This window comes from Aquimarina sp. AWH4_224 (genome assembly GCF_056160245.1).
In genome coordinates this window covers 173015-230685 of sequence record NZ_JBSWWU010000008.1, presented here as the reverse complement: position 1 = coordinate 230685, position 57671 = coordinate 173015, and the positions used below count along the sequence as shown (strand labels likewise).

General features: G+C 36.1%; 49 protein-coding genes (2 of these 49 running past the window's edge). 11 read left to right on the top strand and 38 right to left on the bottom strand.

Annotated features, from left to right (window positions below; genetic code table 11):
• From ACXAGJ_RS16775 to ACXAGJ_RS16755, 5 genes are all read right to left on the bottom strand, one after another.
• Positions 1–120, bottom strand: partial view of a hypothetical protein gene (locus tag ACXAGJ_RS16775; protein ID WP_073314819.1) — the 5' end (the start) only. It extends 234 nt beyond the left edge of the window; 120 of the gene's 354 nt are visible here — the first part of the coding sequence; its start codon is at positions 118–120; its stop codon lies beyond the left edge, outside the window.
• A 75-nt stretch (positions 121–195) separates the two neighbouring features.
• The gene (locus ACXAGJ_RS16770; protein WP_474841281.1) at positions 196–1254 is read right to left on the bottom strand and encodes a helix-turn-helix transcriptional regulator; all 1059 of its coding nucleotides are present in this window, start codon (positions 1252–1254) and stop codon (positions 196–198) included.
• Between the two features lie 113 nt (positions 1255–1367).
• Positions 1368–2372 (bottom strand): NAD-dependent epimerase/dehydratase family protein, encoded by a 1005-nt coding sequence (locus ACXAGJ_RS16765; protein ID WP_474841280.1) that lies wholly within the window; start codon positions 2370–2372, stop codon positions 1368–1370.
• Between the two features lie 57 nt (positions 2373–2429).
• Entirely contained in the window at positions 2430–2999 is a 570-nt protein-coding gene (locus tag ACXAGJ_RS16760) for a Crp/Fnr family transcriptional regulator (RefSeq protein WP_474841279.1), read from the bottom strand.
• A gap of 78 nt (positions 3000–3077) precedes the next feature.
• Positions 3078–4292, bottom strand: a complete 1215-nt coding sequence (locus ACXAGJ_RS16755) for a bifunctional alpha/beta hydrolase/OsmC family protein (RefSeq protein ID WP_474841278.1) — start codon at positions 4290–4292, stop codon at positions 3078–3080.
• 223 nt (positions 4293–4515) lie between these two features.
• Between ACXAGJ_RS16755 and ACXAGJ_RS16750 the strand changes: the two genes are divergently transcribed.
• Complete coding sequence (locus ACXAGJ_RS16750) at positions 4516–5493, top strand: alpha/beta hydrolase family protein (protein ID WP_474841277.1); 978 nt, start codon at positions 4516–4518, stop codon at positions 5491–5493.
• A gap of 105 nt (positions 5494–5598) precedes the next feature.
• Here the strand turns inward: ACXAGJ_RS16750 and ACXAGJ_RS16745 are convergent, their stop codons facing one another.
• Both ACXAGJ_RS16745 and ACXAGJ_RS16740 read right to left on the bottom strand, forming a co-directional pair.
• A complete protein-coding gene (locus tag ACXAGJ_RS16745) occupies positions 5599–6138 on the bottom strand; it encodes a hypothetical protein (protein WP_474841276.1) in 540 nt (179 codons plus the stop codon).
• A complete protein-coding gene (locus ACXAGJ_RS16740) occupies positions 6135–6710 on the bottom strand; it encodes an SRPBCC family protein (RefSeq protein WP_473286150.1) in 576 nt (191 codons plus the stop codon). Before ACXAGJ_RS16740 ends, ACXAGJ_RS16745 begins: the two co-directional genes overlap by 4 nt.
• 148 nt (positions 6711–6858) lie before the next feature.
• On the opposite strand from ACXAGJ_RS16740, the gene ACXAGJ_RS16735 reads away from it, so the two are divergent.
• Positions 6859–7965, top strand: coding sequence for a helix-turn-helix transcriptional regulator (locus ACXAGJ_RS16735; RefSeq protein WP_474841275.1), 1107 nt, complete (start codon positions 6859–6861; stop codon positions 7963–7965).
• Positions 7966–7967: 2 nt separating this feature from the next.
• On the opposite strand, the gene ACXAGJ_RS16730 is transcribed toward ACXAGJ_RS16735, so the two are convergent.
• Together ACXAGJ_RS16730 and ACXAGJ_RS16725 are read right to left on the bottom strand one after the other, a co-directional pair.
• Positions 7968–8537: a cysteine hydrolase family protein gene (locus tag ACXAGJ_RS16730; protein WP_474841274.1), complete on the bottom strand. Its 570-nt coding sequence runs from the start codon at positions 8535–8537 to the stop codon at positions 7968–7970.
• Complete coding sequence (locus ACXAGJ_RS16725; protein ID WP_474841273.1) at positions 8537–9220, bottom strand: DUF2490 domain-containing protein; 684 nt, start codon at positions 9218–9220, stop codon at positions 8537–8539. The genes ACXAGJ_RS16730 and ACXAGJ_RS16725 overlap by 1 nt, the downstream gene beginning before the upstream one ends.
• Positions 9221–9480: 260 nt before the next feature.
• Between ACXAGJ_RS16725 and ACXAGJ_RS16720 the strand changes: the two genes are divergently transcribed.
• On the top strand, positions 9481–10176 hold the full coding sequence (locus tag ACXAGJ_RS16720; RefSeq protein ID WP_474841272.1) for a hypothetical protein: 696 nt from the start codon (positions 9481–9483) through the stop codon (positions 10174–10176).
• Between the two features lie 52 nt (positions 10177–10228).
• Here ACXAGJ_RS16720 and ACXAGJ_RS16715 read toward each other — a convergent pair whose 3' ends face one another.
• From ACXAGJ_RS16715 to ACXAGJ_RS16705, 3 genes are read right to left on the bottom strand one after another with little or no spacing between them, the layout of a single operon-like run.
• Positions 10229–12181, bottom strand: coding sequence for an alpha/beta hydrolase family protein (locus tag ACXAGJ_RS16715; protein WP_474841271.1), 1953 nt, complete (start codon positions 12179–12181; stop codon positions 10229–10231).
• Positions 12182–12194: 13 nt separating this feature from the next.
• Positions 12195–15386 carry a WD40/YVTN/BNR-like repeat-containing protein gene (locus ACXAGJ_RS16710; RefSeq protein ID WP_474841270.1) on the bottom strand — a complete coding sequence of 1064 codons (3192 nt, stop codon included), beginning with the start codon at positions 15384–15386 and terminating at the stop codon, positions 12195–12197.
• An 18-nt stretch (positions 15387–15404) separates the two neighbouring features.
• The gene (locus ACXAGJ_RS16705) at positions 15405–16178 is read right to left on the bottom strand and encodes an MBL fold metallo-hydrolase (RefSeq protein WP_474841269.1); all 774 of its coding nucleotides are present in this window, start codon (positions 16176–16178) and stop codon (positions 15405–15407) included.
• Between the two features lie 111 nt (positions 16179–16289).
• Between ACXAGJ_RS16705 and ACXAGJ_RS16700 the strand changes: the two genes are divergently transcribed.
• A complete protein-coding gene (locus tag ACXAGJ_RS16700) occupies positions 16290–16532 on the top strand; it encodes a hypothetical protein (RefSeq protein WP_474841268.1) in 243 nt (80 codons plus the stop codon).
• Here the strand turns inward: ACXAGJ_RS16700 and ACXAGJ_RS16695 are convergent.
• The gene (locus ACXAGJ_RS16695) at positions 16529–16888 is read right to left on the bottom strand and encodes a hypothetical protein (protein WP_474841267.1); all 360 of its coding nucleotides are present in this window, start codon (positions 16886–16888) and stop codon (positions 16529–16531) included. The two genes, ACXAGJ_RS16700 and ACXAGJ_RS16695, sit on opposite strands and share 4 nt — an antisense overlap.
• 261 nt (positions 16889–17149) lie before the next feature.
• Complete coding sequence (locus ACXAGJ_RS16690) at positions 17150–18361, bottom strand: serine hydrolase (RefSeq protein WP_474841266.1); 1212 nt, start codon at positions 18359–18361, stop codon at positions 17150–17152.
• 303 nt (positions 18362–18664) lie between these two features.
• Here ACXAGJ_RS16690 and ACXAGJ_RS16685 point away from each other — a divergent pair, with 303 nt between their 5' ends.
• Together ACXAGJ_RS16685 and ACXAGJ_RS16680 are read left to right on the top strand one after the other, a co-directional pair.
• Positions 18665–19795 carry a vWA domain-containing protein gene (locus tag ACXAGJ_RS16685; protein WP_474841265.1) on the top strand — a complete coding sequence of 377 codons (1131 nt, stop codon included), beginning with the start codon at positions 18665–18667 and terminating at the stop codon, positions 19793–19795.
• Between the two features lie 50 nt (positions 19796–19845).
• On the top strand, positions 19846–21309 hold the full coding sequence (locus ACXAGJ_RS16680; RefSeq protein ID WP_474841264.1) for a magnesium chelatase: 1464 nt from the start codon (positions 19846–19848) through the stop codon (positions 21307–21309).
• Positions 21310–21325: 16 nt separating this feature from the next.
• Here the strand turns inward: ACXAGJ_RS16680 and ACXAGJ_RS16675 are convergent, their stop codons facing one another.
• From ACXAGJ_RS16675 to ACXAGJ_RS16635, 9 genes are all read right to left on the bottom strand, one after another.
• Positions 21326–22150, bottom strand: coding sequence for a DUF1853 family protein (locus ACXAGJ_RS16675; RefSeq protein ID WP_474841263.1), 825 nt, complete (start codon positions 22148–22150; stop codon positions 21326–21328).
• Positions 22151–24229, bottom strand: a complete 2079-nt coding sequence (locus ACXAGJ_RS16670) for a response regulator (RefSeq protein ID WP_474841262.1) — start codon at positions 24227–24229, stop codon at positions 22151–22153.
• Positions 24230–24346: 117 nt separating this feature from the next.
• The gene (locus tag ACXAGJ_RS16665; protein ID WP_474841261.1) at positions 24347–25357 is read right to left on the bottom strand and encodes a pirin family protein; all 1011 of its coding nucleotides are present in this window, start codon (positions 25355–25357) and stop codon (positions 24347–24349) included.
• A gap of 84 nt (positions 25358–25441) precedes the next feature.
• Positions 25442–26134 carry a DUF2490 domain-containing protein gene (locus ACXAGJ_RS16660; protein ID WP_474841459.1) on the bottom strand — a complete coding sequence of 231 codons (693 nt, stop codon included), beginning with the start codon at positions 26132–26134 and terminating at the stop codon, positions 25442–25444.
• 16 nt (positions 26135–26150) lie between these two features.
• A complete protein-coding gene (locus tag ACXAGJ_RS16655) occupies positions 26151–26747 on the bottom strand; it encodes a hypothetical protein (RefSeq protein ID WP_474841260.1) in 597 nt (198 codons plus the stop codon).
• Complete coding sequence (locus ACXAGJ_RS16650; RefSeq protein ID WP_474841259.1) at positions 26740–27201, bottom strand: DUF3291 domain-containing protein; 462 nt, start codon at positions 27199–27201, stop codon at positions 26740–26742. The genes ACXAGJ_RS16655 and ACXAGJ_RS16650 overlap by 8 nt, the downstream gene beginning before the upstream one ends.
• 14 nt (positions 27202–27215) lie before the next feature.
• The gene (locus ACXAGJ_RS16645) at positions 27216–28712 is read right to left on the bottom strand and encodes a S10 family peptidase (RefSeq protein WP_474841258.1); all 1497 of its coding nucleotides are present in this window, start codon (positions 28710–28712) and stop codon (positions 27216–27218) included.
• Between the two features lie 150 nt (positions 28713–28862).
• Positions 28863–32171: an amidohydrolase family protein gene (locus tag ACXAGJ_RS16640; RefSeq protein WP_474841257.1), complete on the bottom strand. Its 3309-nt coding sequence runs from the start codon at positions 32169–32171 to the stop codon at positions 28863–28865.
• Positions 32172–32349: 178 nt separating this feature from the next.
• Entirely contained in the window at positions 32350–34761 is a 2412-nt protein-coding gene (locus ACXAGJ_RS16635) for a TonB-dependent receptor domain-containing protein (protein WP_474841256.1), read from the bottom strand.
• Between the two features lie 183 nt (positions 34762–34944).
• Between ACXAGJ_RS16635 and ACXAGJ_RS16630 the strand changes: the two genes are divergently transcribed.
• Entirely contained in the window at positions 34945–36015 is a 1071-nt protein-coding gene (locus tag ACXAGJ_RS16630) for a sensor histidine kinase (protein ID WP_474841255.1), read from the top strand.
• A gap of 2 nt (positions 36016–36017) precedes the next feature.
• Positions 36018–36746 carry a LytR/AlgR family response regulator transcription factor gene (locus tag ACXAGJ_RS16625; RefSeq protein WP_474841254.1) on the top strand — a complete coding sequence of 243 codons (729 nt, stop codon included), beginning with the start codon at positions 36018–36020 and terminating at the stop codon, positions 36744–36746.
• 7 nt (positions 36747–36753) lie between these two features.
• On the opposite strand, the gene ACXAGJ_RS16620 is transcribed toward ACXAGJ_RS16625, so the two are convergent.
• The 14 genes from ACXAGJ_RS16620 to ACXAGJ_RS16555 form a co-directional block, all read right to left on the bottom strand.
• On the bottom strand, positions 36754–37329 hold the full coding sequence (locus ACXAGJ_RS16620) for a YdeI/OmpD-associated family protein (RefSeq protein WP_474841253.1): 576 nt from the start codon (positions 37327–37329) through the stop codon (positions 36754–36756).
• A 71-nt stretch (positions 37330–37400) separates the two neighbouring features.
• Positions 37401–37997, bottom strand: coding sequence for a hypothetical protein (locus ACXAGJ_RS16615; protein ID WP_474841252.1), 597 nt, complete (start codon positions 37995–37997; stop codon positions 37401–37403).
• On the bottom strand, positions 37990–38484 hold the full coding sequence (locus ACXAGJ_RS16610) for an RNA polymerase sigma factor (RefSeq protein WP_474841251.1): 495 nt from the start codon (positions 38482–38484) through the stop codon (positions 37990–37992). Before ACXAGJ_RS16610 ends, ACXAGJ_RS16615 begins: the two co-directional genes overlap by 8 nt.
• Complete coding sequence (locus ACXAGJ_RS16605) at positions 38477–39316, bottom strand: alpha/beta fold hydrolase (RefSeq protein ID WP_474841250.1); 840 nt, start codon at positions 39314–39316, stop codon at positions 38477–38479. Before ACXAGJ_RS16605 ends, ACXAGJ_RS16610 begins: the two co-directional genes overlap by 8 nt.
• Before the next feature lie 166 nt (positions 39317–39482).
• Positions 39483–40361, bottom strand: coding sequence for a DUF6492 family protein (locus ACXAGJ_RS16600; RefSeq protein WP_474841249.1), 879 nt, complete (start codon positions 40359–40361; stop codon positions 39483–39485).
• Between the two features lie 120 nt (positions 40362–40481).
• A complete protein-coding gene (locus ACXAGJ_RS16595; RefSeq protein WP_474841248.1) occupies positions 40482–41405 on the bottom strand; it encodes a carbon-nitrogen hydrolase family protein in 924 nt (307 codons plus the stop codon).
• Between the two features lie 11 nt (positions 41406–41416).
• Positions 41417–42457 carry a zinc-dependent alcohol dehydrogenase family protein gene (locus ACXAGJ_RS16590; RefSeq protein WP_474841247.1) on the bottom strand — a complete coding sequence of 347 codons (1041 nt, stop codon included), beginning with the start codon at positions 42455–42457 and terminating at the stop codon, positions 41417–41419.
• 33 nt (positions 42458–42490) lie between these two features.
• A complete protein-coding gene (locus tag ACXAGJ_RS16585) occupies positions 42491–43303 on the bottom strand; it encodes a hypothetical protein (RefSeq protein WP_474841246.1) in 813 nt (270 codons plus the stop codon).
• A gap of 7 nt (positions 43304–43310) precedes the next feature.
• On the bottom strand, positions 43311–44114 hold the full coding sequence (locus tag ACXAGJ_RS16580) for an arginase family protein (protein ID WP_474841245.1): 804 nt from the start codon (positions 44112–44114) through the stop codon (positions 43311–43313).
• Between the two features lie 16 nt (positions 44115–44130).
• A complete protein-coding gene (locus ACXAGJ_RS16575) occupies positions 44131–44649 on the bottom strand; it encodes a DUF2867 domain-containing protein (protein ID WP_474841244.1) in 519 nt (172 codons plus the stop codon).
• Positions 44649–46271: a M1 family metallopeptidase gene (locus ACXAGJ_RS16570; protein ID WP_474841243.1), complete on the bottom strand. Its 1623-nt coding sequence runs from the start codon at positions 46269–46271 to the stop codon at positions 44649–44651. The genes ACXAGJ_RS16575 and ACXAGJ_RS16570 overlap by 1 nt, the downstream gene beginning before the upstream one ends.
• A 17-nt stretch (positions 46272–46288) precedes the next feature.
• Complete coding sequence (locus tag ACXAGJ_RS16565; protein WP_474841242.1) at positions 46289–48229, bottom strand: sodium:solute symporter family protein; 1941 nt, start codon at positions 48227–48229, stop codon at positions 46289–46291.
• Positions 48230–48242: 13 nt separating this feature from the next.
• On the bottom strand, positions 48243–48968 hold the full coding sequence (locus tag ACXAGJ_RS16560) for a LytR/AlgR family response regulator transcription factor (RefSeq protein WP_073314759.1): 726 nt from the start codon (positions 48966–48968) through the stop codon (positions 48243–48245).
• Positions 48965–50014: a sensor histidine kinase gene (locus tag ACXAGJ_RS16555; protein ID WP_474841241.1), complete on the bottom strand. Its 1050-nt coding sequence runs from the start codon at positions 50012–50014 to the stop codon at positions 48965–48967. Before ACXAGJ_RS16555 ends, ACXAGJ_RS16560 begins: the two co-directional genes overlap by 4 nt.
• 238 nt (positions 50015–50252) lie before the next feature.
• On the opposite strand from ACXAGJ_RS16555, the gene ACXAGJ_RS16550 reads away from it, so the two are divergent.
• From ACXAGJ_RS16550 to ACXAGJ_RS16540, 3 genes are all read left to right on the top strand, one after another.
• Positions 50253–53255, top strand: a complete 3003-nt coding sequence (locus ACXAGJ_RS16550) for a TonB-dependent receptor plug domain-containing protein (RefSeq protein WP_474841240.1) — start codon at positions 50253–50255, stop codon at positions 53253–53255.
• A 10-nt stretch (positions 53256–53265) separates the two neighbouring features.
• The gene (locus tag ACXAGJ_RS16545; RefSeq protein ID WP_474841239.1) at positions 53266–54855 is read left to right on the top strand and encodes a RagB/SusD family nutrient uptake outer membrane protein; all 1590 of its coding nucleotides are present in this window, start codon (positions 53266–53268) and stop codon (positions 54853–54855) included.
• A gap of 141 nt (positions 54856–54996) precedes the next feature.
• Complete coding sequence (locus ACXAGJ_RS16540; RefSeq protein ID WP_474841238.1) at positions 54997–56835, top strand: Ig-like domain-containing protein; 1839 nt, start codon at positions 54997–54999, stop codon at positions 56833–56835.
• 54 nt (positions 56836–56889) lie between these two features.
• Here the strand turns inward: ACXAGJ_RS16540 and ACXAGJ_RS16535 are convergent, their stop codons facing one another.
• Positions 56890–57671: the 3' end of a VCBS repeat-containing protein gene (locus ACXAGJ_RS16535; RefSeq protein ID WP_474841237.1), read on the bottom strand. It continues 2527 nt past the right edge of the window; only the last 782 of its 3309 coding nucleotides appear in the window; its start codon lies off the right edge, out of view; the stop codon is at positions 56890–56892.

The following is a 57671-nucleotide window of genomic DNA, read 5'->3' as shown; positions in this document are numbered from 1 at the left end:
TTTACCATCACCATAGTCCGAGGTAATAGCATTGTCTGCGAAGAATTCTTTTACTGCGTCTACAATAGCTCCTTGACTTACTATTGCATCCATTTTTGTTACTTGTTCTTTAATATTCATCTTTTTATTTTTTTAGTGAATTAATACACTGCAAAGATGAATCAGAATCAAGGGTTTGTTGCTACAAAAAAAGGACTAAGAATTGTACTTTTTTAATTTGAAATCTGTGGGTGTAGTACCTGAATAATGTTTAAAAAATCTGGAAAAGTGATTGGGCTCTTCAAACCCTAATTGCGCTGCTATGGCTGATATAGGTTGATCTTCGATTAGCATGAGCTTGGCAGTATTGATCAATTCTAATCGAATCAACTGTCCAAAAGAAGTGTTCATTTTGGATTGTACTTTTTTGGATAAGGATTTTATAGAAAGGTTCATTTTGTCCGCATAGAACCCTAAGGATCTCTCTTGTGTATGATACTTTTTGAGAAGCTCGATGATATCCTGTGTGAACAGATCTCTGTTTTTGAAATCAAAGTTTTCCCTAAATTGTTTGGGAGTTTGCCCCATAGAGTTCTTAAATACACGATTAAAATAGGCATCATCTTTAAACCCTAATTCGTAAGAAATCTCTTGGATGTTTTTATCCGTAAAAGCCACTTCTTTGAGACTTTCTTGTAATCTCTTGGCGCTCATTAAGTTTTTGATGGATAAACCAATTTTATTTTTAACCAGAGACTGCGCATTATAACCGCGATCATTAATTAGGTCTACCAAATCGGTACTCGTTAAGTTATTAGAATATTCATCATCGATCACCTCTTTTACATCAAAAATGACATGATATTCTTCCTTATTGGCTTTAAAAGGATTTTGCCAGTACCATTGTTTGGAGGAAATGTCAATGATATCAGCAGAATTATCGGTTAATACAGATTTGGATAAAAAAGTATTGCACTCCTCACATTCTAATAAATCGATATACCCTAAAGAGATGAGGTGTTTAAACAAAACGCGTACGTCGTTATTATAAAACTTATCTTCATTACCGAATTCAATTCTTCTTACCAGGAAATCATTAGATAAGAATTTAATGTATTGCCCTTTTTCCAGGAAAATAGCTTTCTCTTTCCAATCAAAATAATTTTTGAAATCAACTTGAATGCTCCCTTCTCCGGATAAAATATGAATAAGAGTATGCCTTTCTATAAAGTATACCTTATTAATTTCGGGAGTAAATTTTTCTACCTTTTGCATTCAGTTGCTTTATCTAATTGAAGAGATCTTGCAAAGATAAATATTTTGTAAAAATTGATATCGTTGTTCAAACGTTATTTGGGTATGGGATTGAAACTCCTTCTGAAGCTTGATCACTGTTGTTTCCAGTTGTTTTGTAAATATGCCAAAGCTTCTACCAATGCTTGCTCTGATGATTTAGGAGAAAACCCCAATTCGACCCTTGACTTTTGGATGTTATAGTCTTGTTTCAAACCATAAAACATATCCAAATAATGACGTTGTAATAAAGGCTCTCTTCCAGATAGATATGACCATAACTCCATGATCGTAGCTATCATATACAGTAAAAACCTAGGGGCTCTTATCGGAGTTTTAATCTTTAGATTAGGGTATTGCTTGGAGGCTATGGCTACACTTTCATATAAACTAGTGTGTTTTTCATTGGCTAAGATATATCGTTCCCCATCCTTACCTTTTTGCATCGCTTGGTATGCGCCAAGAGCTGCATCTTTAACGTCTATCCAATTAAGCGTGATATTGGTATCAATGGGAATCTCTTTGTTTAAGATCTGAAAGACCAGATGATTAGAATAACTTAATTTATGAGCGACACTTCCGATCATTGCTGAAGGTAAAATAAGGACCGTTCGGATTCCATATTTCTTTCCTAACGAAAGTGCAAGTTGATCGGAGTCGTTTTTTGAATTGTAATACCAATTTCTCCGATCTTTGTTATATCCATTTTCAGGGCAGGCTGGAAGCTTGGTGAAATCCAATGCAGCTACAGAACTGACATAAACGATATTTTTGACACCGCATTCTTTGGCAATATCGAATACATTTTGTGTACCTTGGATATTGGTGTCGTAAATTTCTTTTTTGGGGTGCTTGGCCCACATATTAAAATTAGCTGCTACCGCATAAACATTTGTAACACCGGTAAGAGTAGCTCTCAAAGAGTCTTTGTTCGTAATATCGGCATGTACGACTTCGCATTTAAGTCCTTCAAAGGGAGTAAGGTTGTTGATGTTTCTTACTGTAGCGCGGACCTTTTGATTTTTTGATAGTAGTAATCTAACCAGATTGTTACCAAGGTGCCCATTTGCCCCAGTAACCAAGGAAATTTCGTTGCTCATACATTTTGGTGTTTGAGCAAATCTCGGAACTTAAGAAGGAATCAAAAATAACATTTGTTAGAAAGTGATTTGCTTCCGGATCCTACTCAGAGACTGAGGTTCTATGCCAAGGAAAGAGGCAATGTTTTCTACAGATACCTGTAATGCTAGTTCAGGAGTTTGTTTGATAAACTTAAGATAACGCTCTTTGGCCGTTAATGTTTGAAAATCATGCACACGCTCCATTTTACAGTGAAGACTCTCGTTGATAATGGCTTCAGTCAATTGATTCCATTTGGTATCGGATTGTTTCAGAAGATCAAAATTGGTTTTAGAAATTCGGTATAATTTGCAATCTGTAATACTCTCAAAACAATCTTCTGAGGGAGTGCCATTCATAAAACTATCTAATGCCGTAAAAAAAGTAGTATTTCCTACGAGATGCTCTACAATTATTTTTCCGTTTTTATTTTTATATCCTTTTAGAATTCCTTCTACCACGAAGTACAAATAGGATTCGGTTTTTCCCTCTTGGATGATGATAGATTTTTTGGGGAACTCTACATAGACAAACAGTTGTTCGAGTAAAGCAATCTCTTTCTGTAATAATTGGATTTTTTGTTCAAAAAAAGAGATTAGTTGATCCATATGTGCTGTTGTACAAAAATTTTATATTAGTTAGATTTTAGTATCGATCTTAAACAAAAAGGACGACTTGAGTCCAAACTATGATATTAACTTGGTGATGACCTGAGTTTCGCTATGTAACGTTTTATGTACAGGACACTTGTCTGCGATTTGCAGAATACGTTTGATTTGTTTCTCGTCGAGTTCTCCTTCTAATTTGATTTCTCTTTCGAAAGTATCTATTATAGCATTTGGATCTTCGCAATTCTCGCAATCAATAGCATGAGTTTTACCATAACTTGTATGTACTTCTACATTCTCTAGCTTCCAACCTTTTCTTGCAACGTACATTTTTATCGTCATTGCTGTACAAGCAGATAGACCAGCAGAAACCAACTCATAGGGCGAAGGACCAAAATCTTTTCCACCAACACTTTCGGGTTCATCGGCAACCATGTAGTGATTTCCTACTTTCATTTGGGTGGTATATCCTTCACTATCATCCAAACTAGCCACAACCTGATGTTGACTATTAATTTTTGGTGTTTCAGGAATATCGACGTATCTAGAAGCCCAACCCGCAATCACTTTTCCGACATAAACTGAGTCTTCTTTTCGCATCAATAAGTGATCTGCTCCGTCTAGGGATACAAAACTTTTAGGATGTCTTGCGGCAATATAAATTTCTTCGGCATTTTTTATCTCTACGGTAAGATCCTGAGGAGAGTGCATGACCAAGAGCGCTTTATTCAAATTTTTGGCTACTTCGGGGAGCGATTTGGTTTGCAGGTCATCTATAAATTGTTTTTTGATCGTAAAATCTCGACCACTAAGATTGACTACCGCTTTACCATTGGCCTCTATCTCTTCGAGATTGCTTTTTAGTAAGTGAGTAACATGCTTAGGGTTAGAAGGGGCGCCTACGGTAACTACTGCTTTGATCGAGTCCAATTCGGAAGCCGCAAATATGGCAGCAGCTCCACCCAAAGAGTGTCCAATTAATACAGTAGGAGCTTGATACTCTTCTTTCAAAAAATTAGCGGCAGCTACAAGGTCTTCTACATTGCCCGAGAAATTAGTGTCTTCAAAATCACCCTCACTTTCTCCTAATCCAGTAAAATCAAAACGCAAAACCCCAAAACCTTGCGAAGTAAGTCCACGACTAATATTTCGTACAGCACTCAGATTTTTATTACAGGTAAAACAGTGAGCGAACAATGCAAAATTATGTGGGTGTTGATCGGCAGGTAACTCTAGTCGACCAGAAAGTTTTTGGCCTTCAGAATTGATAAAGGAGACTTTGGATAAACTCATTGGTGTTATTTTTATGGTAATGTCGAATTTTTTGGTGTAAAATAAATTTTATTGGTATTAAAAGTATGTTAAAGAAATGAGGGCTTTTGTTGATTTGTAGGGGATAAGTTTTGATAAAACTCAAGATTTTGCACTGGATAATTTATTAAATTATAAGGAATTACCCAATGGAACAATTTTGAGCCTGAAAACAAAAATAATACTAACACTCGGCAGCATACTTTTGATTGCTCTGATCTTGTATTTGCGTAAGGACTATTGTAAATGTAAGGACCGGATTTCTTATCAGAATATAGATCTCAATAAAGAGATAGATCTGGATGTGCTATATACTCCTGCTGATAGTACCGAATTGCAAAGTATTCTTTTATCCTGGAAGAATTTTTCCGAAGAGAGTGATACCTATCAAACGGTCAATAAAAGTGGATATTTTTATAACCGAAATTTGTTGGTAGTTCGGCATACAGTGCATGGTGCACAACATTATGGAGCAATTGTATTGCCCAAAGATTATGACGAGAACAAAAAATATCCTCTGTTAGTTTGGGCAAACGGTTTGGATCAGTCTAACCCTACGGTAGATTTGAGAGGTTTGGGAAAGGTGTTTATGCATCTTAAGGACTACTTTATTTTAGTGCCGTCTTACCGAGGACAAGCTCTGGTAGCAAACGGTCGCCGGTATTGCTCAGATGGCTTTTTTGGAGATGCTTTTGATGGCGCTACAGATGATGCATTACGACTTCTAGCGTTGGCGAAGAACGAGTTTAAAGGAATAGACAGTAATAGAGTTGTTGTTAGTGGTACAAGTAGAGGGGGAACAGTAGCGCTTTTGATGGGGATTCGAGATCCTGGGATTAATGCGGTGATATCTATAGCGGCACCAACGAATTTCTTTTCTGAAGAAATGTATAATCGTTATACCAAACAGTATAAGTACCAGTTCCTAAGTCATAAAAAATCCATTATGGAGATACGAGCTAAAATGATCAAGAGTTCTCCGATTTATTTTGTAGAAAAATATCCCAATGCTCTATTGTTAATTCATGGTGAAAATGATAAAATAGTGCCTGTTTCTCATGCACACAAGATGATTGCTAAACTAAAGCAAAAAGAGAATTTTGAATATCGAATTACCGATCAGGGGCATGCCATTGATAACCAAACCCGATATATTATGGATTGGTTGCGCCAGCATAATTAATTCTTCTTATCATTTAGGCATGAATAACTTGTGCTTATAGAAATCATCCATGCCCGATGAAAAGTAATAATAACCTCTGGTTTATGTGTCAAGCCCAAGAATCATCTAATTCATGCTGTTTTGATTTTCAATGTGATTCCAGGTGTAGGTCCGTCTTTTTTGCCAGTTTCCTTTACTGTCAATATCAAAAGAAGTGGTGATCAATTCACCATCTTTGAGCGTTGATCGATGTCCATGAATTGTCTTTTTTCCATTAGGTGCTACAAATTCCTGGATTAATTCTGAGATTTGATCCTTTTTTAGCGTTAAAGGGCCTTTTCCGATTGTGCCATCTGCTCCATACTGAATGATGACTCCTCGATTTTTGTCATAATCCCAATATTGCCTGAACTCCCATAAAACCCCCTGTTTTTTCCCATTAATCAATCCGTATAACTTTCCAGTGATACTGTGTTTGCCAACACCCCAGTCCCAGTACATTCCATATTGATCAAAGGGTTCGTTTTGATTTTGGTAAGATGTATTGTCGGTAATCCAGGTTCCTGTAGAAGCTTTCATGTTTTCAACAAACCAATCGGGGATCTTTTGTTGGGCACTGGCAGTGCTTAAAAACAAAATTATCAATAGTTTTAGTACTGATTTCATAGTTGAGTTGTTGAAATTTGTTTGTTGTTTTCTGCCAGATGTTGCCAGTTATCAAGAAGATATTCGGTGTCTTCTTTTGCTTGCTTGGTGCCCATGGATAAGAAATATCCGCTCAAAAAAGGGTTTTTGAATTCGTAAGTAAAATCCAATACTAATCGAGTTTGAAAAGGGCTTACCGTTTCTACTCTCCATAATCCTGACAAAGATTTTAATGGAAATGGATAATCTTCTCGTTCTGTATGGACCTTAAATTGAAATTCTTTACCGGGTTCCCAAACGGTACAGGTCTCTTCCCAACTACTACCATCTGGTGCACTGCATACTCTTTTCATGCCAAGTCCTTGTCCTTCGGTAATTTCTACATGATGAATGTTGGGAGCAGTTACCTCGTGATAATTACCTACATCTGCAATGATATTCCATACTTTATCTTTTGGAGCATGAATTATTCGTTCTGCGGTAAAATGTTGCTCTCCTTTTGCTTTAGGGTACTGGATAAATCCATAACCTAACAATAACACTATATCTAATACCAAGAAAAGTGCTAGTACTTTTAAAATTTTACGTATCATAACTTTTGCTTTTTGTTGTCATAAAATTAGTTCAGAAAATCACTGAATACTCAGTAAATAGGGTGCTCTTAATTAATTGAAACTCATTTTTGGTTCTTTCTCTCAACCAAGGGTTTTCTATTTAATTAAGGTGTACTATTTTTATACTATGAATAGTATTGAGTCATCTGCTTTTATCATAACCTTTTTATTAGGAGGGGTTATTTTGATCGGTTGTTTTATCTTATTGGTGGTACTTAAAAGCGTTACCTTAAAACATTCCCGATTTTTTTTAGCGATTACTTTACTTGGGCTCATACAGCATTTGTTTACTTACCTTTTGTTTACCACACAATTGATCAAAGTATGGCCTCATTTGTTTGGATTGGGATATCCATTATTGTTTTTGGCAGGCCCTTGCTTTTTCCTTTTTATAAAGTATTACGGGGAATCTTCTTTTAGTTTTAAAAGATGGAATTTCCTGCACTTTCTGCCTTTTTTGATGATGTTGATTTTTTTTGTCCCCAAGTACTTCTATAGTGCTGCAGAAAAACAAGAAATCATCACCTATTATTATGATCTTTTACCTAATGGGGTAGTAGCGCTTTCAGATTGGCTTCAGGCCAGTTTGCATTTAGTGTTGTTGTTAGTTTATGCAGTAGCCGCTTTTATGTTGATACAAAAAAGAGATAAAACCAATAGTGTATTGTTGAAGAGATTCAGTATCCTTATGGGGATTTTGGCTTTTACCGAGATTTTGTTACAAGCAGGTTTTTTACTTACGGGAGCTTCAGCAATTACTGCAGAGATTGTTTTGGCAGGTTTGATGGCAATTACCGTACTTCTTTTAGGATATTGGATTGTAGACATAAAGCAGGTGTTACCGGTATTAGAAGGAAAGAAATATAAAACATCTCCCGTATCTCAACAGCAGGCAGTACTGATTGAGAAAAAAATCCATAACTTTTTGGTAAAAGAAGAAAACTATTTGGATCCTAATCTTAAAGTTGCCGATTTGGCGGATGGATTACAAATACCTTCACATCATATTTCGCAGGTATTAAGCGAAAGAATGAACACTAATTTCTATACAATAATCAATCACTATAGAGTTGATAAAGCAAAGGAGCTCTTAGCATCGGGTGCACTAGAAAAAATATCCGTTCAGGCAGTAGGCGAAGAGTGTGGCTTTAGCAGTAAAACTAGCTTTTATAGGGCTTTTAAGAAGATAACAGGAATGACACCTGCTCAATATCAATCCTATCAGATCTCCTAAGCCTAAAGTTTATTCAATAGTTCGGTGGTAGACAAAATTGTTGCAAATTCATCTTTTAGGCTTGCAATGGCGGTATCATGGATCAATTGAGCGTTATACAACTCACCGTTGGCACCTGTTTTATTAAAAGTAGCTACTGCATCATCAATAAGATAAGTTTCAAATCCAAAATTACCCGCCATTCTGGTCGTGGTAGAAACACAGTGATCTGTGGTTAACCCTACGATGACTATAGTATTGATGTTATTTTGTTCTAGTTGTGTTTTAAGGTCAGTACCGATAAAAGCACTGTTAACTTCTTTTTCGATAATGGGTTCGTTGGGTTTGGGAGTATTAAACTCCATAAAAGCATTACCCGGATTGTTTTTGGACAGGGGAGAGTTGGGATTTGTAGAACAGTGCTTGATATGAAAAACAGGCAATTCGTGATCTCTCCATACAGAAAGAAGCGTCTCCATGTTTTTCTCTGCATTTGGGTTATTACGTTCTCCTCCCCAATACGGAATATCTTCAAACCCTTTCTGAATATCTACTAATAAAAGTGCTGGTTTTTTTGCTTTAAAACTTCCCATTATTGATCTTGCTTTTTTCTAAAGTCGGTATTAAAAAACACTCCTAACTGCAAACGATCAAAATTAATTCCTGTGAAATGGTTTTTCAAATAACCAAACTGGATGCTTAAGTTGTCTTTTACATTATACCCAACAGCACCATATAAACGGTTTTGCCCAAAAATAGGCTCCTGGAGATTAATGAACACCTCGTCATACACATTCAAAAACCACTTATCATCAATAGGATACGTAAGTTGTAAACGATATCGTGCTCTATGTTCAGTAAAATCATCTACTTGTGTGCTTATAAATCGCTGTTCTAAACGGTATCTGTGTTCAAACTTGAATTTGCCTACTTTATTTTTTAAAATAAATTGCTGGAAAATTCGATGCTCGTTGCTGTTTTCTTCTCCGGGAATATCTTCAAAACTACCATCCGTATTGATATATCCATACCCCAAAGTGACTATTGCGTTTTCATTGATGTGATAATTAAGCCCAGTACGCAGCAAAAGTTGATTAAAAGTCGATGCCACTTCATAAAATCGGAATTGCGCTTCAGAATGAATACTTAACTTATCGCTTACTCTATTGGTACCAAAATACATATACCATGCTCCCCATTCGTCTTCTCCAGTTTCTTGAGAAAAACAGTGAGCCATAAAAAAACAACAGAGAACGGATAAAATAATTTTCTTCATTATGTGCGATTTAGATGTAAAGATATGCTAGAATTTAGCCCGTAAATTTCAGATAATATAAAATATTATCAGACTTCTTAAGAAGTTAAAAATCTGTTAAACCCTAAGGATGATGATTTAAGCTTTTATAATGAACAACAAAAGTATCTCAAAAACAGGTGTTTACCCTTTTTGATTAGGTGGTTTTCCTCTGTTTTAAAACCTTGGGTAAGAATAATTTTGGGTAAGAGATGATGTTTAACAGTTGATAAATTAATACTATGGAAAATATACAGCATAATGGATATGATACTCATCCTGAAAATTTTGATGAGTATTATTTTGAAGATGATTTAGGGTATTATGATCATTATGAAGATGAAGATGATCGATACGAGTCGGCAGCAGGGGTTTCTGCAGGTGCCGCAGTAGCAGGACTTACATTCGATATCTTGTCTAGCACGATGACCACTTTTACCAAAGGGGACTTAAAGGTAGTCATGCCTAACGGACCAATTGGAGTCACGGCTTCAGGGATTCCTAGCAATATCAGAAGTCAATTAAGAACGGTAAGACCAAGGGCAAGAACGATATTCAAATACCGTAAAACAAATCCAATTTCCGGGATAGAGCAAGTAAATATTCAATTGACTTGTAGAGTTCAGTACAATGGTCCATCTGTACAGGCGACCTTTGGTTTTGCAGCTGGTGGTACTAGATCCAGGTTAATGAGGGATAGTAAAGTTACTATTAGAAATCCGCTTAGTCTGGAAAGGCAACCTACCTCTTCAGCATGGCGTAAAGTAGGGATCAATGTATATCCTGTGGTGACCATCCCAATTGAAGTTTCTGTAGATCATCCCTGGCCACAGTCTAATGATCATTGGACATTTGATTTAGTGATTAGTGGAATGTACGGTTTTGGAAGAAAAAAAGGACACCGAGCTGTAAGAAATATGAGGCATGTAAAAAATTAAGACGAGCATAACCTAGTTATGCTCGCCCCAAATACTATTAAAATTTATAATCTTAAGATTCTTTCTCTATTTTGGTTGAATTTGTAGAGCCATCGTTTATGATTTCTGCATCTTTTCCTTTTAGATGAGTCTCTAAAAACTTGAGAATTCTTCCGTAGGCTTCAATTTGATTTTCTTTTTTAACAAAACCATGACCTTCATCTTCAAACAAAACATATTCTACAGGAATTCCATTTTTTCTTACTCCTTCAACAATCTCATCAGATTCTACCTTTAATACTCTAGGATCTTGTGCTCCCTGAAGCACTATCAAAGGCTTTTTTACTTTTTCTGTGTGGAATAGCGGAGATATTTTTCGAAGTCTAACAGAATCAGCGGTGTTTGGATCTCCCATTTCTGTATAGAGTGCATCTTTAAATGATTCCCACCATGGTGGAATACTTTTAAGGGTTCTCAACCAGTTAGTAACTCCAAATATATTAACTCCAACCTCAAATTCATCAGGTGCGTAGGTTAATGCAGCCATTGTCATATATCCTCCATAAGATCCTCCAATGATTCCAATTTTGGAAGGATCAATAATATCTTGAGTTTTTAACCAGTCTTTTCCAGCGATACAGTCTTTCAAATCTTTATCACCATGATTTTGATCATCCATCTTGTAGAATGACTTACCATATCCACTACTACCACGATTATTTACTGCTAAAACAGCATAACCGTGATTTACCAAATACTGTATAACCGAGCTGAAACCTTGTCTTGACTGACCACCAGGCCCACCATGTACCCAAACTAATGCAGGAACTTTATTATCTGCAGTTGCCTCTTTTGGTTTATAATAGATCGCGGGGATCTCTAACCCATCAAAAGATTTATAGCGTACAACTTCTGCAGAAACAAGGTCGTCTGGATTGATATCTTTGTTAAGCACATCTGTCAACTTATGGTATTCTTTTGTACTTAAATCATACGAATAGGAATTGGTTGGTGTGTTAGATCCTCCAACACGCAATGAAGCCATAGATTCATCTCTGGAGAAACTTGCACTGTTAATTTGTTGGTTCTCAATTTGAGGGAATTCTACCGTATTACCAGTCTCCACTTCTTTTACAGACATTACTGTTTTAGCATCCTCATTGCTAAATAGAACTTGATATTTTCCATTTCTGGTAAAATAGAAGTTACTAATGTCCCACTTTTTTTCAATTACTTTTTCTTTGGTGCCATCTTCAAGATTGTACTTCATTAAGTAACTAAACTCGGCATTATCATCAGTGGTGTAATAAAAAGCTTTGCCATCTGGAGAGAAATCTTGAGGAGAATTACCACTTATGTTGTCATTGACCTTGATTTTTTCGTTTGTCTTTGTATTTAACAAAAACAGATCATTATCATTGGTATTGATTGGTTTTGTTAGTGCAATATAATTACGATCATTAGACATCCCCCCAAATTGCATCCCATCTTCATTTTTGTAGACCATTTTGGGTTCAAAGTTGGTAATATCCATTTCATAATGATCCATGAACTTTGGATTTCGTTCATTACTACCATAAAAGAAACTTTTACCGTCTTGTGACCATCCTCTAAATAACGCTCTTACATTTTTTTCTGGAGTTAGTCTTTTGATCCCAGATTCATCTTTTACAAAGAGTTTAAAGATTTCATCTCCATTTCCATCCATTCTAAAGAGAATTCGATCATCTTTTGGGAAATAAGATATTCCAAATATTGATGAACTATCTGAGGCGGTTACAGGTTTAAATTCTCCTCCTTTGGCAGGTACCGTATACATGTTATAAATTCCAGATCGGTTACTGGTCATAAGGACTGTGGATTTGTCTGCTGAAAACCCATTGGCAAATGCATTCTCATTATCCATGAATTGTTCAATGGAATACTGCTCGATCTTGATGGGTTGCTGCGCGACTTCCTCTTTCTTTTCCTCTTTACAGGAGAATAAAAGAAGTGCGCACAAACTAAGCACAATTGTTTTTTTCATGATGTATATGTATTTATTCGAGATTAAATTGTTTGGTTTCTTTAAATGGAGAAATGTCTAATGTTTCTATAGTCTCTTTATAGGTTTTCCAATCTTGATCAAAAAATGTATTGGTTTTTCCCAATGCCTCCTTCAAAGCATCTTTGGCTTGTTTCAGTAAGGTGTTTTCAGTTGAGGTCAATCCGGTTTGTCTTGAACCCACGTAAAAAGTAGCTGTGTTTAATCGCTGCGTCACTGTTACTTCTGGATTTCGAGTGATACCTTGCCTTTTATCTTCTTTACCAATGTAGTAGGCCATTACACTATCTATTTTTTTAGAAACGTCTTTGGATAATTTAATTTGTTCTTTATACTTCTCTTTGTCCTCTTTTTTAAGTTTCTTTTGAAACTCAGCCGTTACGTCCTTACTTTCTATAAGTTGTTGTACTGCATTAAGCATAGTCCCTTTCATTTTTTGAATCTCTTTTGACGCAGTATATACCTCATTGATATTTTTTTGCGATACATTCAATCTTGGATCAGATTTCACCTGGATAGTAGTTTCAGACTTCTGATCTCCATACTCCATAACTACTTTGTATGTACCTGGTTTTACTTCAACTCCTGCAGGTTCTACTTTAGGTTTTACAATTTTTCGGGTTGGATTTTGAACTCCTTTTTCGGTCATATCCCATACCATTTTATAAAAACCTGTAGAATCTGGTGCTTTTTGTTTTAGGGTTCTGATGAGTTCATTGTTGTTATATACTTTCAATTGTATAGAGTCCCATTTTACAATCGCTTCTTCGTTTTCGCTATCCGCATCATCTTCCTTACTTTTTTTCTTCTCTATTTTTTGTGCTTGCACATAATACGAGATTAAAGCACCTTCTTTTCTATTTTCTGCACTGTATAACGCATCCCCTCCAAAACGAGTGCCCGTAGGCTGTTGGTAGGCTGCTTGATATCCAATAGGAGGATTAAAAACATGCAGTTTCTTATTCAAAATGGATTTGTCTTTTGCCAATGCTCGTAACGGTTTGATATCGTCCAGTACCCAGGCTGCTCTACCAAAAGTACCGATCACCAAATCATCTTCTCTGGTTTGTATAACTAAATCCTTTACAGAAACTGTAGGAAAACCAGCAGTCCATTTTGTCCATTTAGCGCCTGCATTTAAGGAAATATAGAGTCCATCATCGGTCCCTAAAAACAATAGATTTCGCTCAATAGGATCTTCTACAATACTTAGCGCATAACTGGTCACATCGTTTTGATCCACGATGCGACTCCATGTCTTACCATAGTCTGTTGTGCGATATGCATACGGAGTATAATTGTACCTTCTATAATCATTGGCAATCAAAAGTGCTTCGCCTTTCTTTTTGTTCGAAGCTTTGATTTGAGCAATCCAGCTTCCTTGCGGTAACCCTTTGATATTTTTGGATACATCCGTCCAGTTGCTTCCGCCATCTTGAGTGATATGTACACGACCATCGTCGGTACCTACCCAAAGCATACCTTGTTCCAGAGTAGAAGGTTCTACCACCAAAATAGTACAATGGTTTTCTGCACCTGTAGCATCCATGGTAAGACCTCCACTTTCGGATTGCTTTTGTTTTTCTGGATCATTGGTAGTAAGATCTGGAGAAATCACTTCCCACGTAAGCCCTTTGTCAGTACTTTTATGCACAAATTGACTACCAAAGTAAAGCGTGCTATTATTGAAAGGGTCGATATTAATTCCTGAGTTCCAGTTAAAACGAAGTTTTACTTTTGGGTCTGGATGTATTGGTCTTACGATATAATTATTTCCTGTTTTCCAATCGTATCGTACCACGAAACCCTGTTGGCTCATCGACCATCCGTATTGCGAATTATCTTTATCCGGTACAACGTCGAATCCGTCTCCAAAAGATATTTCCTGCCAATATGAATTTCTGATCCCCTGATCTCTCCATACATAGGCAGGCCCTCGCCAACTACCATTATCTTGCATTCCTCCGTATACATTATATGGAAATTCATTATCAACATTGATATGATAGAACTGTGCTACGGGAAGATTTCCGATAAACCTCCAGGTTTTTCCACCATCTTTGGTAATGTTGAGTCCTCCATCGTTACCATCAATCATAAAATTCCCATTTTGAGGATGAATCCACCAGGCATGATGATCTGGGTGCACTCCATTGTTAGCATTATAGGCTGGCATAAGTTGCGTGAAGTTTTTACCTCCATCTTCAGAAACATTTACATAGGTAAAAATAGAATAAACACGATTTTCGTTTTGTGGATCAACGTATATATCAGAATAGTAAAAAGGACGGTTTCCTATATCCTTTTTGTTGTTCACCATTTTCCAGTTAAATCCTCCATCTTCAGATTTGTACAATGCATTTTTTTTAGCCTCAATTAGTGCATAGATAATATCTGGTTTGTTTTGAGCAATTGCTAATCCGATTCTACCTAGATTACCTTCTGGTAATCCATCTTTATCAGTTCTTTGTTCCCATGTTTTTCCTCCATCATGGGTAATATACAATCCAGAACCTTTTCCTCCGGATTTAAAAAACCAAGGATCTCTTTTATGTTCCCAAAGAGCAGCAATAAGTTTATTGGGGTTTTTTGGGTCCATTATCAAATCGGCAGCTCCCGTTTTATTATTAGTAAAGAGAATTTTTTTCCAGGTAATTCCGCCATCGGTAGTTTTAAAAATACCGCGATCAGGATGTTCTCCCCAAGGAGAACCAATAGCAGCAGCGTAAACCGTATTTGGATCGGTAGGATCAATAATCACTCTATGGATATGGCGGGTTTTTTCGAGTCCCATCAGTTTCCAGTGTTTTCCACCATCAAGAGATTTGTAAATTCCATAACCACCATTCAAACTATTTCTTGGGTTTCCTTCTCCGGTACCTACCCAGACTACAGAAGGATTCGATTGTTGAACGGCCACAGCCCCAATAGACGCCGTAGCTTCATTGTCAAATACAGGGTCCCATTTGATCCCTCCAGAGGTAGATTTCCATAAACCACCAGACGCGGTTCCGGCATAGATGATATCTGGATTTGAGTTTACTACATCGATTGTAGTTACACGACCGCTCATCCCTCCAGGACCAATATTTCTTGGAGTAAGATCTTTGATTAAGTCGATATTAAAATCTTGTGCACTTAGATATGAAAGGGAGCAAAATAGAATTAGAAATAAAATTTTTTTCATGAGATGAAAACGAGTTAATTATAGATGAATTTGTTGTTCTAAATGAGTTAAAAAATATATGTTAGGGTATTTTTCTTTTAAGGAAGAAAGTTCCTTTTCTTTTATTCGTGGTGAAATATGTGTGGCTATAGTATACTTAGGATTGATGTGTTTTTTGAGTAAGGTTGATGCATCCTCCTCTAATAACATCCAGTAGGGAAGTATCGCAATATCAATTCGTTCTTGAACTAACTGTAGTTGGTCAAAAAGTTTGATTTCCTCAAGCCAACTGGTATCTCCCAAGTGTAATATCTTTTGGTGATCAAACTCTACAATATATCCAACGTTTTGTATTGATCGATGTCGTTTACCCGCATGATCCACTTTCATACCTGTTATTTTTAGAGCTCCAACGTTGATCGTTTGCTTGATATAATCCGATGTTTTTATGGTAAAACTTTGATCTTTAAATGTTTTTAGACTATCTGTAATTTGTTGTGCTCCAAAAACCACAGCTTTTGAATTCGATTTCAGATAATTTGATGTTAGAGTAGTGCTAAAATGATCACCGTGATGATGTGTGAAAAGAATAGCATTTGGGGTATAATGGGTATGAATTTTTTTGATTAGCTCAGCATTAGGGTACAGATAATCTTCGCCATATTTGGTATGTAAACCGTCTATCAAAACTGAAATGTCTTTTCCTGCCAGATGCACTCCCATATTACCAATATATGTAATGGTAATTTTATCTTGGGATATCCCTAAAGAACACATCAGAAAGGGAATCAGGATAAGAACCGTTCTAAACACTACAAACAGGATTGAGTTATGTGCTCTAAAGGTACTAAAATGAAAATGTCAAATTCTTAAAGGGGTGTTAAGGTGAATTCACTACATTTAACACATCAAAAAAAATAGCACATGAAATTCATAGAACTTACCTTAAAAAATCATATGATTGTCCATGGGTTTGATGCAAGAAACAAGGAGATTATAGAAGAAGTAGAAGTAAAAGAAGCTTCGAAAAAACTCGTAGCTATAGATCGAATATTATCCGTGAGTGAAAAATATATCTTAACCAAATATACCCACGACCGTATCATTTATTGGGAATATCAGGAAAGTTATGATGAAATAAAAGGGATACTTTCTAAATATCTCTAAGGCTTCATAATTTTGGAATTGTCACTATATCTAGCAGAGATCAGTTTGAAATCTTTGTCCACTTTAATAATGATTCTTTTCCCGGTATGAAGATTTACCATTTTCCATCGGAAACCATAAGAGGTTTCAAAAATAGAAGATCTAGCAGTTTTGCGGATATCAATCTCATCAATACCTTCGATGATTTCATTGGCTAACAGATCCAAACCGCGTTGTTTTTCTTCGTCTTTGGGAATTTCTCTATCACGAGGGTTTTGAACTTGTTCAATGCTTAATAAACATTCAATATTAGCGTATAGTCGTGGAGATACTAAAAGTGAGGAGCACAAAAAAAGAAAGAGTATGTAATGTTTCATAAGCGAAATATTTTCGAATTACATACCTTGCTTGTAGGAGCAAAAAATGCAATTACACTTGGTTTACGTTTGTTTTCATAGGGCGTATTTGCTAATGCTTTAACAATAATCTAAAATAAGGGTATTATAAAATTAACCTATACCTCAGGCTTTTTGTGGTATTGTTTTGTTAAAAAAACCGTAATTTTTCTTAAAATTCGTAGTTTTTAACAGTTTTGTTTAGTAAATAAACAAGAAAAATAAACGAAACTTATTGGTGTGCTATCGTTTTCTATTTAATTCGTAATCATGGATTTGCCTTCCTAATTCTGCCAAAAAAGGAATTCCTATTTCCTCATACTCATATTGATCATCGTTAAAAATTCTATTCTGATTTACATGAATTGTTGCCGATAATAAAAATTCAACATTGTTTTTTGTATCCAAGATATAGGCGCAATCTGTAAGATATCCATAGGCATAGCCCACTTTATTATGTATTTGAATATGTTGAGGAATATTTTTTTTGCTATCCCCAAACATGAAAAACTTGCCATAAGCATCATAGTATTTATTCTTATCAAAACCAAGATCGGCAGGTGTTCTTTTCATCGTCTGGGTAACAAATTCACTGTCCGATTTTGTGAGACGAAATTGCTGGTTCTCGGGGAATAGTTCTGGGAAATGTATTCGTTTCATAATCCCATGCAATGAAGATAACGGCAGGTAATTTTTCTCTGAAAAATCTTTAGGTTTTTGCATCAGAGAATCGTTATAAATGTAACCAATACCTTTTTGGGTTCGTTGTAATGTCAATTTTGAAGGTATTTTATTTTCTATTGCGTTTTGCAGATAAACCGGGATGCTATCATCAAGATGTTGTTTAAAAACAATGGATTGTGTCTTAGGGTTATGAGAAAAAAAGGCAGATAGTCGATGCGAAATGCTTCCAGGAATGTTTTTGTCTGCCAGTCTTTTGTTAATATCGTCTTGTCCTAGGAATTCGAATAATCGATTATAAGCTAGGTTACTGCTTATCCCGAAGATTTTTTCTATTTCTTTTTCCAAATTTGAATAGAGGGTGTCGTTTTGTGTTTTGAAATGGGTATGTAAATCAATAGGTACCCCTTGTTTTTGTAGCTCATTTAATTTCTCGAGAGCTAATAATGCCACAGGCAGTTTTACAGTACTGGCAGGATAAAAGTATACACTGTCGTTTACGTTATATTGGTGATCTTCAAAAGTAATATTGCCTTCCTCATCTCGGTGAATTTGTGAGTAGATGATTTGCACTTCATGATCTTCAACATTCGAAATGACTTTGTTAATAATTTCACTATCAGAATACAAAATGGTATCTAAAGGGGACTTTTTGGAACAAGACAGTATGCAAAGAGGAAAAACAAGAAATAGAAAAAGCTTTGATAGTTTTTTTTGAGGTGTAAAGTTCCTTACCTGCTTCATAATAATTATCGCCTCTATTGCAAAAGGCATTTTATCGTTTGTTAATATTACATCTATTCGTAGGGTATATAAATATACAGTAAATGAGAATAACCAAATGAATGGAACCAATTTCTTCATATTTAAATAGAGAGGAATAGGTGAGTACATTTATAATGAATTCGTAGCTGTTTGATTTTTGTGTATTAATTTCAAAAAAATATTAGTGTTAGAACTTTAAGGTCAATATGATAAACAGTTAAGACATTGTTATTCTCCAAAACAAATGTTAATTCTTATTTCTTATCGTCGAATTGGGGACCAATCTTTTGTAAAATATGCTAACTTTATATAATGGAAAAGAAAAGAAAATTGTTCAAAAAAGGTTTCACCTTCAAGAAGTATGAAGCGCCAGAACAGTCTCCCTTTGATAAGCTTTTTGATATTTTTCAGGAGATTATCACACATACCTCCGGAGATCTGGATGAAGCTTTGGATTGGATGCGCGAACTAGACAAGGAGTATCAACTCACCGATGAAAACTATACCCTGGAGGATTTTGTAGAAGATCTTAAGAAGAAAGGGTATATCCGAGAAGAAATCAAACCAGATGGAAATGGTAAGATGGAGATCACTGCAAAAACCGAACAGGCTATTCGTAAACGAGCATTAGATCAGATTTTTGGTAAATTGAAGCGGAGTGGAGCCGGGAATCATCGAACCAACTATGTAGGGAGAGGAGATGAACATGCGGGAGAGTTTCGTAACTATCAGTATGGAGATTCCATAGAAAGAATCTCGATGACCGAGACACTTAAAAATGCTCAAATTAATCATGGTATTGGAGATTTGAATCTTACAGAAGAAGACCTTGTTATCGAAGAAACACGATTTAAAGCGCAGATGAGTACGGTGCTCATGATCGATATTAGTCATAGTATGATTCTATATGGCGAAGATCGGATTACTCCAGCCAAAAAAGTGGCCATGGCTTTGGCAGAATTAATTACCACCAGATATCCAAAAGATACTCTCGATATTTTGGTGTTTGGTAATGATGCATGGCCAATAGCGATAAAGGACTTGCCGTATTTGCAAGTAGGACCGTATCACACCAACACAGTTGCTGGTTTGCAGTTGGCGATGGATATGTTGCGTAGAAAACGAAATACCAATAAGCAAATTTTTATGATCACCGATGGTAAACCAAGCTGTTTGCGATTACCCAGTGGGGAGTATTATAAGAATAGCAATGGTCTGGATAGAAGAATCATTAATAAATGTTATATGATGGCCCAACAAGCAAGAAAGTTACATATACCTATAACCACATTCATGATAGCACAAGATCCATATTTAATGCAATTTGTTAGGGAGTTCACATATGCCAATCAGGGTAAGGCTTTCTACACAGGATTAAAAGGCTTGGGAGAAATGATTTTTGAAGATTATGAAACCAACAGAAGAAAAAGAATAAAAGGATAACCGACCGAGTTTAAATACTCAAAAAAATATTGTTTTTAGAGAATATACATATGAAAATAGAAAATATAAAGACACTAGGAGAACTAAAAAAATCAGGATACAACAGTAAATCTATAAAAGATGAACTTAGGGATAACTTAAGACAAAAAATTACGAACAAAGAAGAAACCTTTACTGGGATTCATGGGTACGAAAATACCGTTATCCCAGAACTAGAACGCGCAATTCTTTCCAGACATAATATTAATTTGCTAGGCCTTAGGGGACAGGCCAAAACACGGTTGGCGCGACAAATGATTAACCTATTGGATGAGTGGATGCCTATCGTAGAAGGCTCAGAGATCAATGATGATCCTTTTCAACCTATATCGAGATATGCCATAACTTTGGTAGAAGAAAAAGGAGATGATACTCCGATAGCTTGGGTACATCGATCCGAACGTTTTGCAGAAAAACTAGCTACACCAGATGTGAGTGTAGCAGATATAATTGGGGATGTAGACCCAATAAAGGCAGCAAATCTTAAATTGAGCTATGCCGATGATCGTGTGATTCATTTTGGGATGATTCCAAGAGCAAATAGAAGTATTTTTGTGATTAATGAATTACCTGATTTACAGGCTAGAATTCAAGTAGCCTTATTTAATATTCTACAAGAAGGTGATATACAAATTAGAGGTTTTAAATTGAGATTACCTTTGGATATACAGTTTGTATTTACAGCAAATCCAGAGGATTATACGAATCGTGGTAGTATTGTAACACCACTTAAAGATCGTATTGGATCTCAAATTCTGACGCATTATCCGGAAACTATCGAGATCGCAAAAACGATTACTCAACAAGAAGCCGATATGGATAAACGACAGAGCGATTTGGTCTATGTGCCAGAAATTGCAAAAGACCTGTTGGAACAAATTAGTTTTGAGGCTCGTCGAAGTGAATTCATAGACCATAAAAGTGGGGTGAGCGCCAGAATGAGTATTACCGCATTCGAGAACTTGCTCAGTACAGCAGAGTATAGAGCATTACGGACTGGAGATACAAACACTTTATTGCGACTCAGTGATTTTACTGGAGTAATCCCAGCAATTACTGGAAAAGTGGAGTTGGTATACGAAGGAGAACAAGAAGGATCTGCTTCTGTAGCCTTAACATTGATTACCGATGCCATAAAAACATTATTTCCGGATTATTTTCCTAAAGTGGAAAAATTAGAAAGAGAAGATTATAAAAGTCCTTATCAAGATTTGGTGAATTGGTTTTTTGAAGAGAGCGGTTTTGAACTGCTAGACGATATTTCTGAAAAAGAATATATGGAAAAACTGGATTCTATCGAACCCCTTAATCAATTGATCAAAGAATATCAGGAAGATTTGGATAAAAAGGACACTTATTTCATGAAGGAGTTTTTACTCTGGGGGTTAGTAGAATTCAAAAAACTAAGCAAGTATAGACTCTCTGAAGGTTTTGGATTCAAAGATCTTTATGGAAGTTATATAAGTGGTTTGTAGGCGTATAAAGTGTTTTTTACCACCAAACCACAAAAAAACGTTGAAATTCTTGATCTCCACTTTTCATCCAGAGTAGTGGAGATCTTTTTTGTTGTAATACTTCAGTGACACATTTTTGAGCTGTCGTAAATGAGTACCACTCCGAATGATATTTGGGGTCAACCATCCATTCTTTCTTTTTTGGGATATAAAAGAGATGAGCTCCATAAGTTGTCTCTGAAAACTCCTTGTCTTTTATCCAGTACCCGATAATGCAGTTAGGGTTGAATGAAGAAGAAAATGTTTCTATCATGGATTTAGGGACAAAGAGATGAGCCATAAAACATACCGATTGATCGATGTCTTGCGGATCAAGTTTTAGTTCCTTTAATGAAGCTATGGTTTCTTTTTTAAAAAGTAGAGGGAGTTGCTTTTGCCGAAGTTTATCTATTTTTTGGCGAAAGGTATCTTTGCGATTAGGACCGATCCATCGATCCATTTCATCATTAATGGAGGGATCATATACATAGAACTTAAATACAAGTTCTATATGGATTACTTTATTTTTAATAAGATCCTGAACAATAAAATCCAATTCGCCAATAGTAATCTGCCCACTAAAAATTTGCAGGTTTTTTAGGAGCAGCTGATATCTCACGGAAGTTTTGATATAGTAATCAAAAAAGTGTTCGATACGCTTGCCCAGTACTTCATTCTCAGAAAAAGTAATTTCGGAAGATTGCGGTACTGAGATCGGGACTTCATCTTGATTCAATGGAAATGAGTTAATATCAAAAACACTATTATTATTCCATAGAACAGGAGTCTTTAAAAAACTGAGATACTGTTCTTTTAAAGGCATTTATGAATATTTTGATCTGGTAAAGACCGAGAAATACTTACCAATAATGGGTTTTAATATTTTTCTATCCACAGGTTTCGATACAAAATCATCACACCCGGCATCCAAAGCCCTTTGTATATCTTCTTCTGTAGAATACGCCGTTTGCGCAACAATAGGCAATTTAGGTCTTAGTTTTTTGATTTTTCGAGTGGCAGTATATCCATCCATAATAGGCATTCTTATATCCATTAAAACTAAATCAATATGTTCATTGTTCTGACAAATTTCCACAGCTTCTTTGCCGTTTTCTGCTCTATGAATAACAAACTTATAATCTTGCATTTTCATTAGAACCGTTTTCAGGAAAAGGTAATTAACATCACCATCTTCTACTATAAGAATTACTTGTTTGATCGGTTTTTCTTCAGGGTTTGGGGTATCGTTATCTTGCATTTTGTTGGGGTCCATTACGGGGTGGTAAGGAACTTTTAGCATAAAAGTAGAGCCTTTATTAGGAATAGAAGTAAAAGTAATATCTCCTTTAATAAGAGCTGCGTTTTTTTGTGCTATAGAAAGTCCTAGTCCTAGTCCATCGTAGCTTTTTGTTACATTTTTTTCAGATTGAGAGAAGTTCCTGAAAATGATTTCCTGATCTTTTGATTTAATACCTATTCCAGTATCTCGTATAGATATTTGTAAGGTGTCTTTGTTTATTTCTGTCGAAATTTCCACAATCCCTCTTTTAGTGAATTTGATGGCGTTATCGATTAGATTATATAGTATTTTATTGATTTTGGATCGATCCATTAGGATATTGCCTTCTTCTTCGGTTAACCTATTATTGAGGTGAATTGCGATGTTTTTGCTTACCGCTTTACTCTGAAATTGAGAGAACAAAGTATCTAGCAAAGTATTGAAATTGATTTCTTCCAGATGTAATTCTACTTGATTGGTTTCTAATCGGGATATCTCTATGATATCGTCTATAATATTAATCAGTTGATTACTGCTTTCTATAATGATTTTTGAATATTCCTTTTGTTCCGTTGCTGTGGTTTCAGGATCATTTAATAACTCCGAGAATCCCATTATTCCATTCATTGGGGTGCGAACCTCGTGAGATATGTTATGTATAAAAGCTGTTTTAAGCTTATTACTCTCTTCAGCAAGTTCTTTGGCAGCTCTTAGTTCTTTGGTTCTTTGTCTGATAATATGTTTTAAATATTTATTAATCAGCAATATTCCTAGAAGGATAACTACTACAATTGCCGAAAGCCAAATCCAAAAATCCGCTCTTTTGTAAAAGGGTACAATTTCGCGATATAGCCAATTGTCATAAATCACCTCTTTCTCGGTATCAGAAATGCTATTTTCGGCTTTTGCAATTATCCGATTCAGGACAGTATTATTTTTTTGTACTGCAATTCCCGGTACATAACTGTATTTTGTTTCTCCGGCAATTTTTAGGTTATCCAGATTTTTTGTGCTGATTAGATAATTGGCAACGGCAATAGGACCGATATAGGCATCATAAACTCCATTGCTAACTTGCCTTAGACAGGTAAGATCATCGATCTCATTACTTAAGGTTAATTTTTTTTCATTCGCCCTTAGGATGTCATCGATCGCAAAATCTTTGGGAACAACGACTGTTTTATTGTAATAATTCTTAATTTTTGAACCGAGATCGCTATCCTTTCTGGTAACAATAACATGTTGAGATTTGAATAGCTGGGAATAAAAATTAAGATAAGGATCTCTATCTGGAGTTTTTTGAATTTCAAGTATGATATCCAAATTATCACTTTTGGCATCCCGTATTACCTGTTCCCAGTTGTAGTATATTCTACGCTCAAACTTATAATCAATTTTTTCTTCTATAAGCTGTAGATAATCAATGAGTATGCCATCGATTTTGTTGGTGTCCTTAATGTATTGATAAGGAGCGTAATACGGAAATAAAGCAACTGAAATATTTTCTTTTTCCTGTAACCATTGTTCTTCTTCCGGAGTAAGTACTGGCGTAGATTTAGAACATGAAATGAGCCCGAAAAATATAGAAAATGCTAAAAGAGTGGTTAGTGGTTTTTTTGACATAATACTATACTAATACTTCCTTTACTTTTGAGCCCTAAAATAAAGATAGTACAATGTTAACACTTTTAAAAATGTAATGCTAAAATACTCGGAAGCAAGTGTTTTGGTTCACCAAAATTACTTGGTAACCTCCGTTCCATCCGGAAAGCGTGCAAACCTGCCTTTTGTAGGATCATGAACATGATCATAACTTGGCCAGGGCCATCCTCCAAATTCAGTTTGTTGATACTCATGGATGGCTTCTCGTATTTCTAATTGGCTGTTCATAACAAACGGACCATGTTTGGCTACAGGCTCATTGATGGGTTTTCCCTGAAGCCATAAAAAATGAGCTTCTTCATCACCATTTTTAAGGACCAATTCTTTATCTCCTTCCAAAATGATTTCATGATTTACAGGAATTGTAAACCCTTCCGAAGTTACTTCATTTCCCTTAAAGAAATACAAGGATCTGTTTGTCCCCGACGATGTTTTAGGTAGTGAAAATGTAGTATGTGGATCAATTTTCAAAGTGGCAATTACCAAATCATTGTTTTCATGAGTAGCCCATGAGTTTGGTGCTGGATCGGGAGCTTTTATGTTGTTGATGGTACCGGCTACCAAAACGATTTCTGTAGAAAAACCCTGATCATCTTTGATATTGATTTTAGGAATTTCCTCGTTCCATAACATTTTGAAATGTGGGTCAACCATTTTTTTCTCTTTGGGTAGATTTAACCAAATCTGAAACAATAAAAAGGGGTTTTCTTTTTCGGTTTCTAGCAAGGGAAACATCTCAGAATGTTGCACACCACGACCTGCAGTCATCCACTGCACATCACCATTACCAAATCTCCCAGCGGCACCTAATGAATCTGCGTGATCTACCAGCCCTTTTTGTACAATAGTAACGGTTTCAAAACCTCTATGAGGATGCGCTGGAAAACCTGGAACTTTTGTTCCGTGATACATCCGCCAACCATTTTTTAATGTAAAATCCTGCCCAAGATTACGGCCTTCGAGAGAATCTGCTGGGCCAAGTTTTCCATTTCCTTTGGGATATTGATCTTCGTGGTAGGCACAAAATAAAAAGGGATCACTGGTTTCCCAAGGAAACCCTAGAGGTTTGATTTTTTTTATTGCTGGCATCGCTAATTTTTTTCTAATGTATTTAATTAATCCGAAAAGATGTATTAAAGTTGGGTTAAGATAAAAGAATGTAAATTCTTAATTTCAATTCTTTGGTTTGAACTGAAGAGTGTAATACCAGTTCACTGTTACCCAAAGATCATTTTCTGTGGCAGCATCGATTAAACTTCCAATTCGATAATCCAATCCAAATTCAATTTTGTTGGTGTTACTTACTTCATACCCTAGAAATGGAAGCAAACGAATTTCTAGATTAAATTCACCGTTTTGCCATTCTCCAAGGTATTCATTTCCTAACTTGAGATACCATTCGGTAGGGTCAATTTTATTTCCTGAGAGTGGTTTTTCAAGAGTAAGTCGGTATCGTGCCCTAAATTTAGGAGATTGTTTGTTTCCGAAGGTTTGATCAGTAACAAAACGATGTCCGAATCTAATTGGATCCGCATATTGTACCCAACTCAATTGTTGTATAGTGCGATGGAACACTTCATTATCTTCAAAACGAATGAGATATCCAGCATTGATCTTGCTACTTGAACCCAACTTATAAGAGAGTAGGGAAGAAAGATCCGTAAGAACATATTCGTAATCAAAAGATTCTTCTCTAGTATTGTCTAAGAGTAGTTGTCTTGACTCTATTCCGTTGACTAATTTTAAGTTATCTCCGATTTTGGTGGACACCCGTATTCTGGGTAATAGCCCAGATGAAAAGCTGGACTGAGACCAGGAATATGAGATAAAAAGGAAAGAAAAAAGTATACAGATCAATAACTTCATCACTAGTTCAAGTTTTTTAAAAGTCCAGATTATCTGTATTTCTTTGCTGAATGGTCAATATTTTTAATAATTCAGCTTTTTCATTAAGCAAAACTTCAAATCGTTGATAAGAACGTTCTACCATTCCTTTTAGCACAATCTCATAATTTTGAGCATAGGGATGTGTTGTCTTCTCTTTTCTGAGTAGTTGTATCAGGGTTTCATCTGCAGCTTTCCATTGTGTTTGAATCTTAATGATCTTATATTTTACAAATTGTTGCTCGAGTGTAGTTTTAATATCTTCTTGAAGTGTAGAGGATAATGAAGATAATTTAACCGTTCTCTCTACATCCAGAGGGGTACCCAATGTATCAAACTCAATACTGTACTTTATCCCATCCACTACAGTTTTTGCTTCTATTGTCTTCCCTTCATGGCTTTCTTCTTTATACCATTTGATCTTGACCTCGTTAAAGGTTTTTTTGATAAATGTTACCGCTTGGCTAGGAACTTGGTCTTCCTTAATTCGATACTCTTTTTCAAATTTTACCTGCGCATAGGAACTGGTGTAAATGATCAAACAAAATACAAATAGCTTGATCCTATTGTTGCGGTAAAAAGTGTATTTACTCATGCGTATACGTTTTATAGTCCTCGGGAGTAAATCTGCTTTTGAAGGTAAAAGCGAGTGGTGTTTCACCATGTTCTCTGATATATTGCAATTTTTCTTTAGCTTCTTCAGGAGTAGGGTGATGTCCTTCTTCTACATACCAAAACGCCATATGCATTTGTTTCATATTATGAAACCACTCTTTTTTTCGCTTTAAAATCTCTACATGAGCGGTCTTATATGTAAAATCAAATAGAGTATCAATATCTTCCCATACAGACATATTAATAATCAAAAAATCGTAGTCAAAAACCCGTATGGCGGTGGCATTGTTTTCATCACCTTTTAGTCTCCAAACAAAGCCTTCACTAGATTCTGCCAAAGCGTTAATTCTATCTAGATTATTTACGAAGTCGGCCATTACTGGGTCATTGATAGGAGCGATCATTTCGGCAATATTTACTTGAGCTAAATGCATGATGTTGTAATTTTTTAGTACTTAGAACCTTTATTGATATTTGCTGAAGATTTGGTGATAAATGCTCGTATATCTTCATTGGCTTGTATCAGATCTTCATTACGAAGATACATCATATGTCCGCTGCGATACCCTTTAAAACTGAGGCGATCGGTTAATTTGCCATTGCTGTTTAATTGCCACATTACATATTTGGCATTAAAATAAGTGGTAGCACCATCGTAATACCCGGATTGGATCATCGTATGTAAGTTGGCATTCATAGCCATCGCCTTTCTGAGGTTTTCGCCAGTGCTGTCTTGTGTTCTATCCCATGGTCTTACAGGGCCAAACATATTGTATTTTAAGTCCGTTTTGAAATCTAATTCTTGACTGTAATAATAATTTATTGCTGGTGTAAAAGCGTGTAACCAAGCCGTGAGTTCGCTATTGTAATCAGGTCTTTCTCCGGCTTCTTTGATATCCATTCCTTTGTACCTGGAATCTAATCTCCCAATGGTATAACCATCTTTATCTCTTAGCAAGTCTTTCCAGAAATAACTTTTGGGTACTTCAAGATTGTGCTGGCGAATGGTCTTTTTGGATAAACCAGAATAATAGGCCATTTTTGAGATAACTTCTTCTTTTTTATTGGCATCCAAATACCCGCTTCGTACAATGGCAGGCAATAACTCATTGATTGTATAATTTTCGACTTCGGGTAGTACTTCTAATAAGTCTTTACTTTGCAATTCAGATGGTAACATCTTATGATACCAAGCTGCTGCTGCATAATAAGGTAAACGATTGGCTACCTCTACTGGGCCATCAAATTTAAACCCTATCTGAGTAGGGGATACTAGGATCACACCATTCAAATACATCCATTGACGATTTTGCAATTCTAATGCCAATCCAGATACTCTGGTAGTTCCATAACTTTCACCAATGAGATATTTTGGAGATCGCCAACGATTGGTTCGAGATACAAAAGTATTGATCCAATCCGCTAAGTACTTTACATCGACATTAACTCCGAAAAATAATTTTTTATCCGGCATTTTGCCATCTTTTCCTGGGATCATTCGCGAATAGCCTGTATTTACGGGGTTAATAAAAACAATGTCGGCTACATCCAGCACCGAATTTGGATTTGCTTTTATACCATAGGGTTGTACAGGAAACCCTTCATTATCTATTTTTAATATTCTTGGACCGGTATAGGCAATATGCATCCAAACTGAAGCGGAACCAGGACCTCCGTTAAATGAAATTAGCAGCGGACGATTTTGATCATTTTTGATATCAGATCGTTTGTAATAGGTGTAACACAAAGAAGCTATGGGCATTCCGTTTTCATCCCAAACAGGCTGAAAACCTACGGTAGCTTTGTACGGAATTGTTTTTCCCTTGATTGTTGTAGTGTGATTAGAGACTGTGGTGGTATCTATTGGAACTTTTACCTGTTGTGCATTCATCATTCCTACGAAAAGTAAAACTAAGTAGGTAAGAATTGATTGTCGATGTTTCATTCTTTAAATTTAAGGTTTAATTTTTATCTATACAGGGCCGAAAAAATGGTGTGAAAAATAAGATTAGAAATACTACACTTTTCATAGTTTTTTTGAGTTGAGTTTATATCAAAAGACCCTAGAGATTGAGCATCTTTAGGGTCTTTGGTATTAATTATGTCCGATATGACATCCGCATCCGGCTCGCATAAAGCTTTGGGATTCCTGATGCCATTCAAAAGCTTGATTATACTTGTTGTTTTCCCACCAGAATTTACTGCGTTCTTTGTTGGTATTTCCAATTTCATTCATTGTATCTGTATCATACAGTCTACCGTTTACCATTACATACTTTACACTTTCAGTATTTCTGATATTGTCCAAAGGATTTTTATCCAAAACGATAAGATCAGCAAGTTTTCCAGCTTTCAGGGACCCAATTTCATTTCCAGCACCAATATATTGAGCACCGTTGATGGTTGCTGCTTGTAAGGCTTCGAGATTGGTCATACCACCTTGTTCAAACATCCATAATTCCCAGTGTGCTCCCAGTCCTTGTAATTGCCCGTGTGCTCCCAGATTTACTTTTACACCGAGATCCGTCAATGCCTTACAGGTTTTAGAAACCAAAATATGACCGTTTTCATATTCTTCATCCGGTACCATGGTTCTATGTCTTGATCTTGCATCTACAATAGATCTAGGAGTATATTTCAGTAACTTTTCATTCTCCCAAACATTATCTTTTTGATAGAAGTAATACTCACCGTTCATACCTCCATAATTTACAATAAGAGTAGGAGTGTATCCAGTTTTGCTAGTCTTCCATAATTCGTTAACATCCTTGTAAACAGGCGCTACAGGAATATTGTGTTCGATACCAGTATGTCCATCCATAATCATAGACATATTGTGATAAAAGGTTGATCCTCCTTCGGGAACTACATTAATTTGTAACTCTCGAGCTGCTTGTATCACTTGTTGTCTTTGATCTCGTCTCGGTTGATTGTAACTTTTTACTGATTTAGCTCCAAATGCCTTGGTTCTTCGTATAGCAGATCTGGCATCTTCCAGATTGTTGACTACCGCTTTGAAATCTCCATCTGCTCCATATAAAATAATCCCGGTAGAGTAGAGGCGAGGCCCTACCATATTTCCACCCTTGATCATCTCTGACATGGTGAAAATAGATTCGGTATTCGCAGAAGGGTCGTGTACCGTTGTTACTCCAAAAGCAAGGTTAGCATACAGTTGCCAATGTTTTTGAGTAGTAAGTCCATATCGGAAACCGCCAATATGCGCGTGGGCATCTACGATTCCTGGCATAATCGTTTTACCAGAAACATCATAAGTTTTGTAATCTGCAGGTATCCTTACTTCAGAAGCATTACCTAATTTTTCTATTTTATTACCGTCAATAAGTATCGTTCCATTTTCAATAACTTCGTTGCCCTCCATGGTAATAATTCGGGCATTCGTAAATGCAATTTTACCGGTAGGAACATCTGTTTTTACATTTAAACCAATCTGAATACCTTTTGATGTAATTTCTCCTACTTTTTCTGGTGATCCTGGTAAAAAAGTGAATTTATCTTTTACATCATTTGCAAAGTATTCACCTCCTAAGGTCCAGAATATTTTTTTACTATCTCGTGACCAATGAAGATTAATACCTGCATCTTTGGATATTTGAGTTACAGGAACCGATTTGGTTTTGTTATCCAGGTCAATCTCTTTTCCGTTTAAAACCAAAGGAGCTATAAAGGCTTTGTGCAAGTTGGTAAAAGCAATCCATTTATTGTCTGGACTAGGCACCAAGCGGTTTGCATATTTTGACTTAAGGTGTGTTTTCTTGTCTTTTCCATTTAGATTCACTGAAACCAGTTTTTTGGTTAAACTACCAAAATAAGTACCACCTGTTTGATAGAAAATACGTTGGTTATCTTTTGAGAACACTGGATACTCACCTTCATTGATTACTAATTTTTGATTAGCACCTGTAGGGGACACGGTATAGATTCCAGTGTTTTTGGCAAAACTAAGTCCTTGATCACTATTTCCATTTTCTTTTCTGAAAGCGATTACGGTTCCAGTATTGTTATATGTTGGCGTACGGTAGATTCCTTTTTCTACGGTAAGCTTTGTAGACGATCCTCCTGAAACCGAAATTTTATTTACAGATCCGAGTTCTTCATCATTCCATGTTACGTAAACAATACTTTGTCCGTCTGGAGAAAAACTAGGCTCAAATTCGAAGTGTGTAGATTGCGATGTAAGACGTTGAGGTTCCCCATTTGGTAAACTTTTTTTCCATAATTGTCCCAAGGCACTAAAAACAATGGTTTTACCATCTGGTGAAGTTACTGCATTTCTAATCACTTTGGCAGTAAACTCTTCTGGAGCTACAGGTGAGTTAAAATGTAAAGTCTCTGCGATCTTAATAGTAGCATCTACAGTAAATGGAATATTAGTGACCTGTTGGGTATCTATATTAATCGTATTGATTTTTCCTCCAGACCAAAAGGCGAGCTCCTTATTATTTGGAAGCCAACTAAAGTTGGGATACACTCCAAAAATAGCCCAAGCTTCCTGTTGATCCTTATTTAATTGATCATAAATAGGCCATTCTTGACCAGTTTCAAGATCATGAATGAAAAGAACAGATTTGGTACGAACTCTTTTAATAAATGCCAATAATTTTCCATCTTTGGATACTTGAGGACGGGCAGCACCACCAGGCCCACCGGTAACCGTCGTAGTTTTTCCTGTTTCGAATTCATAACGCTTTATAACGTAAATCTGCTTATTCGGATCTTTATTGTACTGAAAAGAACCACCTGGGTAGATGTCTTCACTGTAGTACATGTATTTTCCATCTGGAGAAATATTTGGTTCGTTTACATCTTGTTGATCGTTTTTTCTTTTGGTTAATTGCAATCCAGAACCTCCGGTGACATGATATTGCCACATTTCTCCAGCTCCCAAAGACCGTTGAGAAGTAAAGTGTTTTCTTGCTACCAAATAGTTTCCATCGGGCATCCAAACAGCATTGTTTAATAGTCTGAAACTTTCTTTGGTAATCTGTTTGGCATTACTTCCGTCTGTATTCATTATCCAAACGTTGTCACCACCACCAGCATCACTGGTAAATGAAATTTTTGTTCCATCCGGACTAAAACGAGGTTGAATTTCAAAGGGTATTCCTGTTCGTAATGCTTTGGCCTTACCTCCAGAAATCGGAAGACTATAGATGTCTCCTAGCATATCAAAAACTATTGTTTTTCCGTCAGGACTTATATCTAAGTTCATCCAGGTTCCTTCGGTAGTAGTAAACGAATGATCTATGTAATTAAACTTTCCTTTTGGATTGGTAACCTCCCATTTTTCTTCTTCCTTTTTGTCTTTTTTCTTCTTTTGAGCGTGTGTGTTAAAAATTACAAATACTCCTAAAGCTAGAGCAGTAACAATATGTTTATGCATGATGTGTAGTTTATAGTGATCCGAAAATAAGGATTTATACCAAAAAATATCTTAAAGTGTTGTTAATCGGTAGATGGTAGTTAGATCAAAGACGTGCCACATCAAGGAATGCACAGAAATACAAAACCGGAATTTATGCTTTTGTCATAAATTCCGGTGAGTAAGGTTATGGCTAATTCTAAATTCTTTTCTTTTCGTCTTCCAGACCTGTTTTTCGTTTTCTGGAAGCTTTAATTTCTTTTCTTCCAAAGTTGTAGGTCAGGTTAAATTGTATTTGTCTGCTATCACTTCCTCCGCTACCATCTATTCTTAAGTCGCCAAATTGTGTGTCACCTTTCCATGGCGTGGTAAATAAAACGTCATTAAATGCTAGACGAGCGGTAAGTTTATTGTCAAGAAATTTCTTTTGTAGAGCAAGGTTTAATGATCCCAGACTTTGTGTTTGATACGTTCCTCCCCAGATTGAAGGCGAGCTGTACCAACCAGAGATTTCCATCTTGAATTCTTTGGGTAGGGAAAAAGTGTTCTGGCCATAAAGACTTAGTGTATTTTGGGATACAGAAAGAAAATCCTCATCAGTAGCTTCAAAAATACTCCGATAAGCATTTATACTGTAATATACACTCCACCAGTTTGTAATTTTTGTAGGATATGAAATACTAAGGTTGATAATTTTTTGATTAGCTACATTACGGGTAATGATAAAATTTTGATCATCACCAAGAGCCTCGGTCACCTGGGCAAAATAGTCTTTGATAAAACTATAACTTATTGCAGTTGTCAATCGATAGTTGTGCGTATGCGAAAGTTTAATGTTATCGGTATATTGGGGTTGAAGAAAAGGATTTCCTTGTCTAAATGATAATTCATCAATTTTGTATTCAAAAGGGTTTAAGTTCTGATAATTAGGTCGTTGAATTCTCCTGCTATACAATAGCGCCAAAGAGTTTTTTCTATTTACTTGATAGGTAATACCTCCACTAGGGAAAAGGTCTGTGTAGTTACGTTTTACACGATCGTCAGCATTTTGTTGAGCACTAAATAGCTGCCCGTCAGAATCAGTATGTTCTACTCTAAGTCCAAATTGAAGTGATGTTTTTTTGAATTTTCGGTTGTAATTCACGTAAGCCGCACTTATCCTTTCATCATAGGTAAAATCATTAGTTCTGTCTAAGTTAAGCACATCATTACCGTTTATACGATCAAAAAAATCGAATTCGTTTTCTGTATTGATATTGGAATATTTTACACCTAAACCGAGTTTTCCCTTCCAAAAATTTTGTTCATAATCGGCTTTTGCCGTTAAAAGTGTGATTTCTATCGGAGTGACCATAAAATTGATGGTTTCACTAATCAATTCGGTTTCATCTCCATTAAAATAACGGTTAGGTTGCAAATTTGTACGATCACTATTGTATCCACCATAATCTAAGTCTACGTTCAGACTATGTCCCAAAGTATCTTTAAACTTGTAATTGATATTAGCATATAGATTTTGGGTTTGAGTGTCCGTATCACTACCAGCGACCAAAACTTGATCTGGGGTTGTAGTTCCTTGTAGAATGATTGGAGTTCTCGAATCACTATCAGAAATATTATTCGAGAAGTTACCGGAAACAATAATTCCGAAAGTAGATTTGCTATTGGCAAAATAATCATAGCCAAGTTTTATGTTGTTACTGTTGTTATCGTTAACAGTCTCTGTTCTGGCGTCAAAAATGGTATTGTTTTGCGTTCGGAAAAGGTTGATAAAGCTGAAACTCTTTCCAAATCGATTACTGTAACTCCCATAAAAATTAGATTTTTTACTTCTGTTATTAAATGAGAGAGAACTCGTATATCTTGCAAAATCTCCATAGGTGAAACCGCTACCCACGGATCCATTCGTACCTAAGGTTTTATCTCTTTTCAACTTAATATTAATGATACCTGCATTACCTTCGGCATCGTATTTTGATGAAGGTTGTGTGATAATTTCTATAGCTTCAATATCGCTGGATTGTATGGTTTTTAGGTAATTCACCAAATCTTGCCCTCTTAGCACAGATGGTTTGTCATCGATATAAATTAATACTCCGGTTTTACCTTCTACGACAAGGTTGTCGTTATTATCGATAATTACCCCCGGAGCTTTACGCAACAATTCGTAGCCTGAAATTCCCGTGGCTCCCAAAGTATTTTGAACATTAAATACGGTTTTGTCTGGAAGTACTTCGACAATAGGTTTTTCTGCGGTAATGGTAACTTCCTCTAGATTTTCGGCTTCAGGAAAAAGCTGAATAACACCTAAATTTTTATCTGCATCTTCAATAGTAAAAGGAGTCGTTCTAAATTCTGCATATCCCAAACTCGAAACGATTATGATATAAGATCCATTGGTGATATTAGGAATGTTGAATATCCCTTCGGTATTTGTAATTACTCCTTTAATAAATTGATTATTCGAAGAATTGATTAATGAAATGGTAGCGGATTCGATCGGGGAAGACTGTTCATTTGCAATAGTACCTGTAACGTTATACTGTGCAATTGCATAATGGTTTATAATTATCCCTAGTACTACTAATAACCTGACTGTTTTCGTTTTCATGATTGTTAAAATTTGATGAGGCAAATATGAATTTTAAGACCATATCAAACACGTGAAAACCGATAAGTGGTCCTATATGGGGTTGAACGGAAAATTCCAGTTCGGCGAACTATAGGACCACTCATCGAAAAATAAATGATAGAAAAGTTTTTAAGCTTAGCTTTGTGCGTATTGTAGATAGTTATGGAAAAATCATTTTTACAGAAAAAGTTTTTAGGAGTTCGAATCGGCGAATTGATGGCGTTTATAGGATTCTATTGTTTTTTTGCTTCAGCATATCATATCGCCTTATGGATGAATCGTGGTAGATTTGATAATGAAGGGAATATATTGTTTGATCCGATAACTTTTATGGACGACAGCGGGTTAGGGTATCTGTTAAAAATTATAATCACTATTCCCATTTGGTGGCTTTTGTTTAGAGAACTAAAGGCTTGGCCAATGAAAAAGAAATTATTGTTACACGTCCTGTTATTACCATTTTTTGTTTTAGTTTGGCAACAGCTATATAGTATTTTTAGTGGTCTATTTGGTTTTTTCTATTTAACAGGTCCAGCAAAAATCTGGGATATATATATACCTGCTTTGTTTTATATTTTACAGTTTGGAATTTTTCATTCGTATCAATATCATGTAGATAATAAAAATAAAATAAAACTTGAGGCAGAGTTAAGAGCATCTGCATTAAAAAGCGAATTGGCAGCTTTAAAAGCGCAATTAAATCCGCACTTTTTATACAATGTTTTTAATACCATAAGCGCTTCAGTTCCTCCTGGAAATGAAAAGACACGACATCTAATAGCAGAATTATCAGATTTGTTTCGATATCAACTACAAGCTTCTCAATCAGAAAGAGTTCCTCTACGAGATGAACTTGATTTTGTCAAAAAATATCTTGCACTCGAAAAAGAAAGATTTGAAGAACGTTTACAAATTGAAATTGATGTTGCAGAAGATGTAATGGATGAAATGATTCCTCCCATGTTATTACAGCCTTTGGTAGAAAACTCCGTAAAACATGGATTAGCATCTCTTATCGAAGGCGGTACAGTAGCAGTAAAAATATTCAGAAAAGATGAAAAACTATATTTTGAGGTTGCGGATACTGGTGTTGGAATCAAGGATAAAGAAAAGGTATTCGATAAAGGTATTGGGTTAACGAATACCAAAATGAGACTAGAAAAAATTTACAATACCACGTTACATATATCAGAAAATAAGCCTAAGGGGCTTAAAATAAATTTCGCTATTTAAAAATGAAAAAAGTAATTATTGTTGATGACGAAGTAGCAGGAAGAAAGTTGATCAAAGAGTATTTGGTAGATTTTCCCGAGCTGGTATTATTAGGAGAAGCGAACAATGGGGTAGATGCCGTAAAAATGATTAATGAGTTTGTTCCGGATTTGGTATTTATGGATGTACAGATGCCCGGTATGACAGGGTTCGATGTGCTAACACATATTGAAGAAATACCGGAGATTATTTTTTCTACGGCATATGATAAGTATGCTTTACAAGCTTTTGAAGTGCATGCGATTGATTATCTGTTGAAACCATATACCAAAGAACGCTTTAAAACTGCTATAGAAAAAATATCCAGTAATAGTAAAGAAAATAAAATTAGGCCATTGGCAGAGAGTTTGTTGATGGATAAACCCAAATATCCAGAACGCATCTTGGTGCAGTCTCAAAACAAACTAATTACTGTAGCGGTAGATGAGATTATTCGTGTTGAGGCTTATGGGGATTATTCTAAATTGATTACGAATAAAGGTATCCATTTAAGTAATTTCGGAATTTCTGTTTTGGAAGAAAAACTAGATCTATCTGTATTTATTAGAGTTCACCGCTCCTCTATAATTAATATTCATAATGTGAAAGAGTTGATTAAATATACCAAAAGCTACGATGTGGTCATGCAAAATGATGATGTGGTAAGAGTGAGCAGAGGATATATGGATAACATCAAAAAATTGATGTTTTGATACTTTGTTATCGATTACCTCTACTTTTTTGATTGGCTTCACATAAGTTGATAATTTCAATGATTCGTTTATTTCGAGTTTCTTCCCGTTTGGCTTGATTCAACCAGTACAAATAGCTTTTTTGATACCCTTTGGCAAACTGTTGATAATTTTCATAGGCTTGAGGATTTAATGTAAAGGCTTTTTGCAGATCTTCAGGAATAATTCCGTTCTCGACATCATCTAGAGCGGTCCAAGATCCATTTTCTTTGGCGATTTGGATACTGATCAAACCGCTTTTGTGCATAAGTTTGTTTTTGATAAGCTCTTTGATATGGATCTTATTTACTTTACTCCAAACGCTTTTTGGTTTTCTAGGGCAGAAATATTGCCGTCTACGTTGGTCGTCAATCCTTTTGACAGTAGAATCGATCCATCCATAGCAAAGGGCTACACGCACCGCTTCTTCCCAGCGCATACTGGGTATTTTGGTTTCCACCTTATAAAAGATGAGATAAACACCTCCATATTCCTTATGATTATCGTGTAACCAGCTTCGCCATTCCTGATCATTTTTGAAATATAACTCGGGTTTGTCTTGCATCTTGTTTGGAGTATTTCAATAAGAATTTTAAGATACGCTTTTTATTTTTAGTAGTGCTTTGGATATGTAGCTTATGCTATACTGATGTGGTCTTTTAATAGGGTGATTTCTTTTAAAATTCTAATTTCTTTTATGATGTTTTTCCTAACAAAAAATACAGGGACAATCGCTCCAATAACATAAGATACATAAATAAGGATCATTGCCGTCGTAGAAAAATATAATGTAAATTCTAAAGTAATAAAGAAAAAACCTATAGTGTATAAGGCGATAATGCCTATTGTAATCGGGCCATGGATTTGCTTTCTGAAGGCATAAAAAGACAGGGTATCCGTTGTGTTTTTCAAAACAGTATCGTCAAATTGTATTTGCTTTAGTTTTTCAACACTAAAAAACTCGATACCTATTCTAAGTAGTAAACCTCCGACCATAAGCGCAACTCCAATTTGACTTAAGATTTTTTGTACTGGTGCTACAAAGTAGAAAAAGGAAGAAATTAGAACTACTACAAGGGAGAGAACAACGATGTTCCCGTAATGAAATCGTTTACTCCAGTTTCTTTTGGCTTTTACAGATGCTAACATTTTGGTCATTGCATCAGAATCGTGTTCAGCTTGCTTTTTATTTTTTTTCCACTGATTTTGTAGTGCTTCAAAATTATCACTCATGATCCAATATTTTTTTTAATCTTTTTTTAATTCTGTGAATTTTTACTCTAACATTCGTAGGAGTAATTCCTAGTACTTCGGCAATAGTATCATAATCTTGTTCTTCGAGTACCATCATGATAAGAAGCCGATCTAGTTCTTCTAGTTGTCCAATTGCACGATAGAGGTTTTGATTCTGTTGAAGATCAATTTCTTTTGATTCATCGATCAATACCTGTTCTACTTTTTCTATCGGAAGTTTCGTTTTATTCTTTTCTTTTCTAAGATATTGTAAGCAGGTATTCACAGTAATTCTATACACCCAGGTTTTGGGAGTAGATTTTCCTTTGAATTTCTCCAGAGCATTCCAAATATTGATAAATACTTCTTGAGATAAATCATTAGCCAAATCACTATTACCCTTTACAAAACCCAGGCACATTTGCAATACCATAGGGTAGCACTGCCTATACACCGTCTCAAAGAGTTGTTGGTTCTTTTTACTCATTAGTTAGAAAAGCGTTTACCTGATTATAAAACCATTCGGGTTGGTCAAACATAATAAAGTGTTTACTGTTTGAAACCATTGCAATGGTCTTATCGGATAAATTTGCATATTGTTTTTCATAATTATCTTTGGCCATTTCTAAAGAAGGAAAAGAAGCTCCGAGAATTAAAGTTTTAGCGTTTACCTTATCCAATACTTCTCTTAAATCCAATTTTAATAAATCTGTATATCCATAAACATAAGTTTTGCGGTCGGCTTCCAAAATCCAATCGACAATGGTTTGTACTTGATCTTTAGTATTCGTCATATTTTGAGCCATCATCATAGCTGTTTGCTTAAATTGAGTTTCTTCCATAGCCAATACCTGTCGATTGTAAGGACTGTCGTATTGTAAACTACTGGCGGGTACACCAGGCATCATGACTTCTCGCATACATGCAAGAGCATCTACAATGATCAATTTGGTTACCGTATCTGGTAGTTCTGCCGCCAAATCTGTAGCGAGATTGCCCCCCATACTGTGTCCTATAACCGATACATGAGTCAATTTTTTGCTTTTGATATAGGTGACCAATTCTTTCTTGATGGTATCGTACCAAGGCATTTCTATTGGAGCTATACCATTAAAGCCAGCATAGGATACTAGGTGTGCTTCATTATCTAAAGTTAAGTGTGTTACTGTTTCTTTCCAAACAGATCCTGGTGTTATAAAACCTGGGAGAAATATTATGGGGTCACCTTCTCCAAGAACTTCAATTTTGATTGATGATGATTGACTATATCCCAAATTCGTAATGATAATTAGAAGAAAAGCGATTTTTAAAGTTTTCATGTTTTTGTATTTTGTTTTCCCTTTGATGCAATACCAAAAGAATTGTTACACCTGATTGAAAAAAAACACGAAAAAATTGGATGCAGCTAAAATTCTATAATCCGATCAATGAATAAAACCAGCACAAGTATTCGTTTTTCTGGGTTAATAAGGATTCACACCTTTTTCAAAAAATAAACGGAGTCAACTCCTTTTTTAACTCAGCAAAATTCAAATCATTTAGATTACTTTGTACAATACTAAAAATATGATTTTTGTACTCAAACAGTTGAGAGCCTATGCTTCCTTTCATATTATGAAATTCACCATCAGACCAAATACTTTTACCCAATAAAATTCGATCTGGGTTTGTGCAGTACAAAGAGGACAAATTATGCTCTTGCATTATAAATAACCAATACAAACAATATTCAGTCCAGGATGCTTCATAAGGATGTTTCAGATTTCTACATAAACTACCCATCCAATCTGAGTCATTAAAATGTTTACGAAGATGATAAACCATTTTGATTACTAATTCTTTAGAAAGTACAGCAGGTGTAACACCAGGACAATACGCTTTAGGGTCAAATTTGATGTCATAGTTTAATAATGTCGCAGTGCTTTGCCACCAACGGATATGATAGCTATACAACTCTTTTTGAATTATGGGTTTACCCTCCTGAAAAAAATCTTTATAAGAAATAGGGTTACATAAAATAACATCAGCATCCAAAGTCAAAAAATAGTCAGAAGTAACCACTCCGGCAATTGCTAGTTTAATCAATTGTTGTTTGTACCATCCACCAATATGATGTTGTTTTCCTATGACTTCCTTATCGCCAAAAACTCTATATCTAAAATTTGAAAGTCCGAGATCTTCTGGATCAAAATAGATGAATTCATATTCTGGAATGATAATGATTAATTCAATACGATCTTTATCAATTAAATTTTTTTTCAAAGAAGGTATGAGAAATTCTTTTACTCTGAAGTAGTCATCATATTTTCTTCCTCCCCTAAGTCTGGTAGGTAAAACAAAGGTGAATTCAACAGGTTTACTCATAAAGAGAGACTAAAGATTTATTTGTGTTCTTTAAAAGTAATAAGAATACTATTCCTTTTAAGGTTTCTACTATCTATATTTAATTAAAACTTAGTAGAATGATAATTAAAAAAAAGGGATTTAATTTTCTGTCTTCATATTGGGCTGATTTTTTACTTCAAAATGGAAGATATCATTTCTAGAATAATGACCGATTACATCAAAATCCAGTTTACTTTGTGTGATTTCATTCAGATCCAATTCTGCAATCAAGGCTCCAGATTCACCAAAAAGAGGGCCTGCTATAACTTTTCCTAATGGAGAAACAATGATACTACCTCCTGAACACATTTCTTCAGGTTCGTTATTTACCATAGTTTGATAGTTGTCCGGATACATAGATTTGGTGTAGTATTGATTGCAACCCAAAACAAAACATCTTCCTTCCAGAGCAATATGTTTCATGGTTGAGGTCCATTCTTCTCTAGAATCTGCAGTGGGAGCGATATAAATTTCTACCCCTTGTTGATACATAGACATGCGTGCAAGTGGCATGTAATTTTCCCAACAGATCAATCCTCCTAATTTCCCGATTTTAGTATCGAATGCCACTAAGGATTCTCCAGAGGCTTCAGCCCATATTAGGCGCTCTGTACCAGTAGGTTTAATTTTTCTATGTACCCCTAATAAGCCTTCTGTTGGAGAAATGTAAAGCATAGAACAATACAAACTTCCGTTTACAGCTTGTTTTTCGGTTACGCCAATAACCAGGTATGCATTTTCGGACTTAGCTATTTTTTCTAGGCGTTTTAGATCCTCGCTTTCCAGATCAATACTATTATTATAATATGTAGCATATAGCTCCCTGCCTTCTGGAGTTCTGCTACCTATTGTTGCTCCAAAAGAAAACCCTCTGGGATACCCAGGTATAAAAGATTCTGGGAAAACAATCAAGTTACAACCTTCTTTGGCATATTGAGAAACCAAAGAAGCCACCTTATCAATGGTCTTTTCTTTATCAAAAAATTCGGGATGATCTTGAATCAAACATACTTTTACAGACATACCTTAGGGTTTTAAAAAGAGTTAATTACTTGTACTCCCATATTTTGAAAAGTGTTCATTTGGGGTAGGGCGGTTATTGCATCCTCGAGAGAAATCGTTTTCTGGATTAATTTTTGGGGTTTCAACGTACCCGCACTTATCATTTGTAACATCTCTGGATATTTGTAAGCTTGCATCCCATGACTTCCAATTACTTCCAACTCATTAGCTAATACCATGTCCATTGGGATTTTGGGATGTGCGTGATCTCCGGTCATTAGACCTACCTGAATATGTTTTCCTCTTTTTCTGAGATTAGCTACAGAATTAAAACAAGTGGCTGCACTTCCTAAAGCATCGAGGGAAACATGAACACCTCCATTGGTCAAGGATCGTATTTCATCCACAATATGTTTTTGATCCTTTGCATTAATTGTTGCAAATGCACCCAATTCTTTGGCAAATTGTAAAGTTTGATCATTGATATCTATCGCAATAACTTGCGCTCCTATAGCTTTTGCGATCATTATTGCCGACAAACCAACGCCACCGCATCCATGAATTGCTACAAATTGTCCTGCACTTACTTTGCCTTGCTCTACAACAGCTCTAAACGATGTAATGAATCGACACCCCAAAGTAGCAGCGGTTTCATCATTGATCGAATCGGGTAGTCGAACCAAATTGGTATCTGCATAATCTATAGCAACATACTCTGCAAACGAACCCCAGTGTGTAAATCCGGGTTGGGATTGGTGATCGCATACTTGATGATTGCCAGATATACATTCACCACAGTGACCGCAACCCGCTACAAAGGGAACGGTAACTCTATCTCCAATTTTAAAGTTTTTGACGAATTTCCCGGTAGCCTCAATAACTCCAGCCAATTCATGCCCTGGGACATGTGGTAATCTAATATCTGGATCATGTCCCATCCAACCATGCCAATCACTACGGCATAATCCGGTTGCAGTAACCTTAATAACAACACTGTGCGGATTAGGCGTTGGGTCTTGTACATTTTGTATGGTTAGAGGACCTTTAAATTCTTCAAATACAATTGCTTTCATAGAACTTTTTAATAAGTTGTCCGATCTTCAGTTTTAGGATGGGTTTTGAGATATTTGATCAAGAAAAGGTTTCATATCTAACAATTTGATATCATCACGCTTTCTTAACTCTCTTAAAAACCAACCTTTATGACCTGCTCCATATATAATAAGCATTCTTTTATTTTGATACCGATGTTTTTCTAATGCTTTTTCAATTTTCCAATAATGAGCAATATTGATATTATCCCATCCTCCCAGGCCTAATTCTACATTAAACAAATCATTATATACCTGCAAAGCGATATCTTGTATACTATCATAAGTGTGGGTATGAATAAAATATGGATCATTTACTCTTCCTGTTGCTTGGTAAACAGAATCAGATGTACGGTTTGCTTTGCGATACGCATTCCAGTCTTCAATTCGAGTAGAGTCTTTGCTTATGGCCCGTAATTTTTGACTGCGTTCTTGCGCCATGGGTAATGTCCACCCAGCAGTAGGGATGATTTCAAAATTCATTTCTTTGGTTAGCGGAAAAACTACATCCACATATTCAGGAAACCGACGTACTCGGGATTCTGAAATACTATCATTTTCTTTGAATTCTTTTACCGCTTGATCAAATCGATCCGGAGGTATTTCTGCTAGGATATAATCTGGTTGTATTGCTCTTATTAGTTGAGTTAAATACGCTGTATTATATACGGAATCTGTAAGATGTCCACCATGAATAGCTCCTAATACCAATACTTCGTTTTTCTTATTTTCTTTGTCGTTCGTATCTATCTTTGCGGTTTCATTGCTGCACCCCCAAATAAAAAAGGTGAAAATTAGTAAGAATGAGAATACGAATTTAGAGTCCATAACAGTGTCAGATTAAAAGATCGATAATTTTTGAAATCGGTTGTAGTTCTTCACTTTTTGTCGTTACAGATTCAAGAACACTACTTCCTACAACCGTAAAATTCTCGGTAAGTGCCTCTATGCAGGTTTCAGCATCAGCAATACTTACTCCATTGGGAACATTATAATAGGTTTTATCATAATCGTTAGGCTCTAAACAATCAAAATCGAAGTGCAGGTACAAATGGGTGATACCTTTAGCCTTCAAGGTCTCCGTAAGGTGATCAACATCTATTTTGGTCGGAGCATAGATTTCTCCTTTTTCAATCCTGTCTTTTTCGGTCTTATCTATATCTCGTAACCCTACGTAATGGATTTGTGATGCGGTAATGGTTGAAAACAATAAAGGATTCATTTCGGGTTCTCCTTCGCCTAACAATGTACGTAAAGGCATGCCATGAAAATTACAACTTGGGGAGTCATAAGGCTTGTTAATATCAGCATGTGCATCAAACCATATAACCCCCAAATTGGGATATTTCTGATTCAGATAAGATACAGGCACAATTTCTAATCCACAATCTCCACCAATAGTTTTGAGAGTGTCGGGTTGCACGGTAGCTATTTCTTTTTTTAAGCGAGTTAATTGTTCGGTAATGGCATCGTAGTTGTTAATATGATGTTTTTGTATTCCGTGTGCTCCAGCTGCGATGCTGGATAAGGGGATATTTACGAATTCTGGGTCATCAAGGTGTTTTAGAATCGCTTCTGCTCCAGGTTCAATATTTTTTCCTGTACCAGATCCTTGCCATTGTGGAAAATAAATTTTCATTTACTCGAGTAATTGTTTAGTTTTTTAATTCTTTTAGTGTTCTTTTGAGCATACTTTTTACGATACGCTTATGGAAGGGTTTTACTGGAAGAAAATATAACTTTCCTAACCAGTTATTGAATACCACAACTGTAGATATGATCAAATCCCTGGTTGTGTTTTCTTGTGTCAATAAAAGAGAGACTCTAAAATTAAGATGGCTGTCGTCCTCTCCAAAAATAATTTCATCTTCACTTTTGTCGTATACTCTAAAAATTCCAACAGCATCTCCTTTCCGTAGTCTGAAATCTTTCCTAAGAATGTCTTCTTTTGAAATTGCTTCACCGGTTTTGAGTCCAAATACAGCCACAATTTTATTTCGTAAAAATAGTAATGCGCCCACCCATTTTGGAGAGGATACAAAAAAAGCTTTTACTAATTGATGCTGATTAATAGTAGAGGAAGTATTGATGCTACCAGAGAAGCTATCCGTATAATCATGCCTTGTATTCGCTAGCAAAGAGTTCTTTGGTAAATCAACTTCTGAAACGATCATTATATGGGTGTTGGATGTACATAAAAATTGGCATCAACCCGCAAATTGCTTCCAGTCAACTTTTTACTTTGCCATTTGGCATTCGGTTGTATCCAATGCGCTTTATCATCAACAAAAATTCGTACGGGCATATCAAATTTTTCAACCACATTGGTATAGCGATATTTAAGAACTCCATCTTTATAAGCATACTCAAGATTTGGTATTTTGATCGTTCTCAAATATTGATCAAAAAACTGAGTAAGGTCAATATTAGTAGCTTTGCTTAAATAATCTTCTATTTGTTTTGTGGTAACGGTTTGATGATAAAAATCTTCATTTAATCCTCTAAGAATAGTACGCCATTTTTCATCATCTTCGATAAGTTGTCTTAGGGTATGCAGCATATTGGCTCCTTTGTAGTACATGTCACTGGAACCTTCATGATTAACATCATAGGTGCCAATAACTGGCCTATCGTTTTGAATATTTCTTCGTGTTCCGATCACATACTCTTCTGCCGCTTTTGCGCCATAATAATAATCCAGAAACAGATTTTCAGAATACGCGGTAAATCCTTCATGTACCCACATGTCTGCAGCATCTTTGTAAGTGATATTGTTGGCAAACCATTCATGACCAGCTTCATGAATAATAATAAAGTCAAATTTTAACCCCCAACCAGAACCAGAAAGATCTCGACCCAGATATCCATTTTTGTATTGATTGCCATAGGTCACAGAACTTTGATGTTCCATACCCAAATAGGGAACTTCTACCAGTTTAAAACTATCTTCATAAAACGGGTAGGGGCCGAACCAATGTTCAAAAGCTTTCATCATTTTGGGAGCATCTTTAAAATGCTCTTTGGCTTTATCGAGATTATAACGTAGCACATAATAATCCATATCCAAATACCCTTTTTCACCTTTATACTGTTCTCCAAAATGAATATAATCCCCAATATTAATATTCACTCCATAATTATTGATAGGATTACTGACAAACCAATGAAAGGTTCGAGTCCCATTATTATGTTCATCGATCTTTCGCAGTCTACCATTCGATACATTCATTAAACCTTTAGGAACATTCACGCTGATCAAAAGACTGTCGACTTCATCATACATATGATCCTTATTGGGCCACCAAACGCTAGCACCAAGTCCTTGGCAAGAAGATGCAACAAAGTGTTTTCCATTTTTATCTTTTTTCCAGGAAATACCCCCATCCCAAGGAGCATTTACAGCTTTTCGAGGTTTTCCACTATAGTATACCTCTACAGTATTGACGTCATTTTTCTTTTGTTCATCAGTAAGTGTCACAAAATGGGCATTTCCTTCAGAATTTACTTTTAGCTCTTGATTGCCTTGCATTACCTTCTCAATCTTCAAAGGAGACTGCAAGTCAATTTGCATGGTATTATGAGCATCCAATACTCTATATTGTATCGTATTTTTTCCTGAGATGGTTTTCTGATCTGGCTTTACGGTTATATCCAGATGGTAGTAGGTAAGATCCCACCATGCTCTTTCTGGTGTTATCGAACCTCTTAAAGTGTCTTGCCTTGTAAATGTATGTTCTTGAGCCTCAATAGTAGTGAACCCCAGAACTAATAGTAAGGGTAAAAAAAATCTAATCATGTATTGTGAGCCGTCTCTTATAAGATGGTGGTTTTAATTTTCTTCCACAACTTACTTAAAATGTAGACAGCGACAATAACAACTATTGTTAAAATAATTGCAAAAGTATATTCTCCATAGATCCAATATCCAGCAGCAAAAAGTACTCCATAGATCATAATACACCCTACAATCATTGCCAATATTCCTGAAGGAACACTCCATGTGCTATTATCAGTAACAATATTTAGATCTTGATTTTTCGCCTTTTGAATAGTACTTTTCCAACCAGGTCCTCCGGGTTGTATTTTTTTATAAAAATCGAATAACACCTTGTCGTCTTCTGGTTTAGTAACGAAGGTTACAATAAGCCAAATTACAGTTGTAATCCCCACAATAATTGGATATTTTGACCATCCAGGAAGCATTCCTTCAGCAAATAATGCGTGGTCTAAAGATTCTAATCCAAAAATTATAGATACAATTCCTGAGGCAAACATAGCAGAGATTTCGCTCCAGGCATTGATTCTCCACCAAAACCATCTCAAGATGAAAATAAGTCCGGTTCCTGCACCAAACATAATAATATAATCAAAAATCTGCTTAGCGTTGGTGAGCAATAATGCTAAGACGGCGCTAAGAATCATCAAAATAGCAGTACTTATTCTTCCTACGAGCACCAGCTCTTTTTCTGAAGCTTTTTTGTTGATTTGTTGAGCATAAAAATCATTTACGATGTAGGAAGATCCCCAGTTGAGATGCGTAGAAATAGTTGACATGAAAGCTGCTATTAGCGAAGCCAAAACAATACCCAACAGTCCAGAAGGTAAACGAGTAAGCATTGCAGAATATGCAATATCATGACCTATCTTATCTTTTTGCACTTTATCTTCGGGGAACGCTTGTCTTATCGCGGTTAACCCTTCTGAAGCAAAATAATAAGCGTCCATTCGTTCAGCTTCTTCAGGAGTAAGCTCTCTGGTTTCTGCCAACTTTTGCATTTCTATATAATTGCTTTTAGCAGCTTCCATGGTGTTGGCATCATCTTTTGGGTATAATACCAAAGAAGCGAGTGCTACCAAAATCCATGGCCATGGTCGGATAGCATAATGCATGATGTTAAAAAATAGGGTAGCGCCAATAGCATGATTCTCATTTTTGGCTGCCAGCATACGTTGTGCAATGTATCCACCACCGCCAGGTTCGGCTCCAGGATACCATGAACTCCACCATTGCACAGCAAGTGGAATGATTAATAATGATACCAATAATTCGGTATTATCAAAATCAGGAAGTAACGAGATCTTATCGGCCACTTGTGGGTGAGCTATAAGATTGGCTACGCCATCCACCTCAGGTAAATTTACTATGTAATAGGCGGCTCCAAGTGCACCAATCATTGCTGTAAAGAAAAGAATGAAATCCGTATACACTACTCCTTTAAACCCTCCAATAGCGCTAAAAATAACAGTTACTACCGAAGCAATACCTACAGTTTCTAAGGCTGTTAACCCAAGCATCACTTGTCCAATTTTTATAGCAGCAAGGGTAACACCAGACATTGCGAGTACATTAAAAATGATCCCTAGATATACTGCTCTAAATCCACGTAAAAAATGCGCTGGTTTACCTCCATATCTTAGATCATAAAATTCTATATCGGTATTTACATTAGACTTACGCCACAATTTGGCATATACAAATACAGTGAGTAAACCTGTAATCAAAAAAGCCCACCATGCCCAGTTGCCAGATACTCCTCCTTTCCTAACAATATCGGTAACCAAATTTGGAGTATCAGTAGAAAAGGTGGTGGCCACCATAGATAGTCCCAATAACCACCAAGGCATGTTTCTACCCGATAGAAAGAATTCGCTGGTATTTTTCCCCGAGGTTCTAGAAACCCAAATACCAATTAATAAAGTGAGTGTGAAAAATGAAAATATAAGAATAAGGTCTAGGGTTGAAAGTGTGATCATGTATAATGATATTTTAAATATGTAAATCTTTGTTGTTGCTGAAAATAGTTTCTTTTACGTGTTTGGAGTAGTTACGGCCAATCGGGATTCGTTTAGAATCGATTTCTACCAGATTGCCTTCAATAGATTTAATTTTATCGATAGCAATAGTATAGGAGCGGTGCACACGTATAAAATTAGAATCAGGTAACTCTTCTGTAATTCCTGTCAACGATTTATGAACCAGATAATTACCATGTGTAGTAATCACCTTAATATAATCTTTAAGGCTTTCGATGTAAAGAATATCTTTCAAGAGTATTTTTACCAGCTTTTTATCCACTTTAAGAAAAATAAAAGGATCTTTATTTCCTTGATACTCTTCATTTTTTGATTGGTCTTTATTAATTACTTGAGTAAGCTTATTGATGGTTTTTAAAAAACGATTAAAAGGAATAGGTTTTACCAAATAATCCAGTACGTCGAGTTCAAAGCTCTCTACAGCATACTCGCGATACGCTGTGGTGATAATAATCTGATAGTTGTTTCTACTGTTTTTGATGAAATCTAATCCGTTCATCCCGGGCATATTGATATCCAGAAAGATGACATCGACTTCTCCTTGTTCTATAATTTCTAAAGCTTCTATAGGATTGTGAAAAGATCCTAAAAGTTCTATGTTTTTAAAAGAAGCCAGGTGTGATTCGATTACTTTTATCGCGAATGGCTCGTCATCTATTATAATGCATTTGACAATCATAGGATGGGGATTTTTAATAATACGTTAAACGTATTATCTATTACTTTGGTCTCTAAAGAGTATTTGTTTTTGTATAATAATTCTAATCTTCGTCTTACATTTTCAATTCCGATACCTCTTTTTTTGTCATCCGTATAATCAGAATTAAAGTTGTTTTTGGCTTTAAAAATGAGATGTTCGTTTTTCTCATTTTCAAAATGAATGTCGAGACGTACTTCTTCATTGTTTTTACTACCATGTTTAAAACAATTCTCGATAAAAGGTAGTAATAACAATGGAGGAATAGAAATATCATCAATGTTCCCTCTGATCTGAATTTCTGAGTTTACTTTTTCACCATGTCGTAATCGTTCTAGTTCTAAGTAACTTTCGATATAGTTAATTTCATTAAGCAATCCAATTTTCGGTTCTTTAACGTCGTACAAAACATACTGCATGATTTCGGATAATTTAAGAACCACATCAGAAGCTTTATCCGATTTTTCTATCGTTAAATAATACAAATTATTTAAGGTGTTAAAGAAGAAATGAGGTTGTATTTGTGATTTGAGATATTTTAATTCGGTTTTGAGTTGTAATTGTTTTAGCTGAGAATTCTTCCTTCGTTCGGCAATCCAATCCATGGTTAGTTTTATCGCGGTAGCGAGTGCAACTACATATACTTCTCCAATAGTAACCGCTAGGATATGATTAAAACTATAGGCTTTTTGGGTCCCGATAGCTTCTGGCCAGATATTGCTGGTCACTAACAGAAGATTAAGTTCTGTTCGTACGATGTATGCCACAGCCAAGGTTAATATTGCTGTGATAAGATAGAGTGGTAATTTCTTCTTAAGAACAAATTTGGGAATCAAGTAATAAATATGAAAATAAGTAATCGGAATATGTATAAAGAACTCTACCAGATTTGACTTCAATGAATACACATAATCATCGAAGTAACTTCCCCAACGAATAAAATTGATCAAAAAATAGCCTGCCCAAAATATGAAATGATACTTTTTTGGCATTTTATAACCATCAGATGTTGCTATCCAGTTAAACACGGTTTTTGATGTTTTTTGTGTGAATTTGTTAAAAAACGTGAAAAAATTATGTGTTTTTTTATTCAAAAACAAAATACTTTAAGGAATATTTTAAAAAGTACTCAATCGCAAAAACGCTCATATGAGGAAACACGTCGTTTGTTGTTTTTTTGATGCTGTTTAGATATTTAATTTCTTTTTCAAGTTTATTCATAAAACCTTTAAATCGGAAATAATCAAACAAATCAATCTTAATTTCATGAAAAGAACTATTCTAGTTTTTTCTGTTCTTTTAGCACTATTAATGATTCAACAGGTCAAAGCACAAGAAAAAACAATTTCGGGAACAGTAACTTCGACGGGAGAAAATGCCATGCCGCTTCCAGGAGTTAATGTAATTGTAAAAGGAACGGCAAAAGGGGCACAAACAGATTTTGATGGTAAATATACTATTACGGCATCTGCGGGTGATGTCTTGGAGTTTAGTTATGTGGGACTCACCACTATTTCGGTTACTGTAGGAGCATCAAACATAATCGATGTTGCTATGGAAGAGAACCTGGAACAACTCGAAGATGTTGTTGTTACCGCATTGGGTATCGCAAAAAGTAGAAAATCACTCACCTATGCTGCTCAGGACATTAATGCCGATGAACTAAACAAAGTACGGCAGACTAATCCGGTAAATAGTCTCTCGGGGAAAGTTTCTGGGGTAGTCGTAAACCGCAGCTCCTCAGGTGCTGGGGGATCTGTAAAAGTTACTTTGCGAGGAAATGCTTCATTGGGGAATAACCAACCCTTATATGTAATTGATGGGGTACCATTATCCAACCCTACGGGAGGACAACCCTTGGATACCTTTGGAGATATCAACGGTGGAAACCGTGATGGAGGAGATGTATTGTCTTTAATTAATCCAGACGATATAGAATCCTTAACCGTTTTAAAAGGAGCTTCGGCATCTGCACTTTACGGAAGCGCAGGATTGAACGGGGTCATATTAATTACGACCAAAAAAGGAAGAGCAGGATCTTTTAAGGTAGAAGCGTCTTCTAATTTATTAGTAGAGTCTGCGGCGTATTATATCGATCTTAACGATGAGGCTGAAAGTAATATTGAGGATTTCTTCAACAATGGGGTTACCAATATTAATGCGGTTTCTCTTTCTGGAGGAAGTGAGAAAGCGCAAACGTATTTTTCATATTCCAACACCTTCGCTTCTGGGATATTACCCACCAATAAAATGAGTCAGCATACGATAAATATTCGAGAGAATGCACAATTCTTCGACGGTGTTTTGACAGCTAGTGCCAATGTATTGGCATCTACACAAACCATTGATAATCGACCGGTTTCAGGTTTGTATTTTAACCCACTTGTGGGAGCATACAACTTTGATTCTCCAGGAGAACGACTATCGGATTATGGGAATTTTGAAGAATTAGATCCAGATAGAAACATTCAAAGTCAACGCTGGTTTAGAGCGACTTCGGATATCGAACAAAACCCCTATTGGATATTAAACAGAAACGCGAGTGAAGACACTAATAGAAAGTTGTTAGCTTCCATGAATTTAAAATTCAAAATCAACGATTGGATTTCTGTTCAGAGTAGAGGTACATATGATCAAACTTTTTTGAATTACGAAAAAAAGGTTCATGCAACTACAGAGGCCACACTGGCTCCTGAAAATGGAAGGTACATTTTTACAGAGCAGGATATCAGACAACTTTACGGAGATGTGATCGCTACGATAAATAAACAGTTTAATACCATATCACTTTCAGCAAATGTCGGGACGAGTACGACGAGAACTACTGTAGAATTATTAAATGCAGACTCTGGAACTAACGGAGGCTTACAATTTGCGAATGTGTTTTCTATTCAGAATTTTAATGCAAACCCACAAGTTTCTCTATTTCAAAGTTCGTTAGACAAAAAGGTAAACTCAATTTTTGCGAGTGCTACCATTGGATTTAATGAAAAGGTATTTGTAGATCTTACCGCTAGAAATGATTGGTCTTCTTCTTTACCTTCTAGTAATAACTCTTATTTCTATCCATCGGCAGGTATTACGGGTATTTTGACAGAGATTTTTGATATGGGAGAAAAAATTTCCTTTGCAAAAATAAGAGGATCTTATGCTCAGGTAGGTAATGATGTACCGGCAAACACAGTATTTCCTGAACGACAAATTCTTTTCGGAGGTGGATTAAGTCCTTTGGATCCGGTAAGACCTTTGGGCGAGGTTCGCCCAGAACAACAAAGCTCATTTGAGATAGGAACCGAGTGGAGATTCTTTGATAATCGATTTGGGTTCGATATTGGGTATTATCATACCAGTACGGTGGATCAATATTTTCAAGTACCAGTATCCACAGGAACAGGTTCAGTAACTGTAGGAGTAAACTCTGGAGATATCATTAACGAAGGATTCGAAGCGTCAATTTTTGTTACTCCGGTTCAAACAGAAAATTTTAAATGGACTTCGAATATCAATTTTGCGGCTAATGACAATGAGGTTCAAGAAATCAGTAACCCATCTGACGATGTACAAATTGATAATCAAGTGATTTCGCCTCCTGGGGTAAATACTTTTGCCTCTTATTTGGTAGAAGGAGGGCAGTATGGAGATATCTATGCGCAAGTGGTAAAAAGAGACGCCAACGGAAGGCCTGTGGTTGACGCAGGAGCTATAGTAATCAATGATGAAAACCCAGACAATACCATTGCGGGACTAGAAAAAGTGGGTAATGCCAATCCTGACTTTACCTTGGGGTGGAACAACACCATGACTTATAAAAATATTAGTTTGGATTTCTTGATCGATGGGAAATTTGGAGGAGAAACCATCAGTATGACTGAAGCCATTGTAGAAGGTTTGAGCAATAATACACAAAGAGAAACCGAAAATGCATTGATTGAAGTAGTAAGCCCAACGGGAGATGTGTCGACTTTGACCGCACAAGAGTATTATGGACTTGCAGGAGGAAGAAATGGATTTACAGGAGAGTATGTATACAGCGCTACCAATGTACGTCTGGCCGAAATTGCTTTAGGATATAATTTCCAACTTTCTGAAAATTCTTTTTTCAGAAGCATAAAAGCATCGTTAATCGGTAACAATTTATTCTTCTTTTATAAAGATGCTCCGCATGATCCAAACGTGACTTTAAGTACAGGGAACGCTTTACAAGGTGTTGATGTATTAGGACTTCCTTCAACCAGAAGTTGGGGGTTGAATGTTAATCTAAGTTTCTAAAATTAGTAAAATGAAAAACAGCAATATATTTTTATCGGGGTTTGTGGTAATATCACTTTTCTTGTCTTCCTGTGCTGAAGGTTTAGAAGATCTGGACGGAAACCCCAGAAACATTACTCAAGAACAGTTAGAAGTGGACTTTCAGAATGTAGGATCTTTATATAAGCCTATGTTCGAGAATATCTATCAATATACACCGCCATGGTCTTTTCAACTACAGCAAAATCTCAATGCAGATGTGTTTTCTGGATATATGACTAATCCCAGACCCTTTGTAGCTGGGGCGAACAATACCACCTATAATTTGGTAAGTGGTTGGAATAATTTCATTTGGAGTGTACCATATTCTAATGTAATGAACAATGCCAAGACCATTGAAAACGAAACCCGGGAAACATTTCCAGAGTTGTTCGCAGTTTCTCAAATACTTAAAGTTACTGCTATGCACAGAGTATCTGATGTATTTGGACCAATAGTGTATACCAAATTTGGAGAATCTGCAACAACGAGTGAGTATGACTCACAGGAGGAAGCATACAATGCTTTTTTCGCAGATCTGGAAGAAGCCATTCAAATACTATCAGATAATATTGATAGCCCAAGGTTTGCAGCTTTTGATTTAGCCTATGGAGGAAATTATGAGAATTGGATTAAATATGCCAATGCACTTCGGTTACGTTTAGCAATCCGAATTTCAAAAGTAGCGCCCACCAAGGCACAATCCGAAGGTGAGAAATCATTGAATCATCCTATAGGACTTATTGAAGCTAATCCCGATGGTTTTTTTGTGAATGGAACATTAGATCATCCGGTACGCACTATTAATAATTCTTGGGGGGATATTCGTATGAATGCTTCGATGGAATCTATTTTGGTAGGATATGAAGACCCTAGAGTTGGTAGCTACTTTAACACTTCAGAAGTTGAAGAAGGAGTATATAAAGGAGTTCGAAATGGATTGCCACTTTTACCAGGATATGATGATGAGCTAGCGCAAAAAGCAGACTATGTTACTTTTTCTTTATTGGCTGATGAGGTATTAACACCACGAGTGCAATTGATGGCAGCCGCCGAAGTATTTTTCTTAAAAGCAGAAGCTGGATTAAGAGGTTGGACCGGTGCAGGAGATGTACAGGGTAACTACGAACAAGGAATTACTACTTCGTTTCAGCAATATGGCTTAGGAGGTATATCAGATTATGTGTCCAACGGAACAAGAATTCCCATGGATTACGTAGATCCTGTTACACCAGGAAATAGTATAAATGCTTTAAGCACCATCACGATTGCCTGGGATGATGCGGCTACTAACGAAGAAAAACTGGAGCGTATCATTACTCAAAAATGGATCGCCTTATTCCCAGAAGGGCAAGAGGCATGGAGTGAATATAGACGTACGGGATATCCAAAAATATTCCCCGTAGTAAGTAACCAGAGTGGAGGTGTTGTAGATACCGATCTTCAGATCAGAAGAATACCTTTTGTAGATAGCGAATTACAAACCAACCCAGATGGTGTGGCCGATGCGGTAACCAAATTGGGAGGACCTGATAATGCAGGTACCCGCCTGTGGTGGGATGTGCCTGGAGGAAACTTCTAACACACACTTGATTTTAAAGAGAGAAATTGTGAATTGTATTCCGTTTCTCTCTTTTTTCCTTCTTTCAATGAACTATTTAAACAAGAATGCATGAAATAAATACTACCTAACACAAACATCTAACTATATATTATGAAATCAATGAAAAGAATTATCACAGTAATTACTATGCTAGCATTATTGTTTTCTTGCAATAATGAGAGCTTTGTAAATGATCTCAGAGAGGAAGATCCATCCGTTCAGCTTGATGGAAAAACTGCGCTTACACAACCCATTATTTTGGGATATTTCCCTTCATGGTCAGAGAGTTGGACTACGACAGGTCAGGGTTCTAAACTAAGAGATATCCCAAAGCATGTTACCCATGTGTTTTTGGCTTTTGCAAGACCTAATTTAAGATATCAGAAAGGGTCACTGGATATAACAAATACAGGTATCCAAACACCGTATGGAGGTGCTACGCTGAAAGAATCTGTAGCTATCTTAAAATCAAAAGGGACCAAAGTGATATTATCCGTAGGAGGAGAGACGTATTGGGGATCGGATGCTGCTTACGACATTAACTATCAACAAATCAAAGATCTTGTCGATGATATGGGATTTGAAGGGATCGATTGGGATTTTGAACCCAATGGGAGTTTTACTACCATAGGAGAACCTATTAATGTGCAGCGATTTATTGATTTTTTTAATAATTCAAGAGCGATAATGCCCAAAGGACAATATCTTTTAGCCTGTGCACCAGCAGGAGTTGGAGCCTTAGGAGGTTTGAATAATGATGATCCTTCGTCGCCATTTGCCTATAGTAAGAGGAATAGCGTAACTGGAGAATCTGATGCGAATTTATATAATGCAACATCTCCAAATCAAGCTATTAGTTTATATGGCTTTGCTACTACTGGACATATGATTCCGGTGATGGAGGCTGTGGGAGATAAAATAGATCTAATAGCCTATCAAGGGTATAATACCGGAGCTGCAAGCAACAGAAAAATAATGTATGATGCTTATAAGCACTATGCAGATCGGTATGGTTTCTCGATTGCTGCAGGGACACATTATCCAGATGAACCATGGGGGCCGTATTATACGTATACCTATCAAACTATGGCGGATCTATCGGCTCATATAGGAGCAACTAATGTCAACAACGATGGGATTATGATTTGGCAATTATTGCTAGGGGATGGAAACTCTTCTGCATATGGATATTTGTATGTGGCAAGTCAGGTATTGGATGGAGTATCGCAATCCCAAGCCATCGCGAATGCAGAAAACTACCCAGAGTCACCATATGATGGTGGAGACGGCGGAGGTGATGGTGGTGGAGATGGTACTGGATGTAACGCGGCGCAATGGAACTCGGCTACGGCATATCAAGGCGGACAGGAAGCAGTATACCAAAATCAACTCTATCGTGCGAAATGGTGGACCCAAGGAGATGTGCCCTCTTCTAATACTGGAAATGGCAAACCATGGGAATTGGTACAGAATTGTGGTGATGGAGGAGGAGATGGCAGTAATCAACTACCTTCGGTAGCGATCACTGCTCCATCAAATAATAGCACGTTTACTCAAGGTACCACAATAGTAATTTCTGCCAATGCATCTGATAGCGATGGGACCATTACTAGAGTAGAGTTTTTTGAAGGAAACACCAAACTAGGTGAAGATATTACAAGCCCTTACAGTTATTCATGGACTAATGCAAGTACTGGTAATTATACCATTACTGCAATTGCCACGGATAATGCTGGAGGAACGACAACTTCTTCTGCGGTTGCAATCTCAGTACAATCTGATGGAGGAGGTAGTGGTTCTTGCGCTGGAGTTGCCAATTGGGAAGCTTACCCACAAATATACAACCAAGGAGATCAAGTAGTATATCAAGGAGTGTTATATGAGGCACAAACCGGACCAATTTGGGTAACTCCAGGAAGTGGGGAACACTGGTGGAAAACCATACGTTCGTGTGAATAGAAATGTATAAATGTTAGTTTTTAATTGGAGAAACCTCTGTAAATAGTGTGGCTGCTATTTATGGAGGTTTTTTGTTTCAAATTTGTATTCCAAAAACTTCGACTCGTTGTTTTTGGTAAAAATCAGAATGTATTTTTTGTTCTTGATAGTAATAAATCTGCAAGCTTTAGCTTGCAATTGTCGTAATGTATCAGATAGCAGATAAGAAGCAAATTGGGTTTGATCCGCGTTTCCGAATAAGAAATACCCTTTGTTACCGTCATAGCGAATAGTTTCGGTTTCGGCTTCATACAGAGATCCGATACCAAAAACATCTTTATAACCATCTTGATTAAAGTCTTCGACTAAAAAATCTGAAGTGGGACCAAATTGAGCAGTGATAGGTAGTTCTTGAACATCAAAATTTCCTTGCCCTTTGTTTTTTAATAACAAGCTGGTAAAACAGGTAGCAGTATAATGAACTGAATTATCTAGAGCTTCTTGACCATAGATTTCAGGTAAAGAAGCGGCAGCAAATGAATTATACGTCTTAAATTTTTCGGAAAGCCCAGGGATTTGCTGAGACGAACATTCCTTTCCTCGAACAGGCAGTAAAACTCCTTTTTTTGTGGTTTTGCTTAAGACAATATCAATACTACTGTCGATATCAAAATCATTGGCGTATATATGGAAAGGTTTATCTGTAGAGGGATGAAATTTATTATTCTTACCTAGGTTACCTAAAAGATAATCTATATCACCGTCATTATCAATATCCGAACCTGAAATTTTAAAAAACCAACCAGACAAATCATTTAGCGCTTTGATATCTGCAGTCTCGAATTTTCCTTTCTGAT

Coding starts and splice junctions, on each gene's coding strand:
- ACXAGJ_RS16660 (WP_474841459.1), bottom strand. CDS start 26,134: ATGAAGTTATTGATCTGTATACTTTTTTCTTTCCTTTTTATCTCATAT.
- ACXAGJ_RS16650 (WP_474841259.1), bottom strand. CDS start 27,201: ATGCATTTAGCTCAAGTAAATATTGCCGAAATGATCGCTCCTATCAAT.
- ACXAGJ_RS16720 (WP_474841272.1), top strand. CDS start 9,481: ATGGAAAATATACAGCATAATGGATATGATACTCATCCTGAAAATTTT.
- ACXAGJ_RS16730 (WP_474841274.1), bottom strand. CDS start 8,537: ATGGGAAGTTTTAAAGCAAAAAAACCAGCACTTTTATTAGTAGATATT.
- ACXAGJ_RS16670 (WP_474841262.1), bottom strand. CDS start 24,229: ATGTCAAAAAAACCACTAACCACTCTTTTAGCATTTTCTATATTTTTC.
- ACXAGJ_RS16580 (WP_474841245.1), bottom strand. CDS start 44,114: ATGAAAATTTATTTTCCACAATGGCAAGGATCTGGTACAGGAAAAAAT.
- ACXAGJ_RS16605 (WP_474841250.1), bottom strand. CDS start 39,316: ATGAAAACTTTAAAAATCGCTTTTCTTCTAATTATCATTACGAATTTG.
- ACXAGJ_RS16745 (WP_474841276.1), bottom strand. CDS start 6,138: ATGAAATCAGTACTAAAACTATTGATAATTTTGTTTTTAAGCACTGCC.
- ACXAGJ_RS16600 (WP_474841249.1), bottom strand. CDS start 40,361: ATGAGTAAACCTGTTGAATTCACCTTTGTTTTACCTACCAGACTTAGG.
- ACXAGJ_RS16565 (WP_474841242.1), bottom strand. CDS start 48,229: ATGATCACACTTTCAACCCTAGACCTTATTCTTATATTTTCATTTTTC.
- ACXAGJ_RS16610 (WP_474841251.1), bottom strand. CDS start 38,484: ATGAGTAAAAAGAACCAACAACTCTTTGAGACGGTGTATAGGCAGTGC.
- ACXAGJ_RS16595 (WP_474841248.1), bottom strand. CDS start 41,405: ATGTCTGTAAAAGTATGTTTGATTCAAGATCATCCCGAATTTTTTGAT.
- ACXAGJ_RS16545 (WP_474841239.1), top strand. CDS start 53,266: ATGAAAAACAGCAATATATTTTTATCGGGGTTTGTGGTAATATCACTT.
- ACXAGJ_RS16700 (WP_474841268.1), top strand. CDS start 16,290: ATGAAATTCATAGAACTTACCTTAAAAAATCATATGATTGTCCATGGG.
- ACXAGJ_RS16765 (WP_474841280.1), bottom strand. CDS start 2,372: ATGAGCAACGAAATTTCCTTGGTTACTGGGGCAAATGGGCACCTTGGT.
- ACXAGJ_RS16665 (WP_474841261.1), bottom strand. CDS start 25,357: ATGCCAGCAATAAAAAAAATCAAACCTCTAGGGTTTCCTTGGGAAACC.
- ACXAGJ_RS16540 (WP_474841238.1), top strand. CDS start 54,997: ATGAAAAGAATTATCACAGTAATTACTATGCTAGCATTATTGTTTTCT.
- ACXAGJ_RS16635 (WP_474841256.1), bottom strand. CDS start 34,761: ATGAAAACGAAAACAGTCAGGTTATTAGTAGTACTAGGGATAATTATA.
- ACXAGJ_RS16645 (WP_474841258.1), bottom strand. CDS start 28,712: ATGAAACATCGACAATCAATTCTTACCTACTTAGTTTTACTTTTCGTA.
- ACXAGJ_RS16685 (WP_474841265.1), top strand. CDS start 18,665: ATGGAAAAGAAAAGAAAATTGTTCAAAAAAGGTTTCACCTTCAAGAAG.
- ACXAGJ_RS16755 (WP_474841278.1), bottom strand. CDS start 4,292: ATGAGTTTATCCAAAGTCTCCTTTATCAATTCTGAAGGCCAAAAACTT.
- ACXAGJ_RS16585 (WP_474841246.1), bottom strand. CDS start 43,303: ATGGACTCTAAATTCGTATTCTCATTCTTACTAATTTTCACCTTTTTT.
- ACXAGJ_RS16575 (WP_474841244.1), bottom strand. CDS start 44,649: ATGATCGTTTCAGAAGTTGATTTACCAAAGAACTCTTTGCTAGCGAAT.
- ACXAGJ_RS16630 (WP_474841255.1), top strand. CDS start 34,945: ATGGAAAAATCATTTTTACAGAAAAAGTTTTTAGGAGTTCGAATCGGC.
- ACXAGJ_RS16655 (WP_474841260.1), bottom strand. CDS start 26,747: ATGAGTAAATACACTTTTTACCGCAACAATAGGATCAAGCTATTTGTA.
- ACXAGJ_RS16550 (WP_474841240.1), top strand. CDS start 50,253: ATGAAAAGAACTATTCTAGTTTTTTCTGTTCTTTTAGCACTATTAATG.
- ACXAGJ_RS16615 (WP_474841252.1), bottom strand. CDS start 37,997: ATGAGTGATAATTTTGAAGCACTACAAAATCAGTGGAAAAAAAATAAA.
- ACXAGJ_RS16570 (WP_474841243.1), bottom strand. CDS start 46,271: ATGATTAGATTTTTTTTACCCTTACTATTAGTTCTGGGGTTCACTACT.
- ACXAGJ_RS16690 (WP_474841266.1), bottom strand. CDS start 18,361: ATGCCTTTTGCAATAGAGGCGATAATTATTATGAAGCAGGTAAGGAAC.
- ACXAGJ_RS16760 (WP_474841279.1), bottom strand. CDS start 2,999: ATGGATCAACTAATCTCTTTTTTTGAACAAAAAATCCAATTATTACAG.
- ACXAGJ_RS16715 (WP_474841271.1), bottom strand. CDS start 12,181: ATGAAAAAAACAATTGTGCTTAGTTTGTGCGCACTTCTTTTATTCTCC.
- ACXAGJ_RS16680 (WP_474841264.1), top strand. CDS start 19,846: ATGAAAATAGAAAATATAAAGACACTAGGAGAACTAAAAAAATCAGGA.
- ACXAGJ_RS16735 (WP_474841275.1), top strand. CDS start 6,859: ATGAATAGTATTGAGTCATCTGCTTTTATCATAACCTTTTTATTAGGA.
- ACXAGJ_RS16770 (WP_474841281.1), bottom strand. CDS start 1,254: ATGCAAAAGGTAGAAAAATTTACTCCCGAAATTAATAAGGTATACTTT.
- ACXAGJ_RS16725 (WP_474841273.1), bottom strand. CDS start 9,220: ATGAAGAAAATTATTTTATCCGTTCTCTGTTGTTTTTTTATGGCTCAC.
- ACXAGJ_RS16625 (WP_474841254.1), top strand. CDS start 36,018: ATGAAAAAAGTAATTATTGTTGATGACGAAGTAGCAGGAAGAAAGTTG.
- ACXAGJ_RS16560 (WP_073314759.1), bottom strand. CDS start 48,968: ATGATTGTCAAATGCATTATAATAGATGACGAGCCATTCGCGATAAAA.
- ACXAGJ_RS16695 (WP_474841267.1), bottom strand. CDS start 16,888: ATGAAACATTACATACTCTTTCTTTTTTTGTGCTCCTCACTTTTAGTA.
- ACXAGJ_RS16710 (WP_474841270.1), bottom strand. CDS start 15,386: ATGAAAAAAATTTTATTTCTAATTCTATTTTGCTCCCTTTCATATCTA.
- ACXAGJ_RS16675 (WP_474841263.1), bottom strand. CDS start 22,150: ATGCCTTTAAAAGAACAGTATCTCAGTTTTTTAAAGACTCCTGTTCTA.
- ACXAGJ_RS16590 (WP_474841247.1), bottom strand. CDS start 42,457: ATGAAAGCAATTGTATTTGAAGAATTTAAAGGTCCTCTAACCATACAA.
- ACXAGJ_RS16640 (WP_474841257.1), bottom strand. CDS start 32,171: ATGCATAAACATATTGTTACTGCTCTAGCTTTAGGAGTATTTGTAATT.
- ACXAGJ_RS16620 (WP_474841253.1), bottom strand. CDS start 37,329: ATGCAAGACAAACCCGAGTTATATTTCAAAAATGATCAGGAATGGCGA.
- ACXAGJ_RS16740 (WP_473286150.1), bottom strand. CDS start 6,710: ATGATACGTAAAATTTTAAAAGTACTAGCACTTTTCTTGGTATTAGAT.